This is a genomic window from Actinosynnema pretiosum (assembly GCF_024171695.1).
In the GTDB taxonomy this organism is placed as follows: Bacteria; Actinomycetota; Actinomycetes; order Mycobacteriales; family Pseudonocardiaceae; genus Actinosynnema; species Actinosynnema pretiosum.
This window is the reverse complement of the sequence record NZ_JAMTCF010000008.1, coordinates 233,681-291,351: the sequence shown is the minus strand read 5'-3', so window position 1 is coordinate 291,351 and position 57,671 is coordinate 233,681. Positions and strand designations below refer to the sequence as shown.

Here is a 57,671-nt window from a genome sequence, read left to right as displayed (position 1 = left end):
GACGGAGTTGACCCGGATGTTCTGGGCGCCGTACTCCAGCGCGGCGACCTTGGTCATGCCGACCACGCCGTGCTTGGCGGCGACGTAGGCGATGTTGTTCGGCTGCGGGCGGAAGCCGCTGACCGAGGAGATGTTGACGATCGAACCGCCGCCGCCCTGGGCGAGGAGCTGGCGGATCTCGTACTTCATGCAGAGCGCGGTGCCCTTGAGGTCCACGGACAGCAGGCGGTCCCAGTAGTCCTCGTCGAACTCGGCGACGGGGGCGTTGTCGGGCTTGAGGGCGGCGTTGTTGACCGCGACGTCGAGCCTGCCGTAGGTGGCGACGGTCTCGGCGACCATGGCCTGGACCTGCTCGCTGCTGGAGACGTCGACCTTGGTGAAGTGCGCCGTGCCACCGGCCTCGGTGATCTCGGCGGCGACCTTCGCGCCCAGTTCGGCGTTGAAGTCGGCGACGATCACCTTGGCGCCCGCTTCGGCGAACAGCTTGGCGGTTTCGTAGCCCATGCCCATCGCCGCGCCGGTGACGATCGCCACCTTGCCGTCGAGAATCGGGAACGTCATTGTCTTCCACTTTCCTGGTCGGTCTGCGGCGTCGGTTCGCTGTGGCGCCACCGCCTTCGACGCTACACCCGAGTAGGAGAAGACGCGCAGGTGGTGGGGTGTGATCGACGATACGGGCGACGAACGAAGCATGGCCCCGAAGGAAGAACGACCAGGGGATGAGGAATGCGAGTTGGATCACCCTGTCGAAATGCTGAAAAGGGTTGCGAAGCGGGTTCGGGTGGTGACGTGAGGGAACGTCAAGCCCATTGTTCCGATATCCGGAAGAGAACCGAAGGGGTGTGGGAGAGAGGGAGAAGGAGGGAGGACTAGATCGGGGACGGCGAGGTGGCGTCGTGGACGAGGATCTCCGCGTCCTTCGAGCCGTCGACCGGGACGACGTGGATCGCGGCGAGCTTCGCGTCCTTCGGCACGGCCGCGAACGCCACCCGGTCGCCGTCGAGCCAGGTGGCCTGGTCGTCGACGCCTGCGGTTCCGGGCAGGCGGAGCTCCTTGCCGGTCGCCAGGTCCAGCACGGCGAGGTCCCAGGGGCCGAGCCTGCCGATGCGCTTCTTGTAGGCGACCTTCGTGCCGTCCGGGGAGATCGACGGGCACTCGGCGTCCCTGCGCTGCGACACGACCCGCTCGGCGGCCAGGTCGCCCTTCACCAGCCAGGTGTAGCCGCCGGACGCGAGCGTGGCGTAGAAGGTGTTGTCGTCGTCGGCGACGGTCAGGCCCCAGTAGTTGACGTCCTGGGCGGACAGCGGGGCGCCCTCGACCTCGGCGGTGAAGTGCTCCAGTGAGTCAGCGGTCTTGCCGGTGCGGACGTCGTAATAGCCCGTACGAGTGGAAAATCCGCCCGGAACGAGGTACGAGTCGCCGGTCACGAACGAGGTCCACGACACGACGTTGCCGGACTTGGAGACCTTCGCGCGGCTCGGCACGCCGGGCAGCGGGACGGTGGCGAGCACCTTCCCCTCGCGGCTGATCTCGGCCGCGTAGACGTTCGGGCCCGCGAGCCTCAGGCACACGGTGGTGCCTGCGGAGCGGTAAACCCGCTGGCACTGCAGGTCCGTGTCGTTGCGGCCGGACGGGTCGGCGAGGCTGGTCTCCTGGACCCTGCTGCGGCCGTCCGCCAGCTCCACGAACATCAGGTCCGGCTCGGCCGAACCCGTCTGGACCTGCGGAGAGGAGTCCTTCACCACGCCCACGACATAAGCCGCGCCTGCACCGACGACCAGTAGAATGGCGGCCACGGCCAGCAGGACGCGTCGCCAGCCCACATCCATCACCACCTGTAACGACACGGGCCGAAGCGGCCGATTCCCAGAGTAACAAGACCCAGTGGACCCCTACCCTGGGTGAAGCGCGGATCGGGGAGCGGATGGACTTCTGGGGCGCGTTGCGTGTCCTGCGGCGGCGGTGGTACATCGCCGTGCCGTCCGCGGTGGTCGCGGTGGCGATCGCCGCCGCGGTGTTCCTGTCGATCCCGACGAGGTACCAGTCCACGGGCGTGATGGTGCTGACGACCCCGGCCGCGGGCGGGACCTTCTCGGAGAAGGTCAGCCCGCAGGACGCGGTGAAGATCAACCCGCTGCTGGCGTTCGACGGCAGCCTCGCCACGACCTCGCAGATCCTGGCGCAGATCCTGACCGACCCGAAGACCCGCGAGTCGCTGGGCGTCACGGCGACCTCCACGGAGAACTTCACCGCAACGGGTGGTGGGCAGAACGGGCCGTTCCTGTTCGTGACCGGTGACGGGAACGAGCCGGAGGCCGCCGAGGGCATGGTGTCGACGGTGCTGGAGTTCGCCTCGAAGCAGTTGGAGGAGCAGCAGCGGCAGCTGAACGCGCCCACGTCGACGTTCATCACCTCGCAGGTGATCGTGACGCCGACGAAGGCGGAGGCGCAGATCGGCGGCAAGGTGCGGTACGCGGGCGCTGCGCTGGTGGTGATGATGCTGCTGACCACGGCTGCGACGTTCGGTGCGGAGAGCGTGTTGAACCACCGGAAGCGGCGGCGGGACGCGGCTGGTGCGGTGGGTGCGGCTGGTGCGGCTGGTGCGGCTGGTGCGGCCGAGGGGGATGGCGGCGGTGACGGCGGCGGTGAGCGGGACTCCGATGAGGACGGTGCGGCGGAGTTCGGTGGCGGCTCGGCGGGCGGGCGGCACGAGGCCGGGCGGCATGAGGGTGGTCGTTCGGCGAACGGGCGTGAGCAGAGCGGGCGCGGGCAAGGCGGGCACGAGCAGAGCGGGCAAGAGCAGGGCGGGCGTGGGCAGGGTGGGTTGTCCACTCGGGGCGGCCGGTTGCCCAAGCGGGCCGAGCGGGAGCGTGCCCAGGGGTACGACGACGACGCGGCGTGGCCGCAGGACGAGCCCGAGCACGGGCACGAGGACTTGGAGGGGCGGGGGCCTCAGCGGCCTGGGGGCATCCCCGGTCCGCAGCTGGCGCCCCGGCCCGCGCGGGGGGCGTCCTCGGACGCGACCGTGAAGGTGCAGCCGACGACCGCGAGCGAGCGGACCGTGCGCATCTCGGCCACCCACAACCCCGTCCACCAGGGGTGGCCCGGTCCCGAAGAAAACCAGTAGTGGAGCGGATCAGGCAGCGCGCCGACGGGGCCACCCTGGTCTGCGTCTACCTGCTCGCGCTGCTGGCGATCCCGGCGCGGCTGGTGCTGTCGTTCGTGCCGATGACGCTGCCGCCCGCGCTGGTGGTGGCGCTGGTGCTGGGTGTGCTGTGGCTGTCGGCGCAGATGGTCGACACGCTGAACATGGGCAAGGGGCGCAACGCGCTGCGCACCGCCGTGGCGGTGTACTTGATGCTGCACTTGTGCACGTACGCGGTGGCCACGCGGCGGTTCCTGCCGGTGGACGAGTTGACGGTCGCGGACAGCGGCATGGTGCGGATCGTGGCCACGGCCAGCGTGGCGATCTTCGCGTGCGACGCGATCCGGACGCGGGAGCGGCTCGACCGGGTGATGAAGCTGATCCTGGTGTGCACGGCGGGGATCGCGTTCGTGGGGCTGGTGCAGTTCGGGCTGGGGATCGACCTGGCCGGGTACGTGTCGATACCGGGGCTGCGGGCGCAGGAGAACGTGTACGCGGCGATGGAGACCCGGTCGATCTTCCGGCGGCCGACCGGGACCACCAACCACCCGATCGAGTACGGGCTGGTGTGCGCGATGTCGGTGGCGATCGGGGCGCACTACGTGTTCCAGTCGCGGGACGAGGGCAAGCCGTACGCGCGGTGGCTGGTGTGCCTGGCGCTGGTGGGGCTCGGGGCGATGACGGCGCTGTCGCGGACGGCGATCCTGGGGATGACGGTCGCCGGGGTGGTGATGGTGGCGACGCTGCCCAAGCGGCGGAAGTTGACGGTCGTGCTGGTGGGGGGCGGGTTCTTCCTCGGGGCCAGCCTGGTGGTTCCGGGGTTGTTCGGGACGTTGCGGGGGATGTTCTCGAACATCAGCGACGACCCGAGCGTGAAGGCGCGGACGTCGGACTACGAGGCGGCGAACGAGCAGATCGAGCTGCACCCGTTGTTGGGGCGGGGGTTCGGGACGTTCTTGCCGACGAAGAACCCGATCCTGGACAACCAGTTCTTGTTGACGATGATCGAGAACGGGTACTTGGGGCTGTTCGCGCTGGTGGGGATGTTCTTGGCGGCGTGCTACGCGGTGCTGCGGACGCGGGGGTTGAGCGCGGACGAGAACTTGCGGGGGATGGCGGCTTGTTTGTTGGCCGCGGTGCTGGTGGGGGGGATCGCGTCGGTGACGTTCGACTTGCTGGCGTTCAGCATCGCCACCGGGATGGTTTTTGTGATGCTGGGGTTGAGCGGGGCCGCGTTGCGGATCGCGCAGGCTGAGGCTGCTGAGCGGGAGTGGGCGGGCGGTTCGGAGCGGAGGTGGGTTCCGACGCCTGGGCAGTTGGGGGAGAAGATCAAAAGCTCGCCTCGCCGGCGGGGCAGGCCTCCAAAAACGAGGGGGACGGGCTCTGCCGGCCGGTGACTGTTTCGGGGGTGGTGCGGTTTACCCCTGCGGTGGTCCGGGTCCCTCTTCTCCGTTTGGCCTCCTTTCAGGCAAGCACACTCGTCAAGACGCCGTAGGGCTCGGGCGGTCTTCCGGGCGGTGCGGCGGCATCTTGACGAGCGTGCTCGGGCTTCGCCAGGCCAAACGGAGACGAGGGACGCGGGATGGGCTGGCTGCGGGCTCGCTGCGCTCGCCCTGCAGCCCGCTAGTGCGTGAAGCGGCGCGGTCGTGAGTGCGGTTGGCCCGGCGGTCGGCGCGGTTTGAGCGGGGGCGACGTGGGTGGTTCGGTGGCGCCGCGCCGGGGGGCTCTCCCCCGGCGCGGCGTCATCGGTGGCGCGTGTCCTCGGTTGGCCAGGCCCGGCCTGCCGAGGGGGCGTCAGGACAGCGGGGTCAGGCCCGTGCCTTCCCTGCGGTACGTCTTGGCGCAGTCCGGGCAGGTCAGGTCTTCGGTGAGGCGTTGGGCGCACTCGCACACCCAGCCCTTCACCGTGGCCGGGTTGCCCGCGACGAACGCGTGGGGTGGGACGTCCTTCGTCACGACCGCGCCCGCTGCCGCGAAGGCGTGGGTTCCGATCTCGACGCCGCAGACGACGACCGTGCCCGCGCCCAGGGTTGCGCCCCTGCGGACCAGGGTGGTCAGCAGGGCGTCTCCGGTGCGCTTGATCGCGGCTCGGGGGCGCAGGTCGTTCGTGAACAGCACGTTCGGGCCTAGGAAGACCTCGTCCTCGCAGGTCACGCCGTCGAAGACCAGGGTGCCGTTCTTCACCGTCACGCGGTCGCCCAGGACCGCCTCGCCCTCGATGAAGGCGCCGTCGCAGATGTTGCAGTCGCGGCCGATCCTGGCTCCTGGGAGGACGTGCGCGAACGCCCACACGCGGGTGCCGTCGCCTACGTCCTCGCTCTCGCACAGGCCCTTCGGGTGGACCTGGACGCCGCTCACAGGGCCGCCTTCAGGGCTGCCACCACGCGGTGCTGCTGGTCCTCGGTGATCTCCGGGAACAGGGGGAGGGACAGGATCTCGGTGGCGATGCGCTCGGCCACCGGGAAGTCGCCTGCGGCGTGGCCCAGGTTGGCGAAGGCGCCGGTCAGGTGGACCGGGGTCGGGTAGTGGATGCCCGCGCCGATGCCCGCCTCGTGGAGGGAGGCGAGCACGCGGTCGCGGTCGGGGACCCGGATCACGTACAGGTGCCACACCGGGGTGTTGCCGTCCAGGACCTCGGGGGGCAGCACGCCGGGGAGGTCGGCCAGGAGGTCGGTGTAGCGGGTGGCTGCGGTCCTGCGGGACTCGTTCCAGGCCTCCAGCCTGCGCAGCTTCGCGGACAGGACCACGGCTTGGAGGGTGTCCAGCCTGCTGTTGAAGCCCAGGACCGGGTGCTCGTACTTGCGGGGGGAGCCGTGCTCGCGGAGCAGGCGCACGGCGTCGGCCAGGTCGGCGGAGGCGGTGAGGACTGCGCCTCCGTCGCCGTAGGCGCCCAGGTTCTTGCCGGGGTAGAAGCTGGTGGCGGCGATCTCGCCCAGGCCTCCCACGGGAACGCCGGAGCGGGAGGCGCCCTGGGCCTGGGCGGCGTCCTCCACGATCGGGAGGCCTGGCGCGGCTGCCCGGACCAGTTCCACCGGGGCTGCCTGGCCGTAGAGGTGCACGGGCAGGATCGCCCTGGTGCGGTCGGTCAGGGCGGCCGGGATCTTCTCCGGGTCGATCAGGCCCGTCTCGGCCACGCAGTCCACCAGGACCGGGGTCGCGCCGGAGCGGGCGACGGCCTCGGCGGTCGCGATGAAGGTGTTGGCGGGTAGGACGCACTCGTCGCCGTGGCCCACGCCGAGGGCGCGCAGCGCCAGCTCGATGGCGTCGGTGCCGTTGGCGACGCCGACGCAGTGCGCGACGCCCTGGTAGTCGGCGAACTCGGACTCGAACGCCGCCACCTGCGGGCCGCCGATGAAGGCGGTGCGCTCCAGCACGCCTGCCCAGCCCTCGGCTACCTCGTCGGCGACCTGGGCGTGCTGCGCGCGCAGGTCCACCAGCGGGATGTCGATCACGTGCGGTTCCCCTCTCGAAGGATTCGCCTGGCCGGGACGCCCGCCCAGACCTCGCCCGCGGGCACGTCGGTCAGCACGACCGCCCCCATGCCCACGACTGCGCCCGCGCCGATCGTGAGGCCTTCCCGGACTGCTGCGCGCTGTCCCAGGTAGGCGCTCTCCCCGACGCGGACCGCGCCGCCCAGCGACGCGCCGCCTGCGAAGGTGACCCCGTCGCCGATCTCGTCGTCGTGGGTGACGATCACGTGCGGCATGGCGACCACGTGCGCGCCCAGGCGCAGCGGGGTGGTCACCACGACGCCTGCGAGCAGGACCGTCCCCGGACCGACGACGCACCCCGGCGCGACGTGCGCGCCGGGGTGCGTGATCGTGCCGAACCGGTCCTGCCCGAGAGCGAGCTTCTTGGCCAGCGCGAGCCTGCCCAGTGGGCGGCGGGCGCTGGCGACGCACACCACGACGGCGGCATCGGGGTGCTCGTGCACGAGCTCGGAACCGCCCAGCACGGGCAGGCCGTCGACGGCCTGCCCGTGCTTGGTCGGATCGTCGTCGAGCGCGCCGAGCGGTGCCCACTCCTCCGGTGCGAGGCGGGCGGTGGCGAGCACCTCGCGCGCCAACCCCCCTCCCCCGACCAGCAGCAGCGGTCGCGGCGTCATGCGGCCCCTCTTCCTCAGGCGGTCGTGAAGACCACGTCCACCCAGTAGTTGTTGCCCTGGTAGCTGTTGGTCGGGAACCCGCCGCCCGGCTGGAACAGGCCGTTGCGGCTGAGCTCGTCGGTGGCGGGCGAGGACAGCTTCGGCGTGTCGACGGCGTAGCCGCCGAAGTAGCCCTGGTTGATCGCGAAGTGCCCGTTGGGGGCGCTGTAGGAGGCGACGTACGTCGTCCCCGCGGTCACCTGGAGCGGCTCGTCGAAGGTGAGCGTCTGCCAGCCGGTGGCGGTCTCGTCCGCGAACGTGCCGGTCTTGAGCGAGGTCCCGTCGGTGCTCCACACCGTGCCGGTGTGGGTGCCGGTGTTGCCCGCGCCCTTGTAGAACCGCACGCCGGTGACCTTCCCGTCGGCCTTCGGGGTGAACCGAACGCCGAGCTCGTAGCTGCCGCCGTCGTCGGCCGAGGTGGTCGACGGGACGGTGGCCGCGCTGAACAGCGAGCACGGGCAGGTCTGGGCGTCGGACGTGGTGAACGACCAGGTGACCGGTTCGGCCATGATGTTGCCACCGTCGTCGGCGGCGCGCGCGGTGACGACGTGCCTGGTGGTCGGGCTCAGGTCGGCCTTCGGCGTCCAGCTGACGGTGCGCCGGTCCCCGGAGAGGGTGATCGTGCCGTCGATCCTGGCGCCGCCGCCGTCGGTGACCGCGAACTGGGTGTTCGTGGCCTCGACGGGCTCGTCGAAGCTGGCGGTCACGGTCGGCCGCGGGTCGACGCCGGTCGCCCCGGACAGCGGGGTGTGGCCGGTGTGCGCGGGCGGGGTGGTGTCGCTGCTGGGCGTGTAGAGCACGTCCACCCAGTAGTTGTTGCCCTGGTACGACACGGTCGGGAAGCCGCCGCCGGGCTGGAACACGCCGTTCGGGCTGCCGTCGCCGGTGCGCGGCGCGGTGAGCGGCGGCGCGTCGACGCCGGTGGCCTGGAAGTAGCCCTGGTCGATGGCGTAGTGCCCGTTGGGGGCGGTGTACGACGCGACGTAGGTCAGGCCGGGCGCGACGGTGACCGGGTTGGCGAACACGAGGGTCTGCCAGCCGGTGGCCGTCTCGTTCACGAACGTGCCGGTGGCCATCCGGGAACCGGTGGAGGTCCACAGGGAGCCGGTGTGGGTGCCGGTGTTGCCCGCGCCCTTGTAGAAGCGCACGCCGGTGATCTGGCCGCTCTGCGTCGGGGTGAAGCGGACGCCCAGCTCGTAGTTGCCGCCGTCGTCGGCCGAGGTGGTCGACGGGACGGTGGCCGCGCTGAACAGCGAGCACGGGCACGACGCGGTGCGGGTGGTGGTGAACGACCACTCGGCGGGCGCGCTCATCGCGTTGCCGTTGGCGTCGGCGATCAGGGCGCTGACGCCGTAGCGGGTATTGGGTTGGAGCTTGCCGGTGGGCGTCCAGGTGAGGGTCTTCTGGTCGCCGGACAGGGACACGTCGCCGTGCAGCTTGGCGCCGCCGGGGTCGGTGAGCCAGACCTGCGCGGAGGCCGGGTCGACCGGCTCGTTGAAGGTCAGCGCGAGCGGCGCGGTGAGCGCGACGTCGGTGGCGTCCGGCGCGGGCGTGCGCCCGTCCAGGGTCGGCGGGGTGGTGTCGCCGTTGAGGCCGTTGCGGAAGACCACGTCGACCCAGTAGTTGGCGGAGTTGTAGCTGGCGTTCGGGAAGCCGCCGCCGGTGCCGTAGCGGAAGACGCCGTTCGGGCCGTCGATCCCGGCGGCGAGGGCGCGCAGGGCGCCGTAGGCCGCGGTCTGGCCGTTGAAGTAGCCGGGCGTGACCGCGTAGTGGCCCTTGGGCGCGTAGTAGGACACCACGTAGGTGGTGTTGGCCTGCACGACCACCGGGGAGGCGAACGTCAGGGTCTGCCAGCCCGAGGTGCTCTCGTTGGTGAAGGCGCCGGTGGCCAGGAGCTTGCCGGTGGCGTCCCACAGGGAGCCGGTGTGGGTGCCGGTGTTGTTCGCGCCCTTGAAGAAGCGGACGCCCAGCACCTCGCCCTTGCCGTTGAAGCGGACCTTGGCGCCCAGCTCGACCGGGGTGGCGTCGTCGGCGCTCTGCGTCTCGGGCGAGGCGAAGTCGTCCCACACGGTGCAGGGGCAGGCGGCCGGGCGGTGCGAGCCGGTGGTGAAGGTCCAGGTGTGCTCGGGCGTCTGGTTGCCCGCCGCGTCCTTGACCCGCACGGAGGCGGTGTAGGTGGTGCCGGTGCGCAGCTCGGCGCCCGGCGTGAACTGGGCGGTCTTGCCGTCGCCGGTGACCGAGGTCGTGCCCGCGACCTGGCCGTCCGGGCCGGTCAGGGTGAACTGGGTCGAGGCCGGGTTGAGGCCCTCGTCGTAGGCGGCGGACAGGGTCGGGGTGAGGCCGACGCTGGCCGAGGACGAGACGGGGCTGGTGGAGACCAGCTCGGGGGCCCTGGTGTCGGGGCCGGGGTCCGGCGCCCACACCACGTCGACCCAGTAGTTGGTGTCGAGCGAGCTGCGGTTCGGGAAGCCCGCGCCGCCCCGGAAGACGCCGTTGGCGTTGCCGAGGTCGCCCGGCGCGCCGCTGGGGCGCACGGTCTGCGGCGCGGTCAGCGGCTCCAGGTAGCGGGAGGAGAAGCTGAAGTACTCCGGGTCGGAGGCGAAGTGGCCGGTGGGCGACAGGTAGGACACGACGTAGGTGGTGTTCTTGTCGACCTTGACCGGGATCGGGAAGGCGAGGGTCTGCCAGCCGCCGGAGGTCTCGTTGGTGAAGGTGCCGGTGGCGAGCTGGCGGCCGTCGGCGGTCCACAGGGTGCCGATGTGGGTGCCGGTGTCGTTGGGGCCCTTGTAGAAGCGCACGCCTCGGACGTAGCCGTCGGTGTTGGACTGCCACTTCACGCCCAGCTCCAGGGCGCCGCTGTCGGCGTTGTCCGGGTTCTTGGGCTTGTCGGCGTCGGTCCACAGGCCGCAGGGGCAGGTGCGGGCGCCGACGCCGGGGGTGGCGGAGACGGGGCTGGAGAGGTTGAGCGAGTCGTCGACCGCGCGGACCTGGAGGGTGGCGGGGCCGGACTTGGTGGGCGTGTAGGTGTAGCTCCAGGAGGTCTGGCCCGCGAGCCAGTTCGCCGGGTGCCAGCGGGTGCCGCCGTCGGTGGAGACCTCGACGCCGGTGACCTGGCCCGCCGCGTCGGAGACGGTGCCGGAGAAGGTGTAGGCGGCGCCGACCTCGGAGATGGCGGGCACCGAGGTGAAGGCGGCGGTGGGCGCCTGCTTGTCGGTGATGCCGCCGGACTGGGTCAGGCCGGTCTGCAGGGTGGAGGCCGCGACGCCCATGTCGGCGAGGATGTTGACGGTGGCCTGCTTCATGCGCACGTCGGAGGTGGGCGTGTTGGTGAGGAAGGCGTGGTCGTCGTCGACGCCCCAGGCCCACTGCACGGTGCCCGCGCCGAACACCAGCGCGCCGCTGCCCTGGTCCTTGTAGTAGGTCAGGGCGTGCGTGGCGGTGTCGGGGGTGTAGTGGTCGCCGTAGTTCTGGAGCACGTACGGGCCGTCGAGCATGGCGACGGTGGTGCGGGAGAACTGGCCGACGCCGGGGGGCTGGTGGCCGTTGTCCGGCACGACGTTCCACTCGTAGCCGAGGGTGCCGGGCTGGAACGTGTAGGTGCTGCCGGGCGCCATCGTCTGGAGGTCGGTGTTGCGCCAGAGGCGCATCTTCCCGTACTGCGCGGGGACCTGGAGCGAGTCGTCGCGGCGGCCGTTGACGACGAAGATGTTGCCCAGCAGGGAGTTCTCCGGCCTGCCGCCGTCCTGCTCGGGGAAGCGCGGGTCGCGCCAGGTGCCGGTCCAGTCGGGCAGGCCGTCGTTCTGGGTGCCCTTGGTCTCCTTGAAGGAGGCGATGGTGCGCCAGTCGCGGTTGGTCCCGAACTTGCTGGGCTCCCAGCGGGTCTTCCAGAAGATCTCGTTGCCGGTGAGGAACGCCAGGTGCACGCCCGCCGCGCGGGCGGCCTCGACGTTGGCGCGCTGCTCGTTCGACCAGTACTCGTCGTGGCCGACGGCCATGAAGACCTTCTGGTTCTTGATCAGCTCACCGCGGCGCGCGCTGTCGACGTCGGTGGTGTAGGTCAGGTCGTACCCGTTGGCCTCCAGGAAGCGCAGCATCGGGTACTCGGCGTTGAAGATGAAGTTCTCGTCGCCGTCGCCGCCGGTGTAGGGGCGGTTGTAGCTGACCTTGTAGGCCTGGCCGCCCTGGCCGGGGCCGTCGCCGAAGTAGAGGCTGTTGCCGCCGTAGCGGTTGTAGGCGACCCAGGTGGAGTCCGAGGTCTGGAACATGACCTTGCCGGTGGCGCTGTCGTCGCGGACGACGAACGCCAGCTCGTTCACGGCGGGCTGGTCGGCCGGGACGTCGGTGCGGCTCATCCGGGCGTAGTAGATGCCGGAGACGGCGTCCGCCGGGACCGTCCACGTGGTGGAGACCGCCCAGTTGCCGCAGTCGATCAGCGCGGTGCCGGTCGGGTAGGTCGGCATGGGCGTGGTGTCGCGGTTGCAGGCGGGCTGGTTCTGCGGGGTGCTGCGACTGGTGCTGCCGATCCAGCGGGCGCCGACGCCGCCGTAGTAGCCCAGGCGGTAGACGTCGATCTTGTACGAGGTCGCCGGGGTGAGCATCTTGAACTCGACGGTGTTCCCCGGCGCGTAGCTGATGTCCGTGGTGAACCCGAGGATCGAGTCGTCCTTCGACGTGACCTGCCAGTCGGGCGTGCCCAACTTGGTGTTCTCGCAGACGATCTTGTTGACGACGGGTGCGTCGCAGGGCGCCGCTTGGGCGACCGCTGCGTTGAAGACCACGAGGGGCACGACCCCGCTCGCGACCACTAGGACGGCCAACAGGCTTCTTCCCAGACGCCTGGGTATCGACCCCACCATCGACAGCTCAACTCCTCGAATGCACACGGTAGTGCGGCAGTCACTACTCCCCGTAGTGCAACCTTGTTGCTCCAAAAGTCGCCTACCAGCTGCAACTTGTTACGCACCAGTGCATCTCGGTTGGATGACAACACGTTGGAAAATCTGATCCACTACGCACAGTGACGAACTGGGGGTAGTCGAAAGCCGGCGACCGGGGTGGTGAGACCCCGGTCGCCGGACTGCTCCGGCCGTGCTCCGGGCTACGCGGTGGCGGCGGCCAGTGCGGCGACGACCTCGTCCTGCTCCTCGTCGGTCAGCCCGACGAAGTGCGGCAGCAGGACGTGGTCGGCGGCGACCTTCTCGGTGACCGGCAGCACCGGGTTGTGCTCGCCTGCGTGGTAGACGGGCTCCAGGTGGCAGGCGGTGATGCGGCGGGTGGCCACGCCCCGCTCGGCCATGGCGGTCATGACGGCCACGCGCTCGTGCCGCGCCAGGCGCACCAGGTACGACTGGTAGACGTGGCCGTAGCCCTCGGGCTCGAAGGGCGTGACGACGGCGTCGTTGTCCTTCAGCAGCTCGTCGTAGCGCGCGGCCAGGGAGCGGCGGGTCTTGACCACGTGGTCCAGCTTGCCCAGCTGCACCACGCCCACCGCGGCCTGGATGTCGGTCATCTTGTAGTTGAAGCCCACCTCGTCGTAGCTCTCGGCGATGACCGCCGTCGAGGTGTGCCTGGTCAGCGTGGACACCGAGGCGGCGTGCGCGCGCAGCGCCCGCAGCTTGACCGCCCACTCGTCGTTGTCGGTGGTGACGACGCCGCCCTCGCCGGTGGTGAGGATCTTGCGGGCGTCGAAGCTGAACACGGTCAGGTCGCTGATCGCGCCCAGCCGCACGCCGTCGATCGTGGCGCCGTAGGCGGGCGCCGCGTCCTCGACCAGGAACAGCCCGTGCTTGTCCGCGATCGCCCGCAGCGCCTTGAGGTCGGCGGGCAGCCCGATCTGACTGGCGGGCATGATCGCCCTGGTGCGCGGGGTGATCAGCTGCTCGACGTGCGCGGGGTCGATGTTGTAGGTGCGCTCGTCGATGTCGGCGAACACCGGCGTGGCACCGGTGTAGCGGATCGAGTTCGGCGTGGCGATGAAGGTGAACGACGGGCAGATGACCTCGTCGCCCTCGCCGATGCCGAGCGCGGCCAGCGCGAGGTGCAGGCCGGTGGTGGCGCTGTTCACGCTGACCGCGTGCTTCGCGCCGACCTGCTCGGCGACCTGCTGCTCGAACTTGCCCGCGCGCGGGCCGACCGACAGCCAGCCGGAGCGCACGGCCTCGGCGGCGGCGTCGGCCTCCTCCTGGCCGACGTACAGGCGGGTGATGGGGATCATCGCTGCGCTCCCTGGAGTTCGTCCTGCCACCACGCGACGAGGCGGGTGAGTCCTTCGTGGAGGGACGTGGTCGCCACGAACCCGATGCGGTCCTCGGCGGCCTTCGTGGAGGCGAGCCTGCGCGGGACGGCGTTGACCTTGCGCTCCGGGCCGTGCTCGGGGCGCAGGTCGGACCGGCCCATGACCTCCAGCAGCGCGTCGGCGAGCTGCGCGAGCGAGGTCTCCACGCCGGAGGCGACGTTGAAGATCTCGTCGGAGGCCTCGCTCTTCGCGGCGAGCACGTTGGCCCGCGCGATGTCGGTGCTGTAGACGAAGTCCATGGTCTGGCTGCCGTCGCCCAGGATCAGCGGCGGCGTGCCCTCGGCGATGCGCTCCATCCAGCGCACCAGCACCTCGGTGTAGACGCCGAAGACGTCCATGCGGGGGCCGTACACGTTGAAGTAGCGCAGGCCCACGTAGTCCAGGCCGTGCATCTCGTTGAAGCTGCGCAGCAGGCCCTCGTTGTAGACCTTCGCGGCCCCGTAGAGGGTGCGGTTGGCGAACGGGTGGTGGTCCTCCTCGGTGGGGAAGACCTCGGCCAGGCCGTAGACCGACGCCGACGAGGCGGCGACGACCTTGGTGACCTTCTTCTCCACGGCGGCTTCGAGCACGTTGAACGTGCCGGTGGCCAGCACGTCGTGCGCGAGCCGGGGCTCCTCGGCGCACTGGGTGATCCGGATGGCGGCCTGGTGGAACAGCAGGTCCACACCGTCCATCGTGGACTTGACCAGCTCCACGTCGCGGATGTCGCCCTCGACGAAGCGGACCTTGCCGCTGGCGTCGGCGGTGGCGAGGTTGGCCATCCGGCCGCGCACCAGGTTGTCCAGGACGACGATCTCGGCGACGCCCTCGTCGACGAGCTGGTCGGCGATGGTCGAGCCGATGAGGCCGGCGCCGCCGGTGATCAGGACGCGCGCGTCACGCAGGTTCACGCTTCAACTCCGTGGTGGAAGGCCGGGTTCTCCAGGTAGGCGGCGAGACTCGGGTTGGCCGAGTCCTTCGCGGACAGCGTCGGGTCCTCGATCGGCCACGGGATGCCCACGTCCGGGTCGTCCCAGGCCAGCAGGCCCTCGGCCTCGGGGGTGTGGAAGCCGGTGGTCTTGTACTGGACCTCGGCGACGTCGGACAGCACCGCGAAGCCGTGCGCGAAGCCCGGCCCCATCAGCAGCTGGGTGCGGTTGGTCGCGGACAGCTCGATCCCGAACCACTTGCCGAAGGTCGGCGAGCCGACCCGGATGTCGACCACCACGTCCCAGATCGCGCCGACGGTGCAGCGCACCAGCCGGTGCTGGGGGGCGAGCCCGGTCTGGAAGTGCAGGCCGCGCAGCACCCCCCTGCTGGACCGGGAGTGGTTGTCCTGCACGAAGTCCAGGTGCAGCCCGTGCTGCTCCCAGCGGCGCTTGCTGTAGGACTCGAAGAAGAAGCCGCGCTCGTCCTCGAACCACTCGGGCTGGACCACGCGCACGCCGTCGATCTCCGTCGGCGTGACCGTCATGTCCATGCCCTGCTTGGGGGTGACCACCCCGCTCATGCAACCGCCTCTTCCCACTCGGCCGGGCGACGCTCGTCCCGGACCTTCACGAACTCCCCGCCCCCGGCGAGGCTCGCCGAGGCCGCCTCAAGGATGGCCAGCACGCGCAGCCCCGACCAGCCGTCGGTCAGGGGAGCGCGCTTCTCGGTGATGGACGAGGCGAACTCCGCCATGACGCCGCGCAGGGCCTCGCGCTCGGGGAGCGCGGGCGCGACGGTCTCGCCGCGGCGGTAGGAGATGATCGCCTGCCTGCGCTCGGCCTCGCCCAGGTCGGCCGGGGTGAGGTCGGCGCCGCGGTCGTGCACGGAGATCCGCTGCACGATGTTCAGGTCGTCCCACACGACGGTGCGGCGCGAGCCGCCGACGATCATCGTGCGGATCTTGGTGGGCGACAGCCAGTTGACGTGCACGTGCGCCAGGACGCCGTCGGACAGCTCCAGGGTCAGGTGCCCGATGCAGGCGCGGCCCGCGCCGATCGGGTCGGAGCCGTGCGCGGCCACGCGGGTGACGCGCACGCCGTCGGGCAGGATCGCGTCGAAGATCGACAGGTCGTGCGGGGCCAGGTCCCACAGCACGTCCACGTCCGGCTGCACCAGGCCCAGGTTGACCCGCACCGAGTCCAGGTACTGGACGGTGCCGATCTCGCCGCCGCGCACCAGCTCCCGCAGGTGCTGCACGGCCGGGGTGTAGCAGAAGGTGTGGTCGAGCATGAGGGTCAGGCCCCGGTCCTCGGCCTCGCGGACCAGCCGGCGCCCGTCCGCGTAGTTCGCCGCGAGGGGCTTCTCCACCAGCACGTGCTTGCCCGCGCGCAGGGCGGCCATCGCGACGGGCAGGTGGGTGGCGGCGGGGGTGGCGATGGCGACCGCGTCGACGTCGGGGTCGGCCAGCACCTCCTCCAGCGAGCCGGACACGCGGACCGTGGAGTAGTCGCCGAGGACCCGGTGGGCCTTGTCGGTGTCCAGGTCGCACAGGTAGCGCAGCTTCATCGCCGGGGTCGCCTGGGCGTTGCGCACCAGGTTCGGGCCCCAGTAGCCGGCGCCGATGACGGCGACGCCGATCGGCTGGTCCATCCGGTTCTCCTCAGCGGTCATCAGTAGGCCCCCTGGCCGCCGAAGACGGCGCGGAAGGTCTTCCACAGGATCAGCGCGTCCAGCGCGAGCGACCAGTCCTCCACGTACCGCAGGTCGAGCCGCACGGACTCCTCCCACGACAGGTCGCTGCGCCCGGAGACCTGCCACAGGCCGGTCAGGCCGGGCTTGACCAGCAGTCGGCGCCGCACGTCGGGGCCGTACTTGGCGCTCTCCTCGGGCAGCGGCGGCCGGGGACCCACCAGCGACATGGTCCCTCCGAGCACGTTGAGCAGCTGGGGCAGCTCGTCCAGCGAGTAGCGGCGCAGGACGCGGCCGACGCCGGTCACCCTCGGGTCGCGGCGCATCTTGAACAGCACGCCGGAGCCCTCGTTGACCGACTGGAGCTGCGAGCGCAGCGCGTCGGCATTGGTCACCATCGTCCGGAACTTCAGGATCGTGAAGGGAACGCCGTCCTTGCCCACGCGGCTCTGCCTGTAGAGCACCGGGCCCCGGCTGTCGATCATGATCGCGACGGCCACGGTCAGCAGGACCGGGGCGAGGAGGGTGAGCAGGACCGCCGAGCCGAGGCGGTCGAAGGTGGCCTTGACCACGCGGCGGAAACCGGTGAAGACCGGCTCGGACACCCGCAGCAGCGGCATCCCGAGCACGCCGGTGACGTGCAGGCGCGGTCCGGCGAAGTCCATCAGGGCGGGCGCGACGACCATCTCGGTGCCGGAGCCCTCCAGGTCCCAGGCGAGCTGCTGGAGGCGCTTGGGCGTCCAGTAGGCGTCGGGGGTGACCGCGACGATGCGGTAGCCGCCCCGGCGCACCTGCTCGGCCAGCTCGCCGAAGCGGCCGACCACGGGGATGCCGTCCACCTCGACGCCCATCTCGGCGCGGCCGTCGACGGTGCAGATCGCGTCGACGCGCCAGCCCAGGTGCGGGGCGCGGCGGGTGCGGCCGATCAGGTCCTTGACGGTGTCGACGTTGCCCGCGGCCAGCACGGGCAGCAGGCAGCGGCCCTCACCGCGGGCGCGGTGCAGCGGGCGGCGCAGCGCGTAGCGGACCGGGAAGGCGACCAGCGCGACCGCCGGTCCGACCAGGAACACCCAGCTCCGCCCGCCGGGCAGGCCCACCGCCAGCGCGCCCAGGCCCATGACCACGACGGCGGAGCCGATCGCGCGGCCCAGTCTTCGGAACTCCTCGGCGCCCTGCCCCAGGACGGACGCGCTCCAGACCCGGTTCACGCACAGCGAGCCCACGACCACCACGACGGTGACCGCTTCGAGGGCGACGAGGTGCAGCGGGCCGAACGTGACGTGGTTGACCGACATGAGGTAGCCGGCCAGCAGGACCACCAGGAGGGTGCAGAGCAGGTCGGCGGCGATGACGCTGCGCCGGTACGCCGGTTCCCAGCGGTTCACCGGCGGTTGGGCCTGCGGCGGGGACTGCGGCGACTGCTGCCGCGCGGCCGGGTGGGCACGATGGGCGGCGGTGCGACGTGCGCTCCTCGTGCGGTGGGTAGGCGCCACCCCGACGACGGCTCTGCGTCGTGTGGGCTGGACCTGCTCGCTCATCGTGGTAGCTCCCCCGGTTCGGGCGATCCGGACTTGCACGTTCGCAGGACATCTCCGACAGACCCCGCGCGTTGTGTTGGCAAATGCGTCGGGGCGATTTCTCACCCCGACAAACCGTCATTCGCTGAGGCGGGCGCGGACGTTACACGGACAGTGAAGGGCGTCGGCGGGTGCGATTCCTCACGGGGGCCGGTGACCACCCAGGCGGGTCAGCGGGTGACGTCGGGTCACCGATCATGACCTGGGGAAAACCCTTACCGGTGGAGGTGAGAGGCCGTCCACAGTGGCCGGACGTGACACGCGCGCGCGGGCGGGCACATCCATCGGCGGTGGACCTGGTTCCGTTACAGGGAGTTTTGAAGGGTGGGATGAAACGTTCCGTTAATGCCGGACAAAGGGTCCCTGAGGGGCAACTCGGTCGGCGCGCGTGGCGGCCCGCAGTCACCCATTCACAGAGCGAACGCGCCTATTCGGCGCAACGGTCGCGGGCGTGGGGCAAATCTCAAGCCGATCACTCCGCCGAAGGCGCGTGAGGCAGTTCACAAGGGGGAACCCGGAATGGAGTGCGCGGTTACCGGGAGGGGACGGGACATATGCGCAGTGCGATTGCACGGGGGTGGGCGGCGGGAGGCGCGGGGGTGGTGCGGGTGGAGCAGCGGGAAGGGGCTTTCCGGGTGATCCAGCGGGCCGCCGGGGGCCGAGGGGGCGGGTGAGCAGGGGCCGCATTTCACGGTGCGGACCAGCCGGGGCGGGTGGAGCCGCACTATCGCGGAGAAGGCGGAGGGCGGAGCGGCGGCGTCCGGGTGGGGGCAACGCGGGTTCGGGGGCGGATTTGAGGGGGTGCGGGGCGGCATGAGGGGGTGGGGGTTCGAGGGGGCGTGGGGCGGCCCCCTTGAAGGGGTGCGGGGTGTGGATCTTCGGTTGCGCACGGGGGCGCACGGGTGGGTGGAGCGTGCGGCGGACAGGGCGCGGGGTGCGGCCGGGGTGGGGAAGGGGGCGGCCGGGCGGGGCGGCGTGAGCCGGGCGCGGGCGGGCCGGGCGCGGGGTGGATCGGGCGCAGGGGCGGATCGGCGCGCGGGGTTGGCCGGAGCCGGGAGGCGGGCTCCCGGCTGCGGCTCGGTGTCCGACGTTCGGTGTCTGCTGTTCGGTGTTCGGTGTCCGGTGTTCGGCGGGGCGCGGCTCGGGTCAGCCCGCGTCGGCGCCGGTGCCGACACCGGTGTCGGTGTCGGTGTCGGCGGTGCGCGCGACCAGACGGGCCTTCTCGCCGTCGACCGCGACGACGTCGCCGTTCTTGAGCTGCGCGCCGCGCCGGGACTCGGTCCGGCCGTTGACGGTGACCTCGCCCTCCTCGACGAGCTCCCTGGCGTGGGCGCCGTGCTCGGCCAGGCCCGCCAGCTTGAGGAACTGGCCCAACCTGATCATGTCGTCGGCGATCTCCACTTCGCGGATGCGCATTGACCCATCCTCCCCCACCGTGCTCGCGCCACCTCCCGCGCGGGTCCGTAACGAGGAATCCACGAGGTCGAAACGCGGTCGTCACGGGCCGTGCGTGGTTCGGATTACCTTCTCCCAGGTGAGCACAGCCAGCTCGGATCGTGGTCCGGAAGGCGGTCGCAAGCGCCGCCGCTCATTACGGGGCGGTGAGGTGGGCTCCACGGGGGCCCGCTTCGGGTCCGCCGCGCTGCGGCGCGAACTGGAGGGGGACGGGGAGGCCGAGGACGGGCCGGTCCCGCCGAAGCGCAGGCGGCGGGCGTTGCGCGGCGGGGGCGTGGGGAGCACGGGAGCCCGGTTCGGGTCGGCCTCGCTGCGGCGGAGCTTGGAGGAGGACGCCGAGGACGCCGAGGAGGTCGGCGCCGGTCCCACCGGGGCGGACCCCGAGGAGGGCTACCGCACCACGCCGTTCGAGGTGCCGCCCGCGGAGGAGTTACCGGAGCCCCGCGAGTCGCACTGGGGCTTCCCGGAAGGACCGCTGTCCAGGACGTCCCCGGACGACCGGTGGGGCGCGGAGGAGCGGTGGACCGGGTCGCTGCCCGTGTCGGGGTCGGGCTCGATCCCCCTGGAGGACGGTCCGGCGGCGGGCGGGGGTTCCCTGGTCCGGCCGTACGCGCGGACCGGCGGGCGCACCGAGGTCCGGCACGACCTGCGCCTGGAGACCCTGGTCTCCACGGCGAACCCGCTGCTCGCGACGGGGTTCGAGCAGCGCGCGATCGTGGAGCTGTGCACCGCGCCCCGGTCGGTGGCGGAGGTGTCCGCGCTGCTGTCGGTGCCACTGGGCGTGGCCAGGGTGCTGATCAGCGACCTGATCGGGACGGGCGCGGTCGCCACGCACGAGGGAACGGGGTCACCGTCCGGGGTCGACCTGGTCCTGATGGAGCGGGTGCTCGACGGGTTGCGCAAGCTCTGAGCGGAAGGCGCGGAAGAGCGCGACGAGGTCGTCCACCCGGTACCCGGCGTTGAGCCCGCTCGGGTTCGGCAGGACCCACAGCGGCGCGCCCGCGATCGTCTCGTCCTGCGGCCCGACGACGGCGCGCGGCCTGCGGAAGGCCACCCGGTAGGCGCTCACCCCGACGACCCCGACCGCACCGGGCCGGTGGCGCGCGACGAGGCCGGTGAGGCGCCCGGCCCCCGCGACCAGCTCGGAGGCTCCCAGCTCGGCGGCGCGCGCGGTGGGTCGCGCGACGAGGTTGGTGAGCCCGACGCCGAACCCGAGCAGCAGCTCCTGCTCGGAGGGCGCGAGCAGCCGGGGCGTGAACCCGGCGAGGTGCAGGACGCGCCAGAACCGGTTGCCGGGCCCGGCGTAGTGGTGCCCGGTGACGGCGGACCGACCACCGGGGTTGATGCCGCACAGCAGCGCGGAGAGGCCGGGGGCGAGGAGGTCGGGGAGTGGACCGGGGGCGGGGGCGGGCTCGGGGGCGGAGGCTGCGGGCACGGGGCCGGAGGCAACAGCACGGACGGGGCCGGGAGCGGCAGCACGCGCGGGACCGGGAGCGGTGCTCCTCTCGGGCGCGGTTCGACCCGACGGGGTTCCGGTCATGCCGGGCACGCTAGCCGGCCCACCCGGCCCGAGACCAACCGGCGCCGGACCAGAACAGCGCGCGGCCATCGGCGCCTGCCAGGCCAGCGCGCGGCCAACCAGCGCCTACCAGCCCAGTGCGGCCAACCGGCGCTTGCCCACCCGGCGCTCAGCCAAGCCGTGCGTGGGGGGCGAGCCGCTCGCCCCGCCCGGCACCTGCCCGCTCAGCGCCTGCCCACCCGGCTCGTGCTCAACCGCGCTTGCGGGGTTTCGCCTGGTCGTCGTCCCGGCCACGCAGCACCGCGACCAGCGCGAACCCGAGCACGATCACCGCGCCCACCCCGATCCACAACCAGGCGGGCATGTCCTCGTTCTCGTTGCCCGCCTGGTTGTCGACCGTGCTGCCGGTGGTCGGGCTCTCGACGGTCGAGAACAGGGTCGGGGCGGCGGTCCGCTGCTCTCCGGGGCTGTTGGGCTCACCCGCGCCGGTCTGGCCGTCGTCGCCGAGGTCGAGGCGGAAGGTGACCTTGCCGGTGACGTCGTGGCCGTCCTGCGAGCGGACCCGCCAGGACGCGGTGGTGACGCCGGTGCGCGCGGTGGCCGGGTCGAGCTGGACCACGAGCGAGTTGCCGTTGACCAGGACGGAACGCGGCTGCCACGCCTTGCCGTCCTGGCCGGTGACGCCCACCTCCGAGCTCTCGGCGGGCACGGGTTCGCTGAACACGAGCGTGATCCGGTCGGGCGCGGCGGTCAGCACGGCGCCCGAGGCCGGGTCGCTGGAGACCAGCTCGGCGTGCGCCGACGTGGACGCCGACGCGGGAACCGCTACGCCCAGCACGACCAGGCAGGCCAGGAGCGCCGGGATCACCAGACGGGGCATCCGCCAGTTCTACCGCGCTCGCGGGAGGGCCGCCCGTCGCGCGGGTGGCCACGCGGAGCGGGCGGCAGGCCCCTGACCAGCGGCGGGACCGGACAGCACGCGAGCGGAGAACCAGCCGACCGGCGACACCCGCGCGGCACGGCCCCTGCGGCGGACCACCGCGAGGCATGACCCCGCAGGGCGAGGGCGCCCGGCCCCATCGGGCACCCCGCCCGGCGGGCACGAGCAGCGGCGCCCGGCCACCACCGGCTGCTCCCGGCGTGGTGCGCGTCCGGTGGCGGTGCGCTCCCCGGCCGGGTTCCGGCTAGCGCGAGGGCGGGGTCATGCCCTGCCCGTTGCCCTGCTGCCCGTCGCCGCCCTGCCCGTTGCCCTGCTGCCCGTTCTGCCCGCCACCATCCTGCCCGCCACCGTCCTGCCCACCGCCACCGTTCTGCCCGCCGGGGAACTGCCCCTGTCCACCGTCCTGCCCACCGGGGAACCCGCTCTGCTCGCCCCTCTCCGTGACCGCGTCCGCCGTCGACCTCCCGTCGCTCCCGGCCGTGGACACCACGGTCACGCTGTCCCCCACCGCGAGGTCGCTCAGCCCCGAGCCGCCGTCGCCCTGGTTCCGCGACCCCGCCCCGAGCGACAGCACCCGGAACACCGTGTCCGCGTCCACCAGGTAGGTCTTCGCGTACCCGTCCGCGCTCGTGACCGAGATGCTCCCGTCCCCCACCTCGGTGACCTCGCCGACCTGGAACTCGCCGTGCTCGCTGTCCCCGAACGGGGACGCCGCGGCCCCCGCGCCGTCACCGCCCACCATCCCCGGCATCCCCATCCCCCGGCCGCCCATCGCGTTCTGCCCCGAGGACTCGCTCCCGCTCGCCGCGTAGATGACGCCCCCGCCCACGGCCGCGATGCCCACGGCGATCGCGACGGCCGCGAGGGTCTTGCGCCCGGTCCACGGCGGACCGGCGGGGGTCTGGCCCGGCTGCGGCTCCTCGCCCCAGGTCGGGTTCTCGGTGTTGGTCGTCATGGCGGCAAAGGTGGCGGCTGCGCCTGTGCGCGAGCTGTGCGCGCTGTGGGTGCCGCCTGTGCGTCTGGCGAGCGTCCCCCGGACGGACGACGGACGCAGCTCCGACCACCGGGAGAGACGCCGCTCCACGAGGCGCGACCCCCGCACAGCTGTTACACAGGATCGTCACAGGAGCGGCTCAAGCGGGTGACCGAGGATCGGGGGGTGCGCCCAGTGACACAGGGGAACAGCTCCCCCGAACTCCGCCGCCCCGACGGCAGCCCCGTGCGGGTGCTGGTCGTCGACGACGAGTCCACGTTGGCCGAGCTCATGACGATGGCCCTGCGGATGGAGAAGTGGGAGGTGCGCACCGCGCTGGACGGCACGTCCGCCGTGCGGGTGGCGCGCGAGTTCCGCCCCGACGCCGTGGTGCTGGACATCATGCTGCCCGACTTCGACGGCCTGGAGGTGCTGCGCCGGATGCGCACCGAGGCCCCGATGCTGCCGGTGCTGTTCCTGACCGCGAAGGACGCCGTCGAGGACCGCATCGCCGGGCTGACGGCGGGCGGCGACGACTACGTGACGAAGCCGTTCAGCCTGGAGGAGGTCGTGCTGCGGCTGCGCGCGCTGCTGCGCCGCACGGGCGTGACCGAGTCGGGCGCGGGCACCGAGCTGGTGGTCGGCGACCTGGTGCTGGACGAGGAGACCCGCGAGGTGCGGCGCGGCGACGACCAGGTGGAGCTGACCGCGACCGAGTTCGAGCTGCTGCGGTTCCTGATGCGCAACCCCAAGCGGGTGCTCAGCAAGGCGCAGATCCTGGACCGGGTGTGGAGCTACGACTTCGGCGGGCAGGCGAACATCGTGGAGCTGTACATCTCCTACCTGCGCAAGAAGATCGACGCCGGGCGCGCGCCGATGATCCACACGATGCGGGGCGCGGGCTATGTCCTCAAGCCGGCCACGTGACACCCGCTGGCGCACCCCGGCCCGCTGGCCGCTGCGCGCCAGGCTGATCGCCGAGCAGGTCGTCCTGCTGTCCCTGGTGTGCGTGATCATCGGGGTGGTGACCGGGTTCGCGCTGCGGGACTTCCTGGTGCAGCGGTTGGACCAGCAGCTCACCCAGACGGCGGGCCGGACGGGGTTCGGGCCGATGATGGACGGCGGGGGCCAGCGACCGGGCCCCTCGGACCTCCTGGACGACCACCCGCTGGACAACCCCGGTTTCGGGCCGGGCACCCTGTTCAGCCGGGTGCGGAACAGCCAGCTGAAGGCCGACCGGGTGAACTCCTCCGGTGTCTCCGAGACCATCTCGGACGAAGCCGCGCTGGCGGTGCTGTCGGCCGTGCCCCAGGACCGCAAGCCCAGGACGGTCGAGCTGGGCGCGCTGGGCAGCTACCGGGTGGTGGCGGTGCCCACCCCCAACGGCGCCGCCGTGACCGGGCTGCCGCTGTCCGAGGTGAACAGCACCGTCCTGCGGATGGGCCTGATCCTGGGCGGGGTGGCGCTGGGGGGTCTGATCACCGTGGGCCTGGCGGGCGCGCTGATCATCCGCCGCACCCTGGAGCCCCTCGAACGGGTCGCCGCCACGGCGGGCCGGGTGGCCGAGCTGCCGCTGCACGAGGGCGAGGTGGCGCTCGCCGAGCGGGTCCCGGCGGCCGACGCGACGCCGGACACCGAGGTCGGCCAGGTCGGGCTCGCGCTGAACCGGATGCTCGGGCACGTCGGGGACGCCCTGTCGGCGCGGCACGCGAGCGAGACGCGGGTGCGGCAGTTCGTCGCGGACGCCTCGCACGAGCTGCGCACGCCGCTGGCCGCGATCCGGGGCTACGCCGAGCTGACCAGGCGCAGCCGGGACTCGGTGTCGCCGGAGATCGCGCACGCGATGGGCCGGGTCGAGTCCGAGGCGGTGCGGATGACCTCGCTGGTGGAGGACCTGCTGCTGCTGGCCAGGCTGGACGCGGGCCGTCCGCTGGAGCTGGGCGAGGTGGACCTGTCGCGGCTGGTCGTGGACAGCGTCAGCGACGCGCGCATCGCGGGCCGCGAGCACGACTGGCGGTTGGCGCTGCCCCCGGAGGCGGTGACCGTGCGCGGCGACGCGGACCGGGTGCGCCAGGTGCTGGCGAACCTGCTGTCCAACGCCAGGACGCACACCCCGCCGGGCACGACGGTGACGACGATGCTGAACCCCGGCCGCGCGGGCTGGGTCGACCTGGTGGTCGCGGACGACGGCCCCGGCATCCCGGAGGCGCTGCTGCCGGAGGTGTTCGAGCGGTTCGCGCGCGGTGACAGCTCGCGCTCGCGCGCGGCGGGCAGCACGGGCCTGGGCCTGTCGATCGTGGCGGCCGTGGTGTCGGCGCACGGCGGCGCGGTCCGGGTGGACAGCAGGCCGGGCGCCACCCGGTTCACGGTGTCGCTGCCCGCGGGCTGAGACCGGCCACCGCACCGGCCGGCCCGCACAGCCGCAGCACAGGGTTCGCACAAGACCCGCTCAGTCCGCGCCGACAAGCTCGCACCATGCGCAGCACGCGGGCCGCGATCAGGCCACACCTCCCGCTCCTGGTGCTCCTCCTGGGCACAGCGGTCCTCTACCTCTACCGGCTCGGCGACTCCGGGTGGGCCAACGCCTACTACTCCGCCGCCGCCCAGGCCGGTGCGACGAGCTGGAAGGCCTGGTTCTTCGGCTCCTCCGACGCCTCCAACGCGATCACCGTCGACAAGACCCCGGCGAGCCTGTGGTTCACGGGGCTGTCCGCGCGCCTGTTCGGCGTGAACGCGTGGGCGGTCCTGGTCCCGCAGGCGCTGATGGGCGTGGGCAGCGTGTGGCTGCTGCACGCGACGGTCAAGCGCACCAGCGGCGAGGCGGCCGGGCTCCTCGCGGGCGCGGTGCTGGCGCTCACGCCGGTCGCGGTGCTGATGTTCCGGTTCAACAACCCGGACGCGCTGCTCGTGCTCACGCTCGTCGCCGCCGCCTACTGCACCGTGCGCGCCACCGAGTCGGCGAGCTGGCGGTGGCTGGCGCTGGCCGGGGTCGCGGTGGGGTTCGGGTTCCTGGCCAAGATGCTCCAGGCGTTCCTCGTGCTCCCCGCGCTCGGCCTGGTGCACCTGCTGGCGGCCCCGACCACGTGGGGCCGCAAGGCGCTGCACCTGACCGGCGCGCTCGGCGCGGTGGTGGTGGCGGGCGGCTGGTGGGTGCTGGCCGTGGAGCTGGTGCCCGCGTCCGAGCGGCCGTACATCGGCGGGTCGCAGGGCAACAGCGTGCTGGAGCTGGCGCTCGGCTACAACGGGCTGGGCAGGCTCACCGGTGACGAGGTCGGCAGCGTCGGCGGCGGCGCGGGCGGCGGCTGGGGCGGCACCGGGTGGGCCCGGCTGCTCGGGTCGGAGATGGGCGGTCAGATCGCCTGGCTGCTGCCGACCGCGATCGTGCTGCTGATCGCGGGCTGGTGGGCCGGGACCCGGCGCGACCGGATCGGGCTGGGGCTGTGGGGCGGCTGGCTGCTGGTCACCGGCGGGGTGTTCAGCTTCATGAACGGCATCATCCACGCGTACTACACGGTGGCGCTGGCGCCTGCGATCGGCGGGCTGGTCGGCACGGGCGCGGTGGCGCTGTGGCGTCGGCGCGAGGACCCGGTGGCCGCCGCCGCGCTGTCCGGCGCGGTCGCGGTGACCGCGCTGCAGTGCTACCTGCTGCTGCTCGACTGGTCGTCGCCGCTGGCGATCGCCGTGCTGGTGCTGGGGCTCGTGGCGGCGATCGGGCTGTTCCTGCCGCGCGTCGCCCCGGTGGTCGCGGTGGTGCCGGTGGCGCTGGTCGCGGTGCTGCTCGGGCCGGGCGCGTACTCGGTGGCCACGGCCGCGACCCCGCACTCCGGCGCGATCCCCTCGGCGGGACCGGCGGGCTCCGGCACGGGCGGGATGCCCGGCGGTGGCGGACCGGGCGGTGGCGGCCAGGGCGACGGGGGCCGGGGCAACGGCGGACGGGCCACCCGGCAGGGCACGACCGGTGGGCAGGACAACCAGGGCGACGGGGGCGCCCGGCAGGGCGGCACGGGCATGGGTGGTGGCATGGGCGGACTGCTCAACGCGCCCACCCCCGGCGCCGGGCTGACCGCGCTGCTCCAGCAGGACGCCGCGAGCTACGACTGGCCGGCCGCCGTCATCGGCTCCAACAACGCCGCCGGCTACCAGCTCGCCGCGAACGTCCCGGTCATGGCCCTCGGCGGTTTCAACGGCACCGACCCGGCCCCCACCCTGGAGCAGTTCCAGCAGCACGTCGCGGACGGTCGCGTGCACTACCTGATCGCCGCTCAGATGATGCAGGGCGAGTCCGGCAGCGACGACGCGCACCGCATCGGCGAGTGGGTCGCCGCGAACTTCACCGCCACCACCGTCGACGGGACCACCGTCTACGACCTCACAGCGCAGGCACAGCGGTGACCAACCCGCCGCCCAGCCACGGCCCCGACAGTGGCCCCATGACCCTCCCGACCCACCCCGCGCCGCCCGCGCGCACCGGCACGACCGTGCTCGACGTCGTCGTCCCGGTCCACGACGAGGAGCGCGCCCTCGCCTCCTCCGTGCGCGCCCTGCACGCCAACCTGACCGCCCGGTTCCCGCACAGCTTCCGCATCACGATCGCCGACAACGCCAGCACCGACGCCACCGCGCGGGTCGCGGACCGGTTGGCGCTGGAGCTCGACGAGGTGGTGGCCGTGCACCTGCCGCAGAAGGGCAGGGGCCGGGCGCTGAGCGCGGTCTGGTTGGCCTCGGACGCGCAGGTGCTGGCGTACATGGACGTCGACCTGTCCACGGACCTGGCCGCGCTGCCCCCGCTGGTCGCGCCGCTGATCTCCGGGCACTCCGACATCGCGATCGGCAGCAGGCTGGCGCGCGGGGCCCGCGTGGTGCGCGGGCCGAAGCGCGAGTTCATCTCCCGCTGCTACAACCTGATCCTGCGCGCCTCGCTGTCCGCCGGGTTCACCGACGCGCAGTGCGGGTTCAAGGCGATCCGGGCGGACGTGGCGCGCCGCGTCCTGCCGCACGTGCGCGACACCGGCTGGTTCTTCGACACCGAGCTGCTGGTGCTGGCCGAGCGGGCGGGCGCGCGCATCCACGAGGTGCCGGTGGACTGGGTGGACGACCCGGACAGCCGCGTCGACCTCGTCGCCACCGCGCTCGCCGACCTGCGGGGCGTGGCCAGGCTCGGCAGGGGGCTGCTGAGCGGTCGGCTGCCGATCGCTCAGCTGAGCGCCCAGCTCGGCCGCGCGCCGCTGGAACCGGCCACGCCGGGCGTCCCGCCGGGGTTGCTGCGGCAGCTCGTGCGGTTCGCGGTCGTGGGGGTGGCGAGCACGCTGGCGTACCTGCTGCTGTTCGCGCTGCTGCGGGACGGGATCGGCGCGCAGTGGGCGAACCTGGTGGCGCTGCTGGTGACGGCGATCGCGAACACCTCGGTGAACCGCCGCTTCACGTTCGGCGTGCGCGGCAAGCGGGGCGCCGGGCGGCACCAGCTGGAGGGGTTGCTGGTGTTCGCGCTGGGGCTGGCGTTCACCAGCGGCGCGCTGGCGCTCGCGCACCGGGCGGCCGATCCGGGCGGGCGCGCGGAGCTGATCGCGGTGGTGGGCGGCAACCTGCTGGCGACCGTCGTGCGGTTCCTGCTGCTGCGCAACTGGGTCTTCCGGGGGAACGGGAAGAAAATCGGGAACGCCGAGCAACCTCGGGTAGGGGTTGGAGCGTCCTAGTTGTGAGTGATCACCCCTGTCCTGACGGGAGACGGGACAGCGGTGGTGGCGGCAACGGCGTCGGCCCCGGTGGTCGGAGCGCGCGGGCTTTCGCAGGGACCGCAGCGAACCACACCGGGGCCGGGGCCACTTCATCGGTCAAGGACCGTTGAGGGAAAGGGCTTTCTCCGCTAGGAGCGGTGGTCGCGGTTCGGGAGACGCGGCCACCGCTTCGCCATTTTCCAGGTGCGGTGGGAAGAACCGGGCGGCACGGGCGGCGGAGGCTCGGGCGGCCAGCTCGCAGTGGCCGGAGCTGACACGACGGTGGGCGCCGAGGCCGGAGCAGTTGCCCTGGCCGGTGGTCGGCGCGTCCCGCTATTCGCGGAACGCGGGGTACAGCGGCAGTTCCAGCGCGGAGTCCCCGTGCCGGGCGACCAGCGCGTCCACGATCTCCTCGGCGAACGCCGCCACGTGCTTCACCCCGAGCCCCAGCGCCTCGGTGCGCAGCCGGACCCACCGGGAGGTGAGGATCTGGGTGCGCGGCGGCACGTCGAGCCGCTTGCCGTGCCCGCCCTGGCCCCGGCCGCCGAGCGAGGGCAGCCCGCGCCAGGTGCCCAGCCACAGCCACAGCAGCTGCGCCTCCAGCAGCCTGGGCAGGAACACGTCGTCGTCGTCCAGGTCCGGCCACACCGAGGACACCTCGGCCCGCCACGCGGCGAGCATCGCCTCGGACATGCCGGGCGGCAGGCCGTAGGCGCACCAGCAGGACGGGAACGGCACGCGCAGGCAGGCGGCGTCGAACACGATGTCGCGCACGCACCCGCCCTCGAAGTCCAGGAACCGCACGCCGCGCCCGGTGACCAGGTGGTTGTCCGGGCAGGACGTGGACGGGCTGAACGCGCGGTGCCGGGAGGTGCCGAAGCCGCGCACCGCGTGGTCGGCGAACTCCAGCACGGACGTCGGCGTGTCCACGTCCAGCACCTCGCGCAGCAGGTCCGGCAGCCCGGACAGGGCGACGTGCAGGTCGACCGCGACCGGGTCGGCGCAGCACTGGCTGCCCTGCCTGCGCATGAGCGCGTCGAAGTCGGCGTCGCGGCCCGCCGTGGTGGCGTGCAGCCTGCCCATGGCGTGCGCCCACGACAGCAGGCCGCGCTCGGCGACGCGCGCGTCGGAGCCCAGCAGCTTCTCGGCCAGGCGCGGGGCCTTGCCCAGGTCCTCCAGCACCACCAGGCGCTTGCGCGTGTCCTGCGCGAACAGCTCCGGAGTGGCCCGCTCCTCGGCGGGCAGCGCGGTGAGCAGCTTGTGGCTGGCGGCCTCGTGCGCGAACGGGTCGCGATCGGCCACCTGCTCGGGGTAGCGCTTCACCACGAGGGTGCGCGGCAGCGAGAAGGGCGTGGACGCGACCCTGACCCTGGCCACGGTGGACCGGCCCGCGCCGCCGAGGTTCTCGGGGTCGGCGAGCGTGACGCGGGCGCCGAAGCGACCGCTCAGCACGGTCTCCGCGGCGCGGACCGCGTCGAGCAGTCCGGGTTCGACGTCCACAGGGCTAGCGGTGGTCTCCACGCTCATCCCCTCCGACCCTACCCCTGATGAGCACAGCGCCGACGATGTGACAGCACACGTTCGAGCACCGTGACGGTAGTGCGCGTTCCGCACCGGGGCCACCACTCGTTGATAACGGAATCCCGCACGCGGTGCCACCTCCTGACCCCGACTTCCCAGAGCCCGGGCGGGATTGTGGGGTCGCCGGACCGGGGAAAGCACGCACCGCAACCGGTTCCGCACGCAGCGCGCACCCCGGTGACCACACGCGACGCGGCGGACCCCGCTCCCGACAACGGTTCCGGCGGGTGCCGGAACCGGCGTGCGGCGCAGCGACGGGGAGTCCGAACGCTGGGCGCACGACCGACAGCGGGGAGTGACAAGTGACACGCGGCAGGTTTTGTCAGCCGCACCCCGGAAAACACGCCGAACGCGCCGAAGCGCCACCCCCGACAACGGGGAGCGGCGCTTCGGCGGGCGTTCGGTCCGGTCGGACCCGCGTCGGTCCGGTCAGGCCTGCTTCGGCGCGGCGGGCTTGGCGTCCACGCCCGCCTCCTTGCGCTGCTGCGGCGTGATCGGCGCGGGCGCGGCGGTCAGCGGGTCGTAGCCGCCGCCGCTCTTCGGGAACGCGATGACCTCGCGGATCGAGTCGGCCCCGGACAGCAGCATGGTGATGCGGTCCCAGCCGAACGCGATGCCGCCGTGCGGCGGGGCGCCGAACTTGAAGGCGTCGAGCAGGAAGCCGAACTTCTCCTGCGCCTCCTCCTCGCCGATGCCCATGACGTTGAACGCGCGCTGCTGCACGTCCGCGCGGTGGATACGGATCGAGCCGCCGCCGATCTCGTTGCCGTTGCAGACGATGTCGTAGGCGTAGGCCAGCGCGTTGCCGGGGTCGGACTCGAAGGTGTCGATCCACTCCGGGGTGGGCGAGGTGAACGCGTGGTGCAGCGCGGTCCACTTGCCGCTGCCGACCGCGACGTCGTCGCCGATCTTGTCGACGGCCTCGAACATCGGGAAGTCCACGACCCACACGAAGGACCAGGAGCCCTCCTCGATCAGGCCGACCCGGTTCGCGATCTCCACGCGGGCCGCGCCGAGCAGGGCGCGCGCGCCGTCCGCGTCGCCCGCGCCGAAGAACACGCAGTCGCCGGGGTTCGCGCCGACGGCCTTGGCCAGCCCGTCGCGCTCGGCGTCGGACAGGTTCTTGGCGACCGGGCCGCCGAGCGTGCCGTCCTCGCCGACCAGCACGTACGCCAGGCCGCGCGCGCCGCGCTGCTTGGCCCACTCCTGCCAGGCGTCGAGCGTGCGGCGCGGCTGGGAGGCGCCGCCGGGCATGACGACCGCGCCCACGTACGGGGCCTGGAACACCCGGAAGGGGGTGTCCTTGAAGTACTCGGTCAGCTCGGTCAGCTCAAGGCCGAAGCGCAGGTCCGGCTTGTCCGAGCCGTACTTGGCCATCGCCTCGGCGTACGAGATGCGGCGGAACGGCTGCGCGATCTCGTGGTCGCCCAGCTCCTTCCACAGCGCGGTGATGATCTTCTCGCCGAGCGCGATGACGTCGTCCTGCTCGACGAAGCTCATCTCGATGTCGAGCTGGGTGAACTCCGGCTGCCGGTCGGCGCGGAAGTCCTCGTCCCGGTAGCAGCGGGCGATCTGGTAGTACCGCTCCAGGCCGCCGACCATGAGCAGCTGCTTGAACAGCTGCGGGGACTGCGGCAGCGCGTACCAGGAGCCGGGGCGCAGGCGCGCGGGCACCAGGAAGTCGCGGGCGCCCTCGGGGGTGGAGCGGGTCAGGGTCGGGGTCTCGACCTCGACGAACTTCTCCCCGTGCAGCACCTCGCGGGCGATCCGGTTGGCCTCGCTGCGCAGCCGCATGGCCTTGGCCGGGCCGGAGCGGCGCAGGTCGAGGTAGCGGTGGCGCAGCCGCGCCTCCTCGCCGACCTCCAGGTGCTCGTCGAGCTGGAACGGCAGCGGGGCCGACTCGTTGAGGACCTCGAACTCGGAGGCGTAGACCTCGATCGCGCCGGTCGGCAGGTCGGGGTTCTCGCTGCCCTCGGGACGGCGGGAGACCTCGCCGACGACCTTGAGCACGAACTCCGAGCGCAGCCGGTGGGCGCGCTCGGCCATCTCGCCCTCGCGGAAGACCACCTGCGCGACACCGGAGGCGTCGCGGAAGTCGATGAAGATCACGCCGCCGTGATCGCGCCTGCGGGCCACCCACCCGGTCAGGGTGACGGACTGCCCGGCGTGCTCGGCGCGGAGCGTCCCGGCCTCGTGCGTGCGCATCACGGGTACTGCTCTCCTCGTGGTAGATCAACTTTAAGTTGAACAACTTATTGCTGATCGCAAGGCTAGCCATCGCCGACGACCGACGCGAACCACATCCCCCGGACACCCGCGAACGCGGCCGAGGCCGCCCCCGTTCGGGGACGGCCTCGGTGCGAGCGGTCGAGCGGTCGAGCGGTCCGACGTCAGGCGGTCGGCGCCAGGTACAGCAGGCGGTTCGGGGAACCGGTGCCGGGGCTGGTGACCTTGCCGGTGGTGGCCTGGTTGATCAGGTAGGTGGCCACCTGAGCGGGGGTCGCCGTGGGAGCGGTCGACAGGTAGCGCGCCGCCGCGCCCGCGACGTGCGGGGACGCCATCGAGGTGCCGGAGATGGAGTTGGTCGCGGTGTTGGAGGTGTTCCACGCCGAGGTGATGGCGCTGCCCGGCGCGAAGATGTCCACGACGGCCCCGTAGTTGGAGTACGACGCGCGGGCGTCGGTGCTGGTGGTCGCGCCGACGGTCAGCGCCGAGGCCACGCGGGCGGGCGAGTAGTTCGAGGCGTTGGCGTTGCTGTTGCCCGCCGCGACCGCGTAGGTGACGCCCGCGCTGATGGAGCTGGCGACCGCGTTGTCCAGCGAGGTGGACGCGCCGCCGCCGAGGCTCATGTTGGCGACGGCGGGCTTGACGTGGTTGTTGGTCACCCAGTTGATGCCCGCCACGACGCCCGCCGTGGTGCCGGAGCCCGCGTTGTCGAGCACGCGGACCGCGACGATCTGGGCGGCCTTGGAGACGCCGTAGGAGGCGCTGGACACGGTGGCCGCGACGTGCGTGCCGTGGCCGTTGCCGTCCTGGGCGACGTTGTCGCCGTCGACCGCGTCGTAGCCGTTGACGGCGGTGCCGCCGAAGGCGTTGTGGGCGATGCGGACACCGGTGTCGATGACGTAGGCGCGCACGCCGGAGCCGGTGGAGGTGTAGCTGTACGAGGAGTTCAGCGGCAGGTTCCGCTGGTCGATGCGGTCGAGGCCCCACGACGGCGGGTTGGTCTGCGTCGCCTGGATGCTGAAGACCTGGTCCTGCTCGACGTACTCGACCGACGGGTCGGCGGCGAGCCGCTTGGCCGCGGACTCGGACAGCGACACGGCGAAGCCGTTGATGCTGCTGTAGGTGTGCTTCACCTGGCCGCCGAAGCGGGAGGTCAGCTTGGCGGTGACCGCCTCGGTGGAGGAGGCGGCGGTGTAGCCGTCCTTCAGCTTCACGATGAAGCTGTTCTGGACCTTCTGCTCGGCGTCCGCCGAGAGGATCTCACCGGTGGCGGCGGAGGCCGGGGTGGCCATGACGCCCATGAGCAGTGCGGCCGTTCCGACGCCGGCCAGGTACCGGTGGTGTCGAGACTCCAACATGCGGTGTCCGTTTCTCGAATGGGTGGAACCACACGACGAACCGGTGCTTTGCAGGGACCGGTTGTCACGCAGTGCCACCTTGCCCTCGCTTACGGTTATCGACTCTAGGAAGAAAGCACGGCCGTCCGGAAGAGTGAAAGATTGCCAGTTGTCGGGGGGTTAATAAGTGCCTTGACCTGCCCTTTCTCACATGCCGAGGCATCTGCTAACGGGTGGTGAACAGCCGTTGCGCGATCCTGGGCAACGGCTGTCCACCCCCTATCGGTCAGAGTTGCGGCGGCCAGTGGAGCAGCTTTCCGCCCCACGGCTGGGGCGTCGCCCAGAGGACGATCGCCGCGTGCACCTGGGCGGGGGTGGCGGTCGGGTTGGCGTGCAGGTAGCGGTTGGCCACGCCGGTCACCTGGGCGGTGGACATGGACGTGCCGCTGAGGGTGTTGGTGGCGGTGTCGCTGGTGTGCCAGGCCGAGGTGATGGACTGGCCGGGCGCGTAGACGTCGACGACCGGGCCGTAGTTCGAGTACGGGGCGCGGGCGTCGGTGCTCGTGGTCGAGCCGGAGGTGATGGCGGCGGCCACGCGGGCGGGCGAGAAGTTCGCGGCGTCGCCGTTGCTGCCACCGGCGGTGACCGAGGCGGTGACGCCGGAGTTGATCAGGGCCTGGACGGCGCTGTCGAGCGCGGCGGACGCGGCCCCGCCGAGGCTGAAGTTGGCGGTGGCGGGCTTGACCGCGTTGAGCCGCACCCAGTTGACCGCCTGCACGACCCCGGCGGTGGTGCCGGAGCCGCTGGCGTCGAACACCCGGACCGGGCAGATGCTGACGTTCTTGGCGACGCCGTAGGTGCTGCCCGCGATGAGCCCGGCGACGTGCGTGCCGTGGCCGTTGAGGTCCTGGGCGATCTCGTCGTTCTCGACCACGTCCCACCCTGGGCAGATCCGGCCGCCGAACTGCTGGTGGGTGATCCGCACGCCGGTGTCCACGACGTAGGCGCGGGTGCCCTGGCCGGTGGTGGTGTAGCCGTACTGGGCGTTGAGCGGCAGGGCGACCTGGTCGAGCCGGTCGAGGTGCCACGGCGGGTTGGTCTGGACCGCGTACGGCCGGACCACCTGGTCCTGCTCCACGAACTCGACGTCGGGGTGCGCGGCCAGGCGTCTGGCCTGGCGGTCGGTGAGGGTGGTGGTGAAGCCGTGGAACGCGCCGTCGAGGACGCGCTCGGCGCGGACGCCGGGGGCGAGGAGGCCGGAGCCGTCGAACCGCGCGGCGTCGGCGGCGGGCTTGAGCTTGACGATGAAGCTGCCGGGGACCGCGTCGGGTGAGGCGGCGGACAGCACCCGGCCTTCCTCGGCCGACGCGGGCGTGGCGAGCGCGACGACCGCGATGGCGGCGGCGAGCAGGGGGACGTGGTTGCGCGACATGGGGTTCACCTCGTTCTCGATCGGTGGGTCAGGGGTCGGGTCAGAGGGTCGGGGGGCAGTGCAGGAGGCGGTTGGGCGAGCCGGTTCCCGGCGCGGCGACGATGCCGGGGGTGGCGTAGGAGATCAGGGCCGCCTGCACCTGGGCGGGTGTGGCGGTCGGGTTGGCCTGGAGGTGGCGGGCGACGCAGCCGACCACGTGCGGGGTCGCCGTCGGGGTGCCGCTGCGGGTGACGGGGGAGCCCACCGAGGTGATGGAGGCGCCGGGCGCGAAGATGTCCAGGACGGCGCCGTAGTTGGAGGACGACGTGCGGGCGTCGGTTCTGGTGGTCGCGCCGACCGTGATCGCCGAGGCGACGCGGGCGGGCGAGTACGACGCGGCGTTGGCGTTGCTGTCGCCCGCCGGGACGCCGACGGTCAGGCCCCGGCTGACGGCCGACGCGACCGCGTTGTCCAGCGCGGTGGAGGCGCCCCCGCCCACGCCGAGGTTGACCGCGGCGGGGCGGGCTCGGCCGGTGCTGACGTAGTGGTTGACGGTCCAGTTGATGCCCGCGACGAGGCCTGCGGTGGTGCCGGAACCCGCGTTGTCGAGCACCCGCACCGCGATGATCCGGGCCTGCTTGGCGACGCCGTAGGTGCTGCCCGCGATGATCCCGGCGACGTACGTGCCGCTGCCGTTCCCGTCCTGGGCGACGTTGTCGTTCTCGACCGCGTCGTAGCCGTCGACCGCCCGGCCGCCGAACTCGGGGTGGGCGATCCGCACCCCGCTGTCGATCACGTAGACGTCGACCCCGAGGCCGGTGCTGGTGTAGGTGTACGAGTTGTCCAGCGGTAGATAGCGCTGGTCGATGCGGTCGAGCCCCCAGGACGGGACGGGGCTCTGGGTGGTGGTGGCGGTGAACCGCTGGTCCTGCTCCACGAGCGCGACCGCCGGGTCGGCGGCCAGCCTGCGGGCGGCGGCGGGGCCCAGGCGCGCGGAGAAGCCGCGCAGGGCCGCGCCGTAGATCCGCTCGGCGCGCCCGCCGTAGCGGGCCGCCAGGGCGTGGGCCGAGGCGGTGACGTCCTGGGCCGAGAGCTCGGTGTCCTTGAGCTGCACGACGTAGCTGCCGGGCACGGCGAGCGCCGAGCCCTCGGCGAGCACGGTCCCGGTGGGCGCCGCCTGGGCGGGTGGAGCGGTCAGCGCCAGCCCGACGGTGACCGCCGCCACACCGGCGGCGAAGGTGTTCTTGCGCATGACGAGTGGTCCTGTCGTTCGCAGGGAGGCGGCGGAACGGACCCCGCGTGCGGCTTCAGGGGTGGAGCCCGACCGACCGCGCGGGGTGTGCGTCCGATCACCCCGCGTCACCGACAGTAGGTGCGTTTCCCCTGGTCGGGAAGCGGCCGGACGCCCCAGCGGCAGTGCTGCGGGCGGAGTGGAACAGGGCCTTCACACGGCCTCTGTTAATGAGAATTCAAACGTCCACGGCGCGTACTATTTGCCCGACCGATACGGTTCAATTCACACCGGGAAACCCGATCGGCTGTACCGATCGGACGTTTTAGCACGATACCGTCACTCGCCTTGTCTTGTTCGCGCGAGCACGGGAGTGGAGATGTCTGCGCAAGTCGTCGGCCGGGAATCACCGGTGGGTGATCCGGGCAGGATCGGCGGGGGCGGCGACCCGTTCGCCTGCGCATTGCGGACGGCTATCCGCGCCAAAGGGCTGAGCCTGGAACGCATCCAGCACCGGCTGCGCGGCCGGGGCAGCACCGTGAGCATCGCGGCGCTGAGCTACTGGCAGTCCGGTCGGCGCAGACCGGAGCGGCCGGACTCGCTGACCGCGCTGGCGCACCTGGAGGAGATCCTCGACCTCGGCGAGGGCGCCCTGCGGTCCCTGCTGGGACCCCCGAGACCGAGGGGCAAGGCGCGGCCGAGGCCGGTGCCCGCGTCCAGCCCGCTGGGCTGGGTGGCGGACGCGTCCGCGTCCGAGCCGATGGCCGAGCTGCTGGCCGACGTGGACACCAGCTCGGACCACGACCTGACCCGGCTGAGCCTGCGCGACCAGGTCGAACTGGCCATGGACGGCAGCACCCGGCGGGTGCGGTCGCGGCAGGTCCTGCGGGCCGAGCGCGGTGGCGTCGACCGGGTCCTGCTCGGCTACGACACCCGCCTGCCCGGCGACCCGCTGCCGGTCATCGGCACGCTGCGCGGCTGCTCGCTGGGCCGGGTGGCGACCGACGCGCGCAACGGCCTGATGATCGCGGAGCTGCTGTTCGACCGGCCGATGCGGCGCGGCGAGCGCACCGCCGTCGAGTACGAGCTGATCTACGTGGCCCCGCACCACCCCACGTTCGACAACACGCACACCCGGCGGTTCCGGCACACCGTGAAGGAGTACGTGCTGGAGGTCCGCTACGACTCGCGCTGCCGACCGGTGCGGTGCGAACAATTCACGTCCGGTTTGACCGACGTCGAACCCGCCGAAGTGCGGGAAACTCCGGTCGACGCGTGGGGCTATGCCTACGCGGTGGCGGTGGACTTCGGTCCGGGAGTGGTGGGCTTGCGCTGGGAATGGGCGTGAGCAGTTCCACACCAATCTGCACCTGGCAAACGCAACTCGGTCAATAGGAGCGCGGCAACCGGAGGGTGTGCTGCGCCACGAAGTTCAGGATCATTTCCCGGCTGACCGGCGCGATTCGGGACAACCGGGACGCGGTGAGCAGGGCGCCCAGTCCGTGCTCGGTGGACAACCCGTTGCCCCCGTGCACCTGGATGGCCTGGTCCACCGCTGCGGCGACCGCCTCGCCCGCCGCGTACTTGGCCATGTTCGCCGATTCGCCCGCCTCCCGGTCCCGCCCGGCGTCGTAGAGCGCCGCGGCCTTCTGGGTCATCAGCCTGGCCAGCTCCACCTGCACCGCCACCTGGGCGAGCGGGTGGGCCAGTCCCTGGTGCGCGCCGATGGGGACGTCCCAGACGGTGCGGGTGCGGGCGTAGTCGGCGGCCTTGGCGAGCGCGCGGCGGGCGGTGCCGGTCGCGTAGGAGGCGGCCATGATCCGCTCCGGGTTGAGGCCCGCGAACAGCTGGTCCAGGCCTGCGGACGGGTCGCCGACGAGGGAGTCGGCGGGCAGCCGGACGTCGTCGAAGAAGCAGGTGAACTGCTTCTCCGGCGAGACCAGCTCCATCTCGATCTCGTGCCGGGTGAAGCCGGGGGCGTCGGTGGGCACGACCAGCAGCGAGGGCGCCAGGCGCTGCCCGGAGGCGTCGACGTGGCGGGCGACGACGAGGACGGCGTCGGCCTCGTCGACGGCGGAGATGTAGTGCTTGCCGCCGGTGAGCAGCCAGTCGTCGCCGTCGCGGCGGATGGTGGTGGTCAGGCGGTGCGCGTTGGACCCGGCCTCGGGCTCGGTGATGGCGAAGGCCATCTTCGTGGTCCCGTCGGCGAAGCCGGGCAGCCAGCGGGCCTTCTGGGCGTCGGTGCCGAAGCGGGCGAACACGGTCGCGCAGATGGCCGGGGACACCACGAGCAGCAGCATCGGGCACCCGGCGGCGGCCAGCTCCTCGCAGACGGCGGCCAGGTCCCCGATGCCGCCGCCACCGCCGCCGTGCTCCTCGGGCACGGCGACGCCGAGGTACCCGAGCTTCCCGGCCTCGGCCCACAGCTCGTGCGTCTTGCCGCCGGACCGGGCCTTGTCGAAGAAGTACCGCTCGCCGTACCGGGAGGCGAACGCGGCGACGGCCGCGCGCAGGTCGGCCCGCTCGGCGGATTCGGTGAACGCGGTCACGGCTGCTCCTCGGGGGTGGTGGGGACGGCGGGGTCGGCGGGTGGCGGTGCGGCGGCGGGTGGGCTCGGCACGGTGGGTGGTGTAGTCCGGTCGACGGGGGCGGCGGGTACGGCGGCGGCAGGGCCGGTAGTAGCCGGGCTGGCGGCGGCAGGGCTGGCGGCGGCAGGGCCGGCGGTCGCCAGACCGCTGGGCGCCGGGGCAGCGGCAGCCGGGACGGTGGCGGTCTGGACGGTGGTCGCCGGATCGGCGGCGGCCGGACCAGCAACGGCCGGGTCAGTGGCAGCCGGGTCGGTGACAGCCAGGCCGCTGGTCGCCGGATCGGCGGCAGCCCGGCCCGCTGGAGCCGGACCAACGGCCGCCAGCCCGCCTGCCCCCGGTTCGCCCGCCGGTTCGAGCACCACGAGCACGTCGCCCTCGGCGACGCTCTGCCCCTCCGCCACCGGCACGGCGGCGACCACCCCGGCCAGCTCGGCGCGCACCCGGTGCTCGACCTTCATGGCCTCCAGCACCAGCAGCAGCTCGCCCTCCCCCACCGTCGCGCCCTCCGCCACCTCCACCCGGACCACCACACCGGGCATGGGCGCGGTCGTGGTCCCCGCAGGCGTCCGGCGCTCGGGCTCGGGGTGCCGGGGCAGCGGGGTGAGCGTCACCGGGCCGACCTCCACCCGGTCGCCGGGCCCCGGCTCGCCGGACGGGTCGGGCGGCGGGTAGTGGGTGACCGACCACGCCGTCTCCACGCCCCCGTGCCGCAGCCGCACCACGTCCGGCCCGACCGCCACCACCTCCACGTCCAGGCTCGTGCCGATCCCCCCGCGCGTGCGCAGGTAGTCCACCTCCACCCGCTCGCCCCGGTGCTCGAACGCCACCCGCACCGGCTGGGACGCCAGGTTGCGCCACCCGCCGGGCAGGGCGGTCGCCCGGCAGGCGGACCGGGCGAGCGCGGCGGCCAGCGCGGCGTGCCGCACGTCGACCGGCCGCGTCCCGAACAGCTCGGCGCGGTGCTCCTCCAGGAACCCGGTGTGCGTGTCCCCCCGGCCGAACGCCGGGTGCCGCAGCACCGCCACGAGCAGGTCCCGGTTGGTGGTGACGCCGTGCAGCTCGGCCCGCTCCAGCGCGGCGGCCAGCTTGCGCACGGCGGCGGCGCGGGTGGGCCCGTGCGCGATCACCTTGGCGAGCAGCGGGTCGTAGCGCACGCCCACCGCGCTGCCCGCCTCCACGCCGCTGTCGACCCGCACGTCACCGGGCACGTGGAACCTGCGCACCACCCCGTGCGAGGGCAGCCACCCCCGCTCCGGGTCCTCCGCGCACAGCCTGACCTCGATCGCGTGCCCGGACGGCGGAGGCGGCTCGGCGGGCAGCCCGGCGCCTTCGGCGATCGCGAGCTGCCAGGCCACCAGGTCGACGCCCCGCACCAGCTCGGTCACCGGGTGCTCGACCTGCAACCGGGTGTTGACCTCCAGGAAGTGGAACTCCCCCGCCCCGTCGAGCAGGAACTCGACGGTGCCCGCGCCGGTGTAGCCGATGGCGCGCGCGGCCCTGACCGCCGCCGCGCACAGCCGCTCCCGCAGCTCGGGCCCGACCGCCGGGCTCGGCGTCTCCTCCACCAGCTTCTGGTGCCTGCGCTGGATCGAGCACTCCCGCTCCCCCAGCGCCCACACCACCCCGCGCCGGTCGGCGAGCACCTGCACCTCCACGTGCCGCGCGCCCTCCAGCAGCGGCTCGCAGAACACCGTCCCGTCGCCGAACGCGGACGCGGCCTCGCGCCGGGCCGCGTCGACCTGCCCCGCCAGCTCGGCCGCCTCGCGCACCACCCGCATCCCGCGCCCGCCACCCCCGGCGGACGCCTTGACCAGCAGCGGGAACCGGTCGGCGGCAACCGGGTCCAGGTCGGGCAGCACCGGGACGCCCGCCTCCCGCATCACCCGCTTCGCCGCGACCTTGTCGCCCATCGCGGCGATCACCTCGGGATCGGGCCCGACCCAGGTCAGCCCGGCGTCCAGCACGGCGCGCGCGAAGGCGGCGTTCTCGGCCAGGAACCCGTAACCGGGGTGCACCGCGTCCGCCCCGCTCGCCAGCGCCGCCGCGACGAGCAGGTCGGCGCGCAGGTAGGTGTCCGCCGGGTGCTCGCCGGGCAGCCGCACCGAGGCGTCGGCCTCCCGCACGTGCGGCTCGCCCGCGTCCGGGTCCGAGTGCACGGCGACCGGGGAGACGCCCGCCTCCCGGCAGGCCCGGATCACCCTGCGGGCGATCTCGCCCCGGTTGGCCACCAGCAGTCTGCCGATCATCAGCACCTCACATCCGGAAGACGCCGAACCGGTCCGCGCCCGCGACCTCGCCGCTGTGCGCGGCGGACAGGCACAGGCCGAGCACGGTGCGGGTGTCGCGCGGGTCGATCACGCCGTCGTCGTAGAGCCGCCCGGACAGGAACGGCGCGAGCGACTGCGCCTCCACCTGCTCCTCCACCGCGCGCCGCATCGCCGCGTCGCCGTCCTCGTCGTACGGCACGCCCCGCGCCGCAGCCGCCTGGCGCGCCACGATCGACAGCACCCCGGCGAGCTGCGCCGGTCCCATGACGGCGGACTTGGCGCTGGGCCAGGAGAACAGGAACCGGGGGTCGTAGGCGCGCCCGCACATGCCGTAGTTGCCCGCGCCGTAGGAGGCGCCCATGACGACGGTCAGGTGCGGCACCCGGCTGTTCGCCACCGCGTTGATCATCATCGAGCCGTGCTTGACGATGCCGCCCTGCTCGTAGCTCGCGCCGACCATGTAGCCGGTGGTGTTCTGCAGGAACAGCAGCGGGGTGGCGGAGGCGTTGGCGAGCTGGATGAACTGGGCGGCCTTCTGCGCCTCCTGGCTGAACAGCACGCCGCGCGCGTTGGCCAGCACGCCGACCGGGTAGCCGTGCAGGTCGGCCCAGCCGGTGACCAGGCTCGTGCCGTAGTCGGGCTTGAACTCGTCGAAGCGGGAGCCGTCGACCAGGCGGGCGATCACCTCGCGCGGGTCGAACGGGACGCGCAGGTCGGTGGGCACCAGGCCGAGCAGGTCCTCGGGGTCGTGCAGCGGCTCGTCCACCGGGCCGGGCGCGCGGCCGAGCTTGCGCCAGTTCAGCCGGGCGACGACGCGGCGGGTCAGGCGCAGGGCGTCGACCTCGTCGCGGGCCACGTGGTCGGCCAGGCCCGAGGTGGAGCCGTGCATGTCCGCGCCGCCGAGGGACTCGTCGTCGGCGACCTCGCCGGTGGCCATCCTCACCAGCGGCGGACCGCCGAGGAACACCTTGGCGCGCTCGCGGACCATGATCGTGTGGTCGGACAGGCCGGGCACGTACGCGCCGCCCGCCGTGGCGTTGCCGAAGACGGTGCTGATGGTGGGGATGCCCGCGGCGGAGAGCCGGGTGAGGTCGCGGAAGGCCCGGCCGCCGGGGATGAAGATCTCGCTCTGGCTGGTGAGGTCCGCGCCGCCGGACTCGACCAGACCGATCAGCGGCAACCGGTTCTGGGCGGCGATGTCGTTGGCGCGCAACGACTTGCGCAGCGACCACGGGTTGGTGGAGCCGCCGCGCACGGTGGCGTCGTTGGCGGTGATGACGCACTCGACGCCGGAGACGACGCCGACGCCGGTGACCAGGCCGGCGCCCAGCGGGTGCTCGGTGCCCCAGGCGGCGAGCGGGGACAGCTCCAGGAACGGGGCGTCCAGGTCCAGCAGCAGCTCGATCCGCTCGCGGGCGAGGAGCTTGCCGCGCTTGCGGTGCCGGTCGACGTACTTCGGGCCGCCGCCCGCGAGGACCTTGGCGTGCTCGGCGTCCAGGTCGGCCAGGCGGGCGAGCATCGCCTCGCGGTTGGCTCGGTGCTCGGCGGAGTCGGGGTCGACGGCGGTGGGCAGGGTGGTCACGTCCGCGCTCCCTGGTCTGCTCCCGTCGCCGGGTCTGCTCCCGTCGCCGGGGCTGTTCTCGTCGCCGGGGCTGTTCTCGTCGCCGGGGCTGTTCTCGTCGCCGGGTCGAGTAGTTCGTCGGGGATGTCGACGTGCCGGGCGCGCAGCCACTCGCCGAGCGCCTTGCCCTGCGGGTCGAACCGGGTGGAGGCCGCGACGCCCTGCCCGAGCAGGCCGTGCAGCACGAAGTTGAGCGCCCGCAGGTTGGGCAGCTCGTACCGGGTGACCTCACCCGCCTCGGGCAGCAGCTCCTTGAGGCGGGCGGTGGTCAGCTCCTCGCGGAGCCAGGCGTAGGCGGCGTCCGTGCGGGTCCAGACGCCGATGTTGGCGTCACCGCCCTTGTCGCCGGACCGCGCGCCCACGATCCGCCCGAGTGGCGCTCTCACGCGTCGACCACCTCCCCGGTGTGCAGGAACGCTTGGTGTGGAACGGTTTCCCGTGGCAGGTAGGCGGATTCGCAGACGCCGTAAGGGGTTCCGTCGCCGGGCGGGGCGGTGACGTGGAAGCCGGGGTAGGAGGCGAGCGCGAGTTCCACGGCCGCGCGGGCGAAGCCCTTGGCGCGCTTGGGGTCCGGGGTCTTGACGGTGGCGTGCAGCAGCGCGGAGGCGGTCTCCTCGGTGTCGGCGTCGGCCCGGTCGGTGCGGGCGAGGGTCCAGGTGAGGCCCTCCGCGCCGACCGCGCCCTCCAGCTGACGCCGGACCAGGTCGGCCTTGCGCTCGATGTCCAGTCCGCAGAGGACGAACGTGGTGGAGTTGCGGTAGCCGCCCAGGGAGTTCAGGCACACCTTGAGGTCCGGTGGCGGCGGGCTGCCCCGCGTCCCGGTCAGCCGCACGCCCCTCGGGTGCGGCTGGAGGCGGATGGTGTCGAAGTGGGCGACGACGTCCGGGCCGGGGTAGGCGGGGTCGCCGATCTCGTAGAGCAGCTGGGCGGTGACGGTGTCGGCGGTGACCGCGCCCCCGGCGCCCGGCTGCTTGGTGATCAGCGCGGACCCGTCCGACTCGACCTCGGCGATCGGGAAACCCGGTGCGGTGGCGTCGAACTCGGTGAAGAACGGGTGGTTGCCGCCGGTGGCCTGGGTCCCGCACTCCAGCACGTGCCCGGCGGCGGTGGCGCCCGCGAGCGCGTCGAGGTCGTCGGTCCCCCAGCCGAAGTGGGCGATGGCGGGCCCGACGACGAGCGAGGCGTCGGTGACCCGCCCGGTGACCACCACGTCGGCCCCGGCCTCCAGGCAGGCGGCGATGCCCCTGGCCCCGAGGTAGGCGTTGGCGGTGAGCGCGCGGGGGAACCGCTCGCGCACGTCGTCCCCGCTGACGTGCGCCACCTTGGCCCCGAGCCCGAGCGCGCGGATCCGCTCGGCGAGCCCGGCGGGGTTGAGACCACCGGCGTTGGCGACGATCCTGACGCCGCGCTCCAGGGCGAGCCCGAGCGATTCCTCCAGCTGGCGCAGGAAGGTGCGGGCGTAGCCGAGGGCGGGGTCCTTGAGGCGGTCGCGGCCGAGGATGAGCATGGTGAGCTCGGCGAGGTAGTCCCCGGTGACCACGTCGACCCCGCCGCCGACGACCATGTCGCGCACGGCGGAGAAGCGGTCCCCGTAGAACCCGGAGGCGTTGCCGACCCGCAGGACCTCGGTCATCGGGCACCACCGCCCGCGATGGGGTCGTGGGTGTGCGGGTGGCGGGTGGGGTGGTGGCCGTCGCCCGCGCGGGCGGGGCTGTGGTGATCATCGCCGGGGCGGTGGGCGGTGCGTTGGGGGTCGGCGTCCGGGTGGTCGATGCCCTGGTGGGCGGCGTCCCGGTGGTCGGCGCTCTGGTGGGCGGCGTCCCGGTGGTCGGCGCTCTGGTGGGCGGCGTCCCGGTGGTCGGCGCTCTGGTGGGCGGCGTCCCGGTGGTCGGCGCTCTGACTGGCCGCAGCAGGGCCGGTCGCCGCAGGGCTGGCCGCACCGCTTCCTTCGGTTCGGCCGGTTGAGCCTGGCCGGTCGGTCGGGGCTAGCCGGTCGGTCGGGGCTAACGAACCGCTGGGGGCGCCGGGATCGCGGTCACCCCGCTCGTGCGGACCGCGTTCGCGCGAGGGGCCGCGTTCGCTCCCGGAGGCGGCCCCGTCAAGGCTGTCAGGACCACCGCCGGTCCAGGCTCCACCACCGGTCCGGGCTTCACCACCGAACCCCGCGTCGCCACCAAGCCCCGCGTCGCCACCGAACCCCGCGTCGTCGCGATCACGCCCGCTGCGGGCGGCACGATCCCGCCCCCACCTGCTGCCGGTCTCACCGATGATCACCCCCTTGCCTCCCGGCGCGCGCCCCGCGCCCGGTGGTCCGGCGAAGGCCTGCGCGATCGGCAACCACGCCGACGCCGCCGCCCCGGTGGCCCGCACCGCGAGGTCGGCCGGGTGCCTGCGCCGGGTGACCAGCAGGCAGAAGTCCAGCGCCCGCCCGGTGATCCGGTCGTCGGCGCCCTCGTCCCCCCACGTCCACAGCCCGCCGTCCGGGGCGACCAGCTCGACCCTCGGCGACACCGACGGCGCGGGCAACCCGTTGGCCGCGAAGGCGAAGCCGAACGCGCGCACCCCGATGTGCGCGACGTGCCGCAACCGCGCGGTGGGCGCGCGCACGACCCCGAGCGCGTCGGCGACGTCCTGCCCGTGCGCCCAGGTCTCCATGACCCGCGCGGTGGCCATGGTCGTGGGGCTCATCGGCGGCCCGAACCACGGCACCCGCCCGCGAGCGGCGGCGAGCGCGCCGGATAGCCGCCTGCGCCCGTCCCGCCACCCCTCCAGGGTGACCGGCGTGCGCGCCCCGCGCTCCACCGCGCCGGTCACGTCGGAGGCCACCGCGACGGCCATAGCGCGGAACTGGTCGGGGTCGAGCAGGGCCAGCAGCGCGGCCCGGTCCGACCAGTGCAGGTGCCGCACCTGGTGCCCGATCGTCCAACCAGGCGCGGGCGTCGGCGCGCCCCAGTCGGCGTCCACCACCAGCGCCTCCAGCTCACGCCCCTCGGCCGCGAGGTCCCGCAGCACGGCGCCCAGCACCGGATCGACGGTCCCGCTCATCACCACACCCCCAGCACGGGCGCGGGGCAGCCCCCGGCAACCCCAGCGCCACACCCGATGACCGCGAACCCCCGCCCGCGAAGCACCGGTTTCCCGCACCGAGCGGAACCGAACCCACCACGAACCCCAGCACACCCGACCACCACCGCAAACCCGCGACCACCGACCGGCCTGATCACGGCCACCCCGCCACCCACCACGCGGCGCGCCGCCGAACCACCACCGCAGGCCACACCGATGACGACCGGTCCACCACCGACGCCCGCACGACTCCCCACCGGACCACCACCAGCAGGGCCGCAGACCACCGGACCAGCACCGACACCAGCAGGGCCGCTGACCACCGGGCCGCCACCACCGCCAGGCCCGATCACGGCCGTCCCATCACCGCCCGCCGCACGGGTCACCGCAGAACCGCCACCAACCACCGGGCCGATCCCGCGCCCCCGCGCCACCACCCCGCCACCACCAGCACGCCACGCCCCGAGCGCCGCCCACCGCAGCACCACTCGCCCGCCGCCCCGAACCGCAGCCCCACAGCCGCTCTCCCGCACCGAGGTCCCGCCAGCCACCCCGCCCGCGCTCACCGCCCCCGCCAAGCCCCCGCGCGCATCCCGCCCGGCAACCCCACCCAGGTCCCCGTCGACCGCCCGGTCCACAGCACCAAGGTCACCGTTCACCGCGCGGTCCGCAGCACCACCCGCATCCCCGGCAACGCCGCCGCGCGCACCCCCACCCAGTGCCGAGCCCACGACACCAACCGCCGCACCAGCAACGCCGCCGCGCGCGTCCGTACCCGCCGCCCCGACAACGGCCCGGCCCGCAGCGCCAACCGCTACCCCGGCAACGCCTCCACGCACGTCCCTACCAGCCGCTTCAGCAACACCCCGGCCCGCAGCGCCACCCCGGTCGGTAGTCCCACTCCCGCCCCAGCCCGCGAGCCGGCCCGCAGCAAGACCCCAGCCCACAGCAACACCCCGGTCGGTAGCACCACCCTCGGCCCAGCCCACAGCGCCACCCCGGTCGGCAACCCCACTCCCACCCCAGCCCGCGCCCCCACCCGCGATCCGGCCCGCAAAAACACCCCGGCCCACAGCGCCACCACGGTCAGCAGCCCCACCCCCGGCCCAGCCCGAGCGCCCACCCGCGAGCTGGCCCGCAACAACACCCCAGCCCGCAGCGCCACCCCGGTCGGCAACCCCACCCCCGGCCCAGCCCGCGCCCCCACCCGCGAGTTGGCCCGCAGCCCGCCCCACGCCTCGCCCCACACCCAGCCCTACCCGCGCCCCCACCAGCGCCCCAGTCCCGCCCTCCACCCGCCGCCTCACAGCACCGCCTCCAACATCCCGGCCCAGTGGCGCGCGATCCGCCTGCGCCGCTTGCCGTCGTCGGTCAGCTGGTTGGCCAGCGCCAGCCCGCGCGCCAGGTCCAGGGTGATCTGCACCGCCTCGCGCACCCCCGGCTTCGCCTCGTCCGCCCCCAGCAGCTCGACCGCCAGCCGGTGCGTCTCGCGCCCGAGCGCCGCCTCCAGCGGCACCACGGCCGTGCGCAGGGCGGGATCGGTGCGGGCCGCCACCCACAGCTCCAGGGCCGCCGCGAACCGGTCGCTGGCGTAGAACTCGGCGATCAGCTCCACCACCGCCACCGGCCCGCCCTCGACCCGCTCGGCCAGCCGCCTCAGGTGCGCGACGCTCTCCGCGCCCAGGTGCTCCACGGCGGCGGCGACCAGCTCACCGCGCGTGCGGAAGTGGTGCAGCTGCCCGCCCCTGGACACGCCCGCCCGCTCCGCGACCACGGTCGTCGTCGTCCCCGCCCAGCCGTGCTCGACGAGGCACTCGACCGTGGCCGCCAACAACTTCCGCCTGGTGTCCGCGCTGCGGTCGACCTGGCGACGCCTGGTCTGGGTGGCCACCCGGCCGAGTGTTCGGGGTCACACAACAAACAGTCAAGACTGATTGTGAAACCGATGCACGCGCAGTCACCAGACCACTCTTCCGGGGGCGCACAAGCGGGTGACACCCACCCGCTTGCCGCAATCCTCACCCGGACGTGGTCACCACCCGCTCTGCGCCATGGTCTGGTACAGCCACCGCCCGTCCCGGCGCACCAGCAGGTCCCCGTACCGCATCGACCCGGCCTCGGCCCCCGACCCGTACTCCGCGTCGGTCACCACGAACACCAGGTCCGCCCCCAGGAACAGCGGCGTCCGCGTCGACCGCAGCTCCACGTCCCCGTCCCCCAAAATCGCGCCGAAGTCGCGCAGGAACCGCTCCCGGTCCCACGACTCGGCCGACCCGCCGGTGACCGCGTTGACCGGGAACATCGCCATGTCCGCCAACGCCTCCACGTCCCTCTCCGCGCACAGCGCGTCCCAGCGGGCGAACCAGTCGAGCACGGAGGCGTAGTCCTCGTCGGACGGCGTGTAAGTCATGCCGTACAGCGTACGCTAAGCCAGCGCGCACGAAAGGGCGAACGCGCCCACGACCCGCGAAGGAGCGACGACCGACCGACGCCGGCCCCCGCAACCGATCACCCCAGGTGATCGAACCCGCAGGTCACCGCCCGTCCGCGCAAGCGATGAGCCCGTTGACCACCAGATCGCCGCTCTCCGTGGTCACCGCCCCCATCTCCACCTCGATCCCGAGCGACTCCACCGACACGACCCCGAGCGCGGGCGCCCCGCCGACCTGCACGCCCTCCAGCACGGCGGGCCGCGCCAGCACCGGACCGACCAGGTGCAGGAACCGCAGCCGCTCGGCGGGCGCCCCGGTCACCCGGACGCCCCGCACCTCGACCGAGTGCGGCACCCGCAGCCGCAGCAGCGCGACCACGACCGCCTCGAACACGGCGCTGTCCGCGCTGGACAGCACGACCTGCCCGCCCACCGCCGCCCCGCGCACGTCGAACACCCCGGCCAGGAACCCCTTGGCCCAGTCGTCCCCGAGCTGCGTCGGCCACTCCACGAGGTCCCGCTCGCGCGGCTCCCCGCCGCCCGCGAACTCCCGCACCCGCGCCAGCACCTCGGGCACCACCGGCGGCCCGCCGCGCACCGCGCCCCACAGGTACCCGAGCCGGTACTCCCGGTTCCGCTCGGGCGGCGCCGCGAAGCGCCCGGTGCCCTGCACCCGCGTCCCGCGCGTGAGGTGGAGCCGCTCCCCGCCGGGTGTCAGCGCCCGCCAGCCGAGCTCGGTGCGCAACCGGTTCCCGCCACCCGCAACGACCTGCGTCCCCCCGGCGAGGGACACCCGGTAGGCGGGACGTGTCGCTGTCGAGCAAGCGGTCACCACCGTCGGCGCGTACCGCCCGTCCCGCGTTCCGAACACCCGGTCACCGGGGCGCAGCGCGCCGATCGGCCGGGTGCTCCCGTCAGCCAGCAGAGCTGGCGTGTCAGCGGCCAGGCAGTGCGCGCCCACGCGCCCGCCCAACCCGTTTTCATGCATAACTATATTCGAACACGCGTTCTAATGATCGTCAAACCGTCACCCGTACGGCGACTACACCCGTTGCCCCGCACGGCCACTGGCACTATTGCCACCGTGCGCGCAACGGACCACCTCCCCGCCCACGGCCACGGCCACGGGCACACCCCCACCGGCCCGGCCTCAGCGCCGGTCCGCAGGCTCCTGCTGGTCCTGCTGCTGCCACTGGTGCTCGCCACGGTCGTGGGCGCGCTGGTGCTCTACCCGTTCGGGCAGGAGATCAAAACCGGTTCCGAGGTCGGGATCAACCACACCCCCGTCCTCGGCGAGGCCACGGCGGTCAAGAAGGGCCCCTGCGCGGTCGGCCTTCCCGAGGGCGCCCCGGTCCCGCAGGACGAGGGCTGCTTCCTGGTCACGGTCACCATGACCGACGGCGAGGCGGCGGGCCGGGACGTCACCATCCCGGTGCCCGACCAACCCACCTCCCCGCAGGTCTCGGTCGGCGACGAGGTCGTGCTGTCCTACTCCGGCACCGAGCCCACCAGCCCGCTGTCCTACCAGCTGGTCGACTTCCAGCGCGGCGGGTCGCTGCTGCTGCTCGGACTGCTGTTCGTCGGCGCCGTGCTGGTGCTGGGCCGCTGGCACGGCCTGCGCGCGATCGGCGCGCTGGGGCTGAGCTTCGTCGTGCTGGTGCTGTTCCTGCTGCCCGCGATCCTGGCGGGCGAGGACCCGCTGTGGGTCGCGGTGGTCGGCGCCGGGCTGATCATGTTCGTGGTGCTGTACGTGAGCCACGGCATCAGCGCCCGCACGTCCACCGCCGTGCTCGGCACCCTGGTCAGCCTGGCGCTGATCGGCGCGCTGGGCGCCCTGTTCGGCGCGTTCGCCCGGCTGACCGGCCTGGACGAGCAGACCGCGAACCTGGTCACCATCCTCGGCCACGGCATCGACACCAGGGGCCTGCTGCTCGCGGGCACGATCATCGGCGCGCTGGGCGTGCTGGACGACGTGACCGTGACGCAGACCAGCGCGGTGTGGGAGCTCAGGGCGGCGAACCCGTCGATGGGCTTCGGGCAGCTGTACGCGGCGGGCGCCCGGATCGGCCGGGACCACCTGTCGTCGGTGGTCAACACGCTGGTGATGGCGTACGCGGGCGCGGCGCTGCCCCTGATGCTGTCGTTCGCGCTGTCCGGCCAGGGTCTCGGCACGATCCTGACCGCGCAGGACGTCGCGCAGGAGATCGTGCAGACCCTGGTCGGCAGCATCGGCCTGGTGGCGGCGGTGCCGGTGACCACCGCGCTGGCCGCGTTCGTCGCGTCCCGCGAGGAGGTCGTGACCGGGGACGAGGACGAGAAGTCCGCCCCCGTCGACGAGGACGACGACGGGGGCGGGGCAGAGGACGACGACGAGCCGGTCGCGGAGCGGGCTCCGGAGCCCACCCCGCAGCCCACCACCCCGCAGCCCGCCAGGAGCCGGATCGCGGGCGACCTGCGCTACGGCTACGACCCGAGCAAGCCCTGGGAGCGGGTCAGCCCGCGACCAGCACAGCCACCAGCGCTGCCAAAGCGGGCCCGGCCTGCACGAAGAGGATTCGACGGCTGACCGTGGCCCCGCCGTACACGCCCGCCACCACCACGCACGCCGTGGAGAACACCGAGAACGCGTAGCCGACGTCCCCGTCCGCGACCAGCGCCACCACCAGGGCCGCGACCAGGAACCCGTTGTAGAGCCCCTGGTTGGCGGCGAGGGTCGCGGACTGCTCGGCGAACTCCTCGGTCAGCCCGAAGGTCTTGCGGCCCCTGGGCGTCTTCCAGAGGAACATCTCCAGCACGACGATGTAGACGTGGATCAGCGCGACCAGCGCGATCAGGACGTCAGCCACGGTGTTCACGAGTGCGGGAGCCTACCCCTCGTCGGGTGCGGAACCGGTCACCCCGCGCGCCGGGACCACGAAGCCGGTGGCGGATAATCCGGGCGTGGGCAGAGCGCGCAGGACCGACGACACCATCACCAGGGAGGTCGACTCGGGCATCGCCGAACTCGTCCCCGACCCCTACTACGACAACGGGTGGACGCTGCTCCTCAACGGCACCCCGCAGTCGCACGTGGACCTGGACGACCCGGCGAACCTGGTGTTCGAGTACGTGCGCCGCATCGCGCACCTGGCGGACCTGCTGGCCGACGAGGGCGAGCCGCTGCGCGCGGTGCACCTGGGCGGCGGCGCGATGAGCCTGCCGAGGTACATCGCCGCGACCAGGCCGGGCTCGTCGCAGCAGGTGGTCGAGATCGACGAGGCCCTGGTGGACCTGGTGCGCGGCGTCCTGCCGATGCGCCGGGACTGGCGGGTGCGGGTGCGGCGGGGCGACGCGCGCGCGGTGCTGGAGAAGGCGCCGGAGGACACCTTCGACCTGATCGTGACGGACGCCTTCGCCGGTGCGCGCACCCCGGCGCACCTGACGTCGCGCGAGTACGTGGAGCTGGCGGCGCGGGCGCTGAACGCGCGGGGCGTGTACAGCTCGAACATCGGCGACGGCGGCGACCGCGCGTTCGCGCGGGGCCAGATCGCGACGATCAGGTCGGTGTTCCGCAACGTCTGCGTGATCGCCGAGCCCGCGGTGTTCAAGGGCAGGCGCTTCGGCAACTTCGTGATCGCCGCGTCGAACCAGGACCTCCCGCTGGCCGAGCTGATCCGCAGGACGGCGGGCGACCCGTTCCCCGGCCAGGTGGAGCACGGCGAGTCCCTGACCCGCTTCACCGGAGGCGCGAAGCCGGTGACGGACGCGACGGCGACCCGGTCCCCGGAACCGCCGCAGGGGACGTGGGGGATCTCGGAGGACTGAGCACGCGCGAGGGGCGCGGTCCGAAGACCGCGCCCCTCGTCGCGGAACCGCCCGCTCAGTCCAGCTGCGCCACGAACCGCGAGATGGCCTCGGGCTTCAGCTTCTGCGCCAGCTTCCCCGACGGCGCCAACGTCCCCAGCCGGTACAGCGGCCGGTCCGCCGCGGCGGCCCCTCGGGCCTCCGCCCGCAGCTGGGCCACCAGCAGCTCCGCCAGCGCCAGCGCCTGCGCGTCACCGCGCGAGGCCAGCACGTCCGCCAGCGTCCGCAACGGGTAGATCCCCAGCTCGCGACCGCCCGTCCCGGCGTACAGCGCGAGCGCCAGGTTGATCGCCTTGTGCCCGCCGCGCGCGAACAACCCGATCGTCCTGGTCCCCCGCGTGTCGGTGACCAGCAGGTCCAGCGAGTCCGCCGTCTTCAGGTCCACGACCCTGGTGCCGTAGGCGCGCACCGACAGCACGCTCCCCTCCAGCCACACCCGCCGCCGCGCCTCGGACACCGCCAGGAGCAGCAGCGGCACGCCGAAGATCGCCGCCGTCACCAGGCCCGCCGTCCGGCCGCCCAGCAGGCCCACCAGCCCGCCGAAGGCCCCGGCGACGATCAGCGCCCCCACCGCGACCATCCTGGACCGCTTGCGCACCGTGGCCGGGTCCAGCAGGTCCAGGGGGATGCGCTCGGCCCCACCGGAAGCCTTGCCGGAAGCCCCGCTTGAAGCCCTGCCGGAATCCCCACCGGCGGGCCCCGGTGTCCCAGCCGCGCCGGAATCCCCGGTCACCCCGTCACCGTCGCTCACCGCTCCAGCGCCCTCCGCACCTCGGTCACCACGTCGGCCAGCGGCACTTCCCGCTGCTCACCGGTGGCCAGCTCCTTGAGCTGCGCCACCCCGGCCTCGATGTCCCGCTCCCCCAGCACCAGCGCGAACCTCGCCCCGGACCGGTCGGCGCCCTTCATCGCGCCCTTCAAGCCCTTGCCGCCGTAAGCCATGTCGTACCGGACGCCTGCCGCGCGCAGCGGAGCCCCGATCCCGACCAGCCGCGACCGCGCCGCGTCGCCCAGCGGCACGCCGTACACGTCGCACCGGGTCGCGTCGCCGACCGCCAGCCCCTCCACCTGGCAGGCCAGCAGCGCCCGGTCGACCCCGAGCCCGAACCCGACGCCGGACAGCTCCTGCCCGCCCAGCTGCGCCATGAGCCCGTCGTAGCGCCCACCGCCGCCGATGCCGGACTGCGCGCCCAGCCCGTCGTGCACGAACTCGAACGTGGTCTTCGTGTAGTAGTCCAGCCCGCGCACCATCCGGGGGTTCTCGACGTACTTCACGCCCAGGTCGCCCAGGTGCGCCTTGACCCGCTCGTAGTGCTCCAGCGTCTCCGGCGACAGGTTGTCCAGCATGAGCGGCGCCTCGGCGACCAGCTCGCGGACCTCGGGGCGCTTGTCGTCCAGCACCCGCAGCGGGTTGATCTCCGCGCGGCGCCGGGTGTCCTCGTCCAGCGGCAGCTTCGCCAGGAACGCCTGGAGCTTCTCCCGGTACTGCGGACGGCACGTCGCGTCGCCCAGCGAGGTCAGCTCCAGCCGGTACCCGGTCAGCCCGAGCGCCCGGAAGCCCTCGTCGGCGATCGCGATCACCTCGGCGTCCAGCGCCGGGTCGTCCACGCCGATCGCCTCGACGCCGACCTGGTGGAACTGCCGGTACCGCCCGGCCTGCGGCTGCTCGGCGCGGAAGAACTGCGCCGCGTACGCGAGCTTCACCGGGAGCTGCCCCCGGTCGAGCCCGTGCTCGATGACCGCGCGCATCACGCCCGCGGTGCCCTCGGGCCGCAGCGTGATCGAGCGACCGCCTCGGTCGGTGAAGGTGTACATCTCCTTGCTGACCACGTCGGTGGACTCGCCGACGCCGCGCGCGAACAGCGCGGTGTCCTCGAAGACGGGCAGCTCGATGTAGCCGTACCCGGCGCGCGCGGTGGCGCCGAGCAGCGCCGAGCGGACGGCGGTGAACGCCGCCGAGTTCGGCGGGAAGTAGTCGGGAACGCCCTTCGGGGCGGCGAACGGGGTGGTCACTGCTGGTCCCTACAGTCCTCTGCGCTGTGCGGCGGGCGCGTCGTCGTCGCGGATCAGTTCCGTGAGGAACGGGTTGCTCGCGCGCTCCCTGCCGATGGTCGTGGTCGGTCCGTGGCCGGGCAGGACGACGACGTCGTCGTCCAGGGTGAGGACCTTGCGGCGCAGCGAGCCGAGCATCGCGCCGTGGTCCCCGCCCGGCAGGTCGGTGCGCCCGATGGCCCCGGCGAAGAGGGTGTCGCCGGACAGCACGAGCCGCCCGCCCTCCTCGACCCCGGACCGGAACATCACCGACCCGCCGGTATGGCCGGGGGTGTGGTCGACGGTGAAGCTCAGGCCCGCCAGGTCCAGCTCGGCGCCGTCGGACAGCTCCCTGACCTCGCGCGGCTCGCGCATCTCCAGCCTGCCGCCGAAGAACGCGCGGGTCTCGGCGCTCACACCGGACAGCGGGTCGGACAGCATCGCCCGGTCGGCCGGGTGCACCCAGGCCGGGATGTCGTCGCCGTCGCACACCGGGGCGACCGAGTACGAGTGGTCGAAGTGGCCGTGGGTGAGCAGCACCGCGACCGGCGAGAGCCGGTGCTCGCGGACCGCCTCGGCGATCGGCTCCAGCGCGTCCTGGCCGGGGTCGACCACGACGCAGGCGCCACCGGCCTCGGACGCGACCAGGTAGCAGTTGGCCTGGAGCGCACCGGTCGGGAACCCGATCACCAGCACGGGAAGACCCCTCTCGGACTGCCTCGGTCGACCGCGCGGGATCGACCGCGAAAACGACTGCGGACCTGACTGCGAACCTGACTGCGAGCGGCGCGGGAACGGCGTGCGCCTGTGCACCAGCCTATCCGCCACACGCCAGTCATATGCGATCCCCCTAGACTGCGGTCCGGTCGTCGCCGTCGACCCAGTAGCACAACTCAAGGGAGGGTGCAGGTGCCGAACAACGCGCAGCGCCGCGAGCAGGCCAAGCGGAAGCTGGAGCGCCAGATCACGCGCAGGGTGGAGCGCGACAAGCGGCGCCGGGTCGTGGCGGTGATCTCCACCGCGGTGGTGGTGCTGCTGGTGGCGGGCGGTGTGTACTTCCTCGCCACCTACGACTTCGGCTCCGACACCACGGACACCGCCGCGAGCTCGTCGGCCGCCCCGCAGAGCGACAAGCCCGCGTCGATCCCGACCGAGCTGCACGCCGCGGTGAAGCGCCCGACGCCGCTGGCCCCGCAGGTGAACTGCGAGTACACCGCCGAGGGCGAGTCCGCGAAGCCGGGCGCGAAGGCCCCGGAGAACGGCCAGGTCTCCTCCGAGGGCACCGTCGGCGCCACGCTGGGCACCTCGATCGGCGACCTGAAGCTGACCCTGGACCGCTCGCTGGCCCCGTGCACGGTCAACAGCTTCGTCTCGCTGGTGAAGCAGAACTACTTCAACGACACCACCTGCCACCGCCTCACCACCCAGGGCATCCAGGTCCTGCAGTGCGGTGACCCGACCGGCACCGGCACCGGCGGCCCCGGCTACAAGTTCAAGGACGAGGTGTTCCCCGAGATCACCTACGGCCGGGGCGTGCTGGCCATGGCCAACTCGGGCCCGGACACGAACGGCAGCCAGTTCTTCATCGTCTACGGCGACGCCTCCAGCCTCCCGGCCAGCTACACCGTGTTCGGCACGGTCGACGCGGAGAGCCTGAAGCTGGTGGACGAGGTGGCCAACGCGGGCACCGACAGCGGCGCGGGCGACGGCAAGCCGAACACCCCGGTCGACATCAAGACCGCGACCACCGCCTAGCGCGGGGGCGGGTCCTCCCGGTCCGACGGCGTCGACGGGAACCCGCTCGTCTCACCTGAACGGGTGAAAAGCTCGCAGAACACCGAAGGGGCGGGGCCACAGCGGCCCCGCCCCTTCGTCGTGCTCGGGAGGTCCGGCGTCAGGACGCCGAGGTGACCCGGTAGACGTCGTACACGCCCTCGACGCTGCGCACGGCCTTGAGCACGTGCCCGAGGTGCTTCGGGTCGCCCATCTCGAACGAGAACCGGCTCACCGCCACCCGGTCCCGCGAGGTGGTCACGGACGCCGACAGGATGTTGACCTTCTCGTCGGCCAGGACCTTCGTCACGTCCGACAGCAGCCGGTGCCGGTCCAGCGCCTCGACCTGGATGGCCACCAGGAACACCGAGGACGAGGACGGCGCCCACTCGACGTCCAGCAGCCGCTCCGGGGTCTTGAGCAGCTCGTCGGCGTTCGTGCAGTCGGTGCGGTGCACGCTCACCCCGCCGCCCCTGGTCACGAACCCGAGGATGTCGTCGCCGGGCACCGGGGTGCAGCAGCGGGCCAGCTTGACCCACACGTCCGACGAGTCCTTGACGATCACGCCCGCGTCGCCGGTGACCCGCCGCCTCGCCACCGTGGACGGCGTCGACCGCTCGGCCAGCTCCTCCTCGGCGTGGTCGACGCCGCCCAGCTGGGCGACCAGCCGCTGCACCACGTGCCTGGCCGAGGTGTGCCCCTCGCCGACCGCCGCGTACAGCGCGCTCACGTCCGGGTAGTGCAGCTCCTTGGCGAGCGCGCCCATCGCGTCGGCGGACACCAGGCGCTGCAGCGGGAGGCCGACCCGCCGCACCTCCTTGGCGATCGCGTCCTTGCCGACCTCGATCGCCTCTTCCTTGCGCTCCTTGGCGAACCACTGCTTGATCTTCGCCTTGGCGCGCGGGGACTGGGCGAACGACAGCCAGTCCCGCGACGGACCCGCTCCCTCGGCCTTCGAGGTGAAGATCTCGACGACCTCGCCGTTCTCCAGCTTGCGCTCGAGGGCGACGAGGCGGCCGTTGACGCGCGCGCCGATGCACCGGTGGCCGACCTCGGTGTGCACGGCGTAGGCGAAGTCCACCGGGGTGGAGCCGGTCGGCAGGGTGACCACGTCGCCCTTGGGGGTGAAGACGAAGATCTCCCGCGCGGCCAGGTCGAAGCGCAGCGACTCCAGGAACTCGCCGGGGTCGGCGGCCTCCCGCTGCCAGTCGAGCAGCTGGCGCATCCACGCCATCTCGTCGACCTCGACGCTCTTGCCCCGGTGGCTGCCCTTGGTCTCCTTGTACCGCCAGTGCGCCGCGATGCCGTACTCGGCGGTGCGGTGCATGTCGTAGGTGCGGATCTGCACCTCCAGCGGCTTGCCGTCCGGCCCGATGACCGTGGTGTGCAGCGACTGGTAGACGCCGAAGCGGGGCTGCGCGATGTAGTCCTTGAACCGGCCGGGCATCGGCTGCCACAGCGCGTGCACCACGCCCATCGCGGCGTAGCAGTCGCGGACCTCGTCGACCTGGATGCGGACGCCCACGAGGTCGTGGATGTCGTCGAAGTCGCGACCGCGCACGATCATCTTCTGGTTGATCGAGTAGTAGTGCTTCGGCCTGCCCTCGACCTTGGCGGTCAGCCGCGCGCCCTCCAGGTGCCCGCTCAGCTCGTTGATCACGCCGCTGAGGTAGGTGTCGCGGGACGGGGCGCGGTTGGCGACCAGGCGCACGATCTCGTCGTACTTCTTGGGCTGGAGGATCGCGAACGCGAGGTCCTCCAGCTCCCACTTGACCGTGGCCATGCCGAGCCGGTGCGCGAGCGGGGCCAGCACCTCCAGGGTCTCGCGGGCCTTGCGGGCCTGCTTCTCCGGCGGCAGGAACCGCATGGTGCGCATGTTGTGCAGCCGGTCCGCCAGCTTGATCA

At 72.9% G+C, this 57,671-nt stretch carries 43 protein-coding genes and 2 pseudogenes (2 of these 45 running past the window's edge); 11 read left to right on the top strand and 34 right to left on the bottom strand.

The features are described from left to right. Both LV78_RS18645 and LV78_RS18640 read right to left on the bottom strand, forming a co-directional pair. Positions 1 to 561 carry the 5' portion of an SDR family NAD(P)-dependent oxidoreductase gene (locus tag LV78_RS18645; protein ID WP_253846530.1) on the bottom strand. Its footprint begins 210 nt before the window's first position, so only the first 561 of its 771 coding nucleotides appear in the window; its start codon is at positions 559 to 561; its stop codon lies beyond the left edge, outside the window. 308 nt (positions 562 to 869) lie between these two features. Then, positions 870 to 1,829, bottom strand: a complete 960-nt coding sequence (locus LV78_RS18640; RefSeq protein WP_253846654.1) for a TolB family protein — start codon at positions 1,827 to 1,829, stop codon at positions 870 to 872. Positions 1,830 to 1,924: 95 nt separating this feature from the next. Between LV78_RS18640 and LV78_RS18635 the strand changes: the two genes are divergently transcribed. Next, positions 1,925 to 3,127 carry a hypothetical protein gene (locus LV78_RS18635; RefSeq protein WP_253846529.1) on the top strand — a complete coding sequence of 401 codons (1,203 nt, stop codon included), beginning with the start codon at positions 1,925 to 1,927 and terminating at the stop codon, positions 3,125 to 3,127. After that, positions 3,127 to 4,542: an O-antigen ligase family protein gene (locus LV78_RS41645; protein WP_253846528.1), complete on the top strand. Its 1,416-nt coding sequence runs from the start codon at positions 3,127 to 3,129 to the stop codon at positions 4,540 to 4,542. The genes LV78_RS18635 and LV78_RS41645 overlap by 1 nt, the downstream gene beginning before the upstream one ends. Before the next feature lie 397 nt (positions 4,543 to 4,939). On the opposite strand, the gene LV78_RS18625 is transcribed toward LV78_RS41645, so the two are convergent. The 10 genes from LV78_RS18625 to LV78_RS18580 form a co-directional block, all read right to left on the bottom strand. Next, entirely contained in the window at positions 4,940 to 5,503 is a 564-nt protein-coding gene (locus LV78_RS18625) for an acyltransferase (protein ID WP_253846527.1), read from the bottom strand. Continuing rightward, the gene (locus tag LV78_RS18620; protein WP_253846526.1) at positions 5,500 to 6,597 is read right to left on the bottom strand and encodes a DegT/DnrJ/EryC1/StrS family aminotransferase; all 1,098 of its coding nucleotides are present in this window, start codon (positions 6,595 to 6,597) and stop codon (positions 5,500 to 5,502) included. Before LV78_RS18620 ends, LV78_RS18625 begins: the two co-directional genes overlap by 4 nt. After that, positions 6,594 to 7,250: a NeuD/PglB/VioB family sugar acetyltransferase gene (locus LV78_RS18615; RefSeq protein WP_253846525.1), complete on the bottom strand. Its 657-nt coding sequence runs from the start codon at positions 7,248 to 7,250 to the stop codon at positions 6,594 to 6,596. The genes LV78_RS18620 and LV78_RS18615 overlap by 4 nt, the downstream gene beginning before the upstream one ends. A 14-nt stretch (positions 7,251 to 7,264) precedes the next feature. Continuing rightward, on the bottom strand, positions 7,265 to 12,106 hold the full coding sequence (locus tag LV78_RS18610) for a DUF4082 domain-containing protein (RefSeq protein WP_308208729.1): 4,842 nt from the start codon (positions 12,104 to 12,106) through the stop codon (positions 7,265 to 7,267). A gap of 281 nt (positions 12,107 to 12,387) precedes the next feature. After that, entirely contained in the window at positions 12,388 to 13,503 is a 1,116-nt protein-coding gene (locus LV78_RS18605) for a DegT/DnrJ/EryC1/StrS family aminotransferase (protein ID WP_253846523.1), read from the bottom strand. After that, positions 13,500 to 14,474, bottom strand: coding sequence for an SDR family NAD(P)-dependent oxidoreductase (locus tag LV78_RS18600; RefSeq protein WP_253846522.1), 975 nt, complete (start codon positions 14,472 to 14,474; stop codon positions 13,500 to 13,502). Before LV78_RS18600 ends, LV78_RS18605 begins: the two co-directional genes overlap by 4 nt. Next, a complete protein-coding gene (gene rfbC, locus LV78_RS18595) occupies positions 14,471 to 15,073 on the bottom strand; it encodes a dTDP-4-dehydrorhamnose 3,5-epimerase (RefSeq protein WP_253846521.1) in 603 nt (200 codons plus the stop codon). The genes LV78_RS18600 and rfbC overlap by 4 nt, the downstream gene beginning before the upstream one ends. Then, complete coding sequence (locus tag LV78_RS18590; protein WP_253846520.1) at positions 15,070 to 16,143, bottom strand: Gfo/Idh/MocA family protein; 1,074 nt, start codon at positions 16,141 to 16,143, stop codon at positions 15,070 to 15,072. The genes rfbC and LV78_RS18590 overlap by 4 nt, the downstream gene beginning before the upstream one ends. A 20-nt stretch (positions 16,144 to 16,163) precedes the next feature. Further along, the gene (locus LV78_RS18585; protein ID WP_084798828.1) at positions 16,164 to 17,720 is read right to left on the bottom strand and encodes a sugar transferase; all 1,557 of its coding nucleotides are present in this window, start codon (positions 17,718 to 17,720) and stop codon (positions 16,164 to 16,166) included. A gap of 1,185 nt (positions 17,721 to 18,905) precedes the next feature. After that, positions 18,906 to 19,175, bottom strand: a complete 270-nt coding sequence (locus LV78_RS18580) for an RNA-binding S4 domain-containing protein (RefSeq protein WP_253846519.1) — start codon at positions 19,173 to 19,175, stop codon at positions 18,906 to 18,908. A 190-nt stretch (positions 19,176 to 19,365) separates the two neighbouring features. Between LV78_RS18580 and LV78_RS18575 the strand changes: the two genes are divergently transcribed. Further along, the gene (locus LV78_RS18575) at positions 19,366 to 20,124 is read left to right on the top strand and encodes a DUF742 domain-containing protein (RefSeq protein ID WP_253846518.1); all 759 of its coding nucleotides are present in this window, start codon (positions 19,366 to 19,368) and stop codon (positions 20,122 to 20,124) included. Here LV78_RS18575 and mug read toward each other — a convergent pair. The 3 genes from mug to LV78_RS18560 form a co-directional block, all read right to left on the bottom strand. Then, positions 20,062 to 20,649, bottom strand: coding sequence for a G/U mismatch-specific DNA glycosylase (gene mug / locus LV78_RS18570; protein ID WP_253846517.1), 588 nt, complete (start codon positions 20,647 to 20,649; stop codon positions 20,062 to 20,064). The two genes, LV78_RS18575 and mug, sit on opposite strands and share 63 nt — an antisense overlap. A 334-nt stretch (positions 20,650 to 20,983) precedes the next feature. Continuing rightward, entirely contained in the window at positions 20,984 to 21,613 is a 630-nt protein-coding gene (locus LV78_RS18565) for a copper resistance CopC family protein (RefSeq protein ID WP_253846516.1), read from the bottom strand. Between the two features lie 304 nt (positions 21,614 to 21,917). Beyond that, positions 21,918 to 22,628: a hypothetical protein gene (locus tag LV78_RS18560; RefSeq protein ID WP_253846515.1), complete on the bottom strand. Its 711-nt coding sequence runs from the start codon at positions 22,626 to 22,628 to the stop codon at positions 21,918 to 21,920. Positions 22,629 to 22,841: 213 nt separating this feature from the next. Here LV78_RS18560 and LV78_RS18555 point away from each other — a divergent pair, with 213 nt between their 5' ends. The 4 genes from LV78_RS18555 (at position 22,842) to LV78_RS18540 (ending at position 28,339) form a co-directional block, all read left to right on the top strand. Then, positions 22,842 to 23,573, top strand: a complete 732-nt coding sequence (locus LV78_RS18555) for a response regulator transcription factor (protein ID WP_253846653.1) — start codon at positions 22,842 to 22,844, stop codon at positions 23,571 to 23,573. Further along, positions 23,551 to 25,035: a sensor histidine kinase gene (locus LV78_RS18550; protein WP_253846514.1), complete on the top strand. Its 1,485-nt coding sequence runs from the start codon at positions 23,551 to 23,553 to the stop codon at positions 25,033 to 25,035. The genes LV78_RS18555 and LV78_RS18550 overlap by 23 nt, the downstream gene beginning before the upstream one ends. Positions 25,036 to 25,121: 86 nt before the next feature. Further along, a complete protein-coding gene (locus tag LV78_RS18545; RefSeq protein ID WP_253846513.1) occupies positions 25,122 to 27,038 on the top strand; it encodes an ArnT family glycosyltransferase in 1,917 nt (638 codons plus the stop codon). A gap of 38 nt (positions 27,039 to 27,076) precedes the next feature. Beyond that, positions 27,077 to 28,339: a bifunctional glycosyltransferase family 2/GtrA family protein gene (locus LV78_RS18540; RefSeq protein WP_253846512.1), complete on the top strand. Its 1,263-nt coding sequence runs from the start codon at positions 27,077 to 27,079 to the stop codon at positions 28,337 to 28,339. A 354-nt stretch (positions 28,340 to 28,693) separates the two neighbouring features. Here the strand turns inward: LV78_RS18540 and LV78_RS18535 are convergent, their stop codons facing one another. From LV78_RS18535 to LV78_RS18515, 5 genes are all read right to left on the bottom strand, one after another. After that, complete coding sequence (locus LV78_RS18535) at positions 28,694 to 29,881, bottom strand: hypothetical protein (RefSeq protein ID WP_372494956.1); 1,188 nt, start codon at positions 29,879 to 29,881, stop codon at positions 28,694 to 28,696. 489 nt (positions 29,882 to 30,370) lie between these two features. Next, the gene (aspS, locus tag LV78_RS18530; protein ID WP_253846510.1) at positions 30,371 to 32,149 is read right to left on the bottom strand and encodes an aspartate--tRNA ligase; all 1,779 of its coding nucleotides are present in this window, start codon (positions 32,147 to 32,149) and stop codon (positions 30,371 to 30,373) included. A gap of 182 nt (positions 32,150 to 32,331) precedes the next feature. Then, positions 32,332 to 33,525: a S8 family peptidase gene (locus LV78_RS18525; RefSeq protein ID WP_253846509.1), complete on the bottom strand. Its 1,194-nt coding sequence runs from the start codon at positions 33,523 to 33,525 to the stop codon at positions 32,332 to 32,334. A gap of 265 nt (positions 33,526 to 33,790) precedes the next feature. Further along, positions 33,791 to 34,936, bottom strand: coding sequence for a S8 family peptidase (locus tag LV78_RS18520; RefSeq protein ID WP_253846508.1), 1,146 nt, complete (start codon positions 34,934 to 34,936; stop codon positions 33,791 to 33,793). Positions 34,937 to 34,976: 40 nt separating this feature from the next. Further along, on the bottom strand, positions 34,977 to 36,167 hold the full coding sequence (locus LV78_RS18515) for a S8 family peptidase (RefSeq protein ID WP_253846507.1): 1,191 nt from the start codon (positions 36,165 to 36,167) through the stop codon (positions 34,977 to 34,979). A gap of 358 nt (positions 36,168 to 36,525) precedes the next feature. Here LV78_RS18515 and LV78_RS18510 point away from each other — a divergent pair, with 358 nt between their 5' ends. After that, the gene (locus LV78_RS18510; RefSeq protein WP_253846506.1) at positions 36,526 to 37,494 is read left to right on the top strand and encodes a hypothetical protein; all 969 of its coding nucleotides are present in this window, start codon (positions 36,526 to 36,528) and stop codon (positions 37,492 to 37,494) included. A gap of 40 nt (positions 37,495 to 37,534) precedes the next feature. On the opposite strand, the gene LV78_RS18505 is transcribed toward LV78_RS18510, so the two are convergent. The 9 genes and pseudogenes from LV78_RS18505 to LV78_RS18465 form a co-directional block, all read right to left on the bottom strand. After that, the gene (locus tag LV78_RS18505; protein WP_253846505.1) at positions 37,535 to 38,695 is read right to left on the bottom strand and encodes an acyl-CoA dehydrogenase family protein; all 1,161 of its coding nucleotides are present in this window, start codon (positions 38,693 to 38,695) and stop codon (positions 37,535 to 37,537) included. A gap of 383 nt (positions 38,696 to 39,078) precedes the next feature. Beyond that, positions 39,079 to 40,980: pseudogene (locus tag LV78_RS18500) on the bottom strand (acetyl/propionyl/methylcrotonyl-CoA carboxylase subunit alpha); the annotation flags it as partial. A gap of 7 nt (positions 40,981 to 40,987) precedes the next feature. Next, positions 40,988 to 42,583, bottom strand: coding sequence for an acyl-CoA carboxylase subunit beta (locus tag LV78_RS18495; RefSeq protein WP_253846504.1), 1,596 nt, complete (start codon positions 42,581 to 42,583; stop codon positions 40,988 to 40,990). A gap of 107 nt (positions 42,584 to 42,690) precedes the next feature. Beyond that, positions 42,691 to 44,255, bottom strand: a pseudogene (locus LV78_RS18490) (acyclic terpene utilization AtuA family protein); the annotation flags it as partial. Next, positions 44,252 to 45,667, bottom strand: coding sequence for a TIGR03084 family metal-binding protein (locus LV78_RS41640; protein ID WP_308208728.1), 1,416 nt, complete (start codon positions 45,665 to 45,667; stop codon positions 44,252 to 44,254). The gene LV78_RS41640 and the pseudogene LV78_RS18490, both read right to left, overlap by 4 nt. Positions 45,668 to 46,343: 676 nt before the next feature. Continuing rightward, entirely contained in the window at positions 46,344 to 46,499 is a 156-nt protein-coding gene (locus tag LV78_RS18480) for a hypothetical protein (RefSeq protein WP_253846503.1), read from the bottom strand. Between the two features lie 492 nt (positions 46,500 to 46,991). Beyond that, a complete protein-coding gene (locus tag LV78_RS18475; RefSeq protein WP_253846502.1) occupies positions 46,992 to 47,579 on the bottom strand; it encodes a TetR/AcrR family transcriptional regulator in 588 nt (195 codons plus the stop codon). A 141-nt stretch (positions 47,580 to 47,720) separates the two neighbouring features. After that, positions 47,721 to 48,098: a nuclear transport factor 2 family protein gene (locus LV78_RS18470; RefSeq protein WP_253846501.1), complete on the bottom strand. Its 378-nt coding sequence runs from the start codon at positions 48,096 to 48,098 to the stop codon at positions 47,721 to 47,723. 124 nt (positions 48,099 to 48,222) lie between these two features. After that, on the bottom strand, positions 48,223 to 49,092 hold the full coding sequence (locus tag LV78_RS18465) for a hypothetical protein (RefSeq protein ID WP_253846500.1): 870 nt from the start codon (positions 49,090 to 49,092) through the stop codon (positions 48,223 to 48,225). A gap of 111 nt (positions 49,093 to 49,203) precedes the next feature. Here LV78_RS18465 and LV78_RS18460 point away from each other — a divergent pair, with 111 nt between their 5' ends. Next, entirely contained in the window at positions 49,204 to 50,685 is a 1,482-nt protein-coding gene (locus tag LV78_RS18460) for a YibE/F family protein (RefSeq protein ID WP_253846499.1), read from the top strand. Here LV78_RS18460 and LV78_RS18455 read toward each other — a convergent pair. Beyond that, a complete protein-coding gene (locus LV78_RS18455) occupies positions 50,612 to 50,974 on the bottom strand; it encodes a DUF1304 domain-containing protein (RefSeq protein ID WP_253846498.1) in 363 nt (120 codons plus the stop codon). The genes LV78_RS18460 and LV78_RS18455 overlap by 74 nt on opposite strands. Positions 50,975 to 51,059: 85 nt before the next feature. Between LV78_RS18455 and LV78_RS18450 the strand changes: the two genes are divergently transcribed. Next, positions 51,060 to 51,923 (top strand): spermidine synthase, encoded by an 864-nt coding sequence (locus LV78_RS18450; RefSeq protein WP_253846497.1) that lies wholly within the window; start codon positions 51,060 to 51,062, stop codon positions 51,921 to 51,923. A 55-nt stretch (positions 51,924 to 51,978) separates the two neighbouring features. Here LV78_RS18450 and LV78_RS18445 read toward each other — a convergent pair whose 3' ends face one another. Genes LV78_RS18445 through LV78_RS18435 form a run of 3 tightly spaced genes read right to left on the bottom strand, consistent with a single transcriptional unit; the run spans position 51,979 to position 54,689 of the window. Beyond that, positions 51,979 to 52,713: a hypothetical protein gene (locus tag LV78_RS18445; RefSeq protein WP_253846496.1), complete on the bottom strand. Its 735-nt coding sequence runs from the start codon at positions 52,711 to 52,713 to the stop codon at positions 51,979 to 51,981. Further along, positions 52,710 to 53,975 (bottom strand): histidine--tRNA ligase, encoded by a 1,266-nt coding sequence (hisS, locus tag LV78_RS18440; RefSeq protein ID WP_253846495.1) that lies wholly within the window; start codon positions 53,973 to 53,975, stop codon positions 52,710 to 52,712. The genes LV78_RS18445 and hisS overlap by 4 nt, the downstream gene beginning before the upstream one ends. Positions 53,976 to 53,984: 9 nt before the next feature. Next, positions 53,985 to 54,689: an MBL fold metallo-hydrolase gene (locus LV78_RS18435; protein WP_253846494.1), complete on the bottom strand. Its 705-nt coding sequence runs from the start codon at positions 54,687 to 54,689 to the stop codon at positions 53,985 to 53,987. Positions 54,690 to 54,902: 213 nt separating this feature from the next. On the opposite strand from LV78_RS18435, the gene LV78_RS18430 reads away from it, so the two are divergent. Further along, complete coding sequence (locus tag LV78_RS18430) at positions 54,903 to 55,748, top strand: peptidylprolyl isomerase (RefSeq protein WP_253846493.1); 846 nt, start codon at positions 54,903 to 54,905, stop codon at positions 55,746 to 55,748. Between the two features lie 139 nt (positions 55,749 to 55,887). On the opposite strand, the gene LV78_RS18425 is transcribed toward LV78_RS18430, so the two are convergent. Continuing rightward, positions 55,888 to 57,671, bottom strand: partial view of a RelA/SpoT family protein gene (locus LV78_RS18425; protein ID WP_372494955.1) — the 3' portion only. Its footprint extends 517 nt past the window's final position; 1,784 of the gene's 2,301 nt are visible here — the last part of the coding sequence; its start codon lies off the right edge, out of view — the gene reads right to left on this strand; its stop codon occupies positions 55,888 to 55,890.

Excerpts from the sequence above, each read along its gene's own strand:
- LV78_RS18640 (WP_253846654.1), bottom strand. The coding sequence starts at position 1,829 with ATGGATGTGGGCTGGCGACGCGTCCTGCTGGCCGTGGCCGCCATTCTA.
- LV78_RS18635 (WP_253846529.1), top strand. The coding sequence starts at position 1,925 with ATGGACTTCTGGGGCGCGTTGCGTGTCCTGCGGCGGCGGTGGTACATC.
- LV78_RS18615 (WP_253846525.1), bottom strand. The coding sequence starts at position 7,250 with ATGACGCCGCGACCGCTGCTGCTGGTCGGGGGAGGGGGGTTGGCGCGC.
- LV78_RS18605 (WP_253846523.1), bottom strand. The coding sequence starts at position 13,503 with ATGATCCCCATCACCCGCCTGTACGTCGGCCAGGAGGAGGCCGACGCC.
- rfbC (WP_253846521.1), bottom strand. The coding sequence starts at position 15,073 with ATGAGCGGGGTGGTCACCCCCAAGCAGGGCATGGACATGACGGTCACG.
- LV78_RS18590 (WP_253846520.1), bottom strand. The coding sequence starts at position 16,143 with ATGGACCAGCCGATCGGCGTCGCCGTCATCGGCGCCGGCTACTGGGGC.
- LV78_RS18585 (WP_084798828.1), bottom strand. The coding sequence starts at position 17,720 with ATGAGCGAGCAGGTCCAGCCCACACGACGCAGAGCCGTCGTCGGGGTG.
- LV78_RS18580 (WP_253846519.1), bottom strand. The coding sequence starts at position 19,175 with ATGCGCATCCGCGAAGTGGAGATCGCCGACGACATGATCAGGTTGGGC.
- LV78_RS18565 (WP_253846516.1), bottom strand. The coding sequence starts at position 21,613 with ATGCCCCGTCTGGTGATCCCGGCGCTCCTGGCCTGCCTGGTCGTGCTG.
- LV78_RS18560 (WP_253846515.1), bottom strand. The coding sequence starts at position 22,628 with ATGACGACCAACACCGAGAACCCGACCTGGGGCGAGGAGCCGCAGCCG.
- LV78_RS18550 (WP_253846514.1), top strand. The coding sequence starts at position 23,551 with ATGTCCTCAAGCCGGCCACGTGACACCCGCTGGCGCACCCCGGCCCGC.
- LV78_RS18545 (WP_253846513.1), top strand. The coding sequence starts at position 25,122 with ATGCGCAGCACGCGGGCCGCGATCAGGCCACACCTCCCGCTCCTGGTG.
- LV78_RS18540 (WP_253846512.1), top strand. The coding sequence starts at position 27,077 with ATGACCCTCCCGACCCACCCCGCGCCGCCCGCGCGCACCGGCACGACC.
- LV78_RS18525 (WP_253846509.1), bottom strand. The coding sequence starts at position 33,525 with ATGTTGGAGTCTCGACACCACCGGTACCTGGCCGGCGTCGGAACGGCC.
- LV78_RS18520 (WP_253846508.1), bottom strand. The coding sequence starts at position 34,936 with ATGTCGCGCAACCACGTCCCCCTGCTCGCCGCCGCCATCGCGGTCGTC.
- LV78_RS18515 (WP_253846507.1), bottom strand. The coding sequence starts at position 36,167 with ATGCGCAAGAACACCTTCGCCGCCGGTGTGGCGGCGGTCACCGTCGGG.
- LV78_RS18510 (WP_253846506.1), top strand. The coding sequence starts at position 36,526 with ATGTCTGCGCAAGTCGTCGGCCGGGAATCACCGGTGGGTGATCCGGGC.
- LV78_RS41640 (WP_308208728.1), bottom strand. The coding sequence starts at position 45,667 with ATGAGCGGGACCGTCGATCCGGTGCTGGGCGCCGTGCTGCGGGACCTC.
- LV78_RS18470 (WP_253846501.1), bottom strand. The coding sequence starts at position 48,098 with ATGACTTACACGCCGTCCGACGAGGACTACGCCTCCGTGCTCGACTGG.